Source organism: Pseudomonas tumuqii (assembly GCF_013184545.1).
GTDB classification, from domain to species: Bacteria; Pseudomonadota; Gammaproteobacteria; order Pseudomonadales; family Pseudomonadaceae; genus Aquipseudomonas; species Aquipseudomonas tumuqii.
In genome coordinates this window covers 282,127-339,797 of record NZ_JAAOJA010000005.1, presented here as the reverse complement: position 1 = coordinate 339,797, position 57,671 = coordinate 282,127, and the positions used below count along the sequence as shown (strand labels likewise).

The 57,671-nt window shown below is 67.3% G+C and carries 42 protein-coding genes and 1 pseudogene (1 of these 43 running past the window's edge); 24 read left to right on the top strand and 19 right to left on the bottom strand.

The genetic code is table 11. The annotated features are described in order from the left end of the window. Positions 1–18 precede the first annotated feature (18 nt). The 3 genes from betI (at position 19) to betA (ending at position 4,314) form a co-directional block, all read left to right on the top strand. A complete protein-coding gene (betI, locus tag G9C89_RS12425) occupies positions 19–609 on the top strand; it encodes a transcriptional regulator BetI (protein ID WP_172148317.1) in 591 nt (196 codons plus the stop codon). A gap of 387 nt (positions 610–996) precedes the next feature. Continuing rightward, positions 997–2,469, top strand: a complete 1,473-nt coding sequence (gene betB, locus G9C89_RS12420; RefSeq protein WP_172148315.1) for a betaine-aldehyde dehydrogenase — start codon at positions 997–999, stop codon at positions 2,467–2,469. Positions 2,470–2,628: 159 nt separating this feature from the next. Then, positions 2,629–4,314: a choline dehydrogenase gene (betA, locus tag G9C89_RS12415; protein WP_172148313.1), complete on the top strand. Its 1,686-nt coding sequence runs from the start codon at positions 2,629–2,631 to the stop codon at positions 4,312–4,314. A gap of 12 nt (positions 4,315–4,326) precedes the next feature. On the opposite strand, the gene G9C89_RS12410 is transcribed toward betA, so the two are convergent. The 5 genes from G9C89_RS12410 to norR form a co-directional block, all read right to left on the bottom strand. Beyond that, the gene (locus G9C89_RS12410) at positions 4,327–5,418 is read right to left on the bottom strand and encodes a lipocalin-like domain-containing protein (protein ID WP_172148303.1); all 1,092 of its coding nucleotides are present in this window, start codon (positions 5,416–5,418) and stop codon (positions 4,327–4,329) included. Positions 5,419–5,563: 145 nt separating this feature from the next. Then, a complete protein-coding gene (locus G9C89_RS12405; protein ID WP_172148301.1) occupies positions 5,564–8,041 on the bottom strand; it encodes an FtsX-like permease family protein in 2,478 nt (825 codons plus the stop codon). 1 nt (position 8,042) lies between these two features. Further along, complete coding sequence (locus G9C89_RS12400; RefSeq protein ID WP_172148299.1) at positions 8,043–8,705, bottom strand: ABC transporter ATP-binding protein; 663 nt, start codon at positions 8,703–8,705, stop codon at positions 8,043–8,045. A 95-nt stretch (positions 8,706–8,800) separates the two neighbouring features. Further along, positions 8,801–9,079: a hypothetical protein gene (locus G9C89_RS12395; protein WP_172148297.1), complete on the bottom strand. Its 279-nt coding sequence runs from the start codon at positions 9,077–9,079 to the stop codon at positions 8,801–8,803. A gap of 270 nt (positions 9,080–9,349) precedes the next feature. Then, a complete protein-coding gene (gene norR, locus G9C89_RS12390) occupies positions 9,350–10,900 on the bottom strand; it encodes a nitric oxide reductase transcriptional regulator NorR (RefSeq protein WP_172148295.1) in 1,551 nt (516 codons plus the stop codon). 213 nt (positions 10,901–11,113) lie between these two features. Between norR and hmpA the strand changes: the two genes are divergently transcribed. Continuing rightward, positions 11,114–12,295, top strand: a complete 1,182-nt coding sequence (gene hmpA / locus G9C89_RS12385; protein ID WP_172148293.1) for an NO-inducible flavohemoprotein — start codon at positions 11,114–11,116, stop codon at positions 12,293–12,295. Positions 12,296–12,385: 90 nt separating this feature from the next. Here hmpA and G9C89_RS12380 read toward each other — a convergent pair whose 3' ends face one another. Then, a complete protein-coding gene (locus tag G9C89_RS12380; protein WP_172148291.1) occupies positions 12,386–13,609 on the bottom strand; it encodes a CaiB/BaiF CoA transferase family protein in 1,224 nt (407 codons plus the stop codon). Between the two features lie 108 nt (positions 13,610–13,717). Beyond that, positions 13,718–14,896 carry an acyl-CoA dehydrogenase gene (locus G9C89_RS12375; RefSeq protein ID WP_172148289.1) on the bottom strand — a complete coding sequence of 393 codons (1,179 nt, stop codon included), beginning with the start codon at positions 14,894–14,896 and terminating at the stop codon, positions 13,718–13,720. A 193-nt stretch (positions 14,897–15,089) separates the two neighbouring features. On the opposite strand from G9C89_RS12375, the gene G9C89_RS12370 reads away from it, so the two are divergent. From G9C89_RS12370 to G9C89_RS12330, 9 genes are all read left to right on the top strand, one after another. Continuing rightward, complete coding sequence (locus G9C89_RS12370; protein ID WP_172148287.1) at positions 15,090–15,998, top strand: LysR family transcriptional regulator; 909 nt, start codon at positions 15,090–15,092, stop codon at positions 15,996–15,998. A 545-nt stretch (positions 15,999–16,543) separates the two neighbouring features. Further along, a complete protein-coding gene (locus G9C89_RS12365; RefSeq protein WP_172148285.1) occupies positions 16,544–17,665 on the top strand; it encodes a Re/Si-specific NAD(P)(+) transhydrogenase subunit alpha in 1,122 nt (373 codons plus the stop codon). Positions 17,666–17,677: 12 nt separating this feature from the next. Beyond that, on the top strand, positions 17,678–18,007 hold the full coding sequence (locus G9C89_RS12360; RefSeq protein ID WP_172148275.1) for an NAD(P) transhydrogenase subunit alpha: 330 nt from the start codon (positions 17,678–17,680) through the stop codon (positions 18,005–18,007). A gap of 2 nt (positions 18,008–18,009) precedes the next feature. Further along, the gene (locus G9C89_RS12355; protein WP_172148273.1) at positions 18,010–19,461 is read left to right on the top strand and encodes an NAD(P)(+) transhydrogenase (Re/Si-specific) subunit beta; all 1,452 of its coding nucleotides are present in this window, start codon (positions 18,010–18,012) and stop codon (positions 19,459–19,461) included. Between the two features lie 436 nt (positions 19,462–19,897). After that, positions 19,898–20,113 (top strand): DUF1127 domain-containing protein, encoded by a 216-nt coding sequence (locus tag G9C89_RS12350; RefSeq protein ID WP_172148271.1) that lies wholly within the window; start codon positions 19,898–19,900, stop codon positions 20,111–20,113. Positions 20,114–20,357: 244 nt separating this feature from the next. Beyond that, entirely contained in the window at positions 20,358–20,564 is a 207-nt protein-coding gene (locus G9C89_RS12345) for a DUF1127 domain-containing protein (RefSeq protein WP_172148269.1), read from the top strand. A 96-nt stretch (positions 20,565–20,660) separates the two neighbouring features. Further along, a complete protein-coding gene (locus G9C89_RS12340; RefSeq protein ID WP_172148267.1) occupies positions 20,661–20,978 on the top strand; it encodes a DUF2388 domain-containing protein in 318 nt (105 codons plus the stop codon). Between the two features lie 142 nt (positions 20,979–21,120). After that, positions 21,121–21,441, top strand: a complete 321-nt coding sequence (locus G9C89_RS12335) for a DUF2388 domain-containing protein (RefSeq protein WP_172148265.1) — start codon at positions 21,121–21,123, stop codon at positions 21,439–21,441. Further along, complete coding sequence (locus G9C89_RS12330; protein WP_172148263.1) at positions 21,438–23,390, top strand: DUF7844 domain-containing protein; 1,953 nt, start codon at positions 21,438–21,440, stop codon at positions 23,388–23,390. Before G9C89_RS12335 ends, G9C89_RS12330 begins: the two co-directional genes overlap by 4 nt. A gap of 42 nt (positions 23,391–23,432) precedes the next feature. On the opposite strand, the gene G9C89_RS12325 is transcribed toward G9C89_RS12330, so the two are convergent. Beyond that, entirely contained in the window at positions 23,433–23,837 is a 405-nt protein-coding gene (locus G9C89_RS12325) for a GFA family protein (RefSeq protein WP_172148261.1), read from the bottom strand. Positions 23,838–23,969: 132 nt separating this feature from the next. Here G9C89_RS12325 and G9C89_RS12320 point away from each other — a divergent pair, with 132 nt between their 5' ends. From G9C89_RS12320 to G9C89_RS12305, 4 genes are all read left to right on the top strand, one after another. After that, positions 23,970–24,908 carry an AEC family transporter gene (locus tag G9C89_RS12320; RefSeq protein ID WP_172148355.1) on the top strand — a complete coding sequence of 313 codons (939 nt, stop codon included), beginning with the start codon at positions 23,970–23,972 and terminating at the stop codon, positions 24,906–24,908. A 300-nt stretch (positions 24,909–25,208) separates the two neighbouring features. Next, complete coding sequence (locus G9C89_RS12315; protein ID WP_172148259.1) at positions 25,209–26,516, top strand: CitMHS family transporter; 1,308 nt, start codon at positions 25,209–25,211, stop codon at positions 26,514–26,516. Positions 26,517–26,593: 77 nt separating this feature from the next. Beyond that, positions 26,594–27,355: a TerC family protein gene (locus G9C89_RS12310; RefSeq protein ID WP_172148257.1), complete on the top strand. Its 762-nt coding sequence runs from the start codon at positions 26,594–26,596 to the stop codon at positions 27,353–27,355. Positions 27,356–27,970: 615 nt separating this feature from the next. Continuing rightward, on the top strand, positions 27,971–28,771 hold the full coding sequence (locus G9C89_RS12305; protein ID WP_172148255.1) for a gamma-glutamyl-gamma-aminobutyrate hydrolase family protein: 801 nt from the start codon (positions 27,971–27,973) through the stop codon (positions 28,769–28,771). Between the two features lie 85 nt (positions 28,772–28,856). Here G9C89_RS12305 and G9C89_RS12300 read toward each other — a convergent pair whose 3' ends face one another. The 7 genes from G9C89_RS12300 to recC all read right to left on the bottom strand — a co-directional run bounded on the left by G9C89_RS12300 (position 28,857) and on the right by recC (position 43,221). Beyond that, positions 28,857–30,539 (bottom strand): phosphate ABC transporter substrate-binding/OmpA family protein, encoded by a 1,683-nt coding sequence (locus G9C89_RS12300; protein WP_172148253.1) that lies wholly within the window; start codon positions 30,537–30,539, stop codon positions 28,857–28,859. 225 nt (positions 30,540–30,764) lie between these two features. Continuing rightward, a complete protein-coding gene (locus tag G9C89_RS12295) occupies positions 30,765–31,622 on the bottom strand; it encodes a hypothetical protein (protein WP_172148251.1) in 858 nt (285 codons plus the stop codon). Beyond that, positions 31,619–33,268 carry an AAA family ATPase gene (locus tag G9C89_RS12290; RefSeq protein ID WP_172148250.1) on the bottom strand — a complete coding sequence of 550 codons (1,650 nt, stop codon included), beginning with the start codon at positions 33,266–33,268 and terminating at the stop codon, positions 31,619–31,621. The genes G9C89_RS12295 and G9C89_RS12290 overlap by 4 nt, the downstream gene beginning before the upstream one ends. Before the next feature lie 9 nt (positions 33,269–33,277). Then, positions 33,278–34,033: a PspA/IM30 family protein gene (locus tag G9C89_RS12285; RefSeq protein ID WP_172148249.1), complete on the bottom strand. Its 756-nt coding sequence runs from the start codon at positions 34,031–34,033 to the stop codon at positions 33,278–33,280. Between the two features lie 281 nt (positions 34,034–34,314). Further along, positions 34,315–36,159, bottom strand: coding sequence for an exodeoxyribonuclease V subunit alpha (gene recD / locus G9C89_RS12280; RefSeq protein WP_172148248.1), 1,845 nt, complete (start codon positions 36,157–36,159; stop codon positions 34,315–34,317). Positions 36,160–36,337: 178 nt separating this feature from the next. Next, positions 36,338–39,883 (bottom strand): exodeoxyribonuclease V subunit beta, encoded by a 3,546-nt coding sequence (recB, locus tag G9C89_RS12275; RefSeq protein WP_172148247.1) that lies wholly within the window; start codon positions 39,881–39,883, stop codon positions 36,338–36,340. Continuing rightward, the gene (gene recC / locus G9C89_RS12270; protein ID WP_172148246.1) at positions 39,880–43,221 is read right to left on the bottom strand and encodes an exodeoxyribonuclease V subunit gamma; all 3,342 of its coding nucleotides are present in this window, start codon (positions 43,219–43,221) and stop codon (positions 39,880–39,882) included. The genes recB and recC overlap by 4 nt, the downstream gene beginning before the upstream one ends. Positions 43,222–43,529: 308 nt before the next feature. Between recC and G9C89_RS12265 the strand changes: the two genes are divergently transcribed. Then, positions 43,530–44,657: a PilT/PilU family type 4a pilus ATPase gene (locus tag G9C89_RS12265; protein ID WP_172148245.1), complete on the top strand. Its 1,128-nt coding sequence runs from the start codon at positions 43,530–43,532 to the stop codon at positions 44,655–44,657. 276 nt (positions 44,658–44,933) lie between these two features. Further along, positions 44,934–46,580 carry a Na/Pi cotransporter family protein gene (locus G9C89_RS12260; protein ID WP_172148353.1) on the top strand — a complete coding sequence of 549 codons (1,647 nt, stop codon included), beginning with the start codon at positions 44,934–44,936 and terminating at the stop codon, positions 46,578–46,580. Positions 46,581–46,631: 51 nt separating this feature from the next. Here G9C89_RS12260 and G9C89_RS12255 read toward each other — a convergent pair whose 3' ends face one another. Continuing rightward, positions 46,632–49,217 carry a TRAP transporter permease gene (locus G9C89_RS12255; RefSeq protein WP_172148244.1) on the bottom strand — a complete coding sequence of 862 codons (2,586 nt, stop codon included), beginning with the start codon at positions 49,215–49,217 and terminating at the stop codon, positions 46,632–46,634. A 163-nt stretch (positions 49,218–49,380) separates the two neighbouring features. Continuing rightward, positions 49,381–50,352, bottom strand: coding sequence for a TAXI family TRAP transporter solute-binding subunit (locus G9C89_RS12250; protein ID WP_172148243.1), 972 nt, complete (start codon positions 50,350–50,352; stop codon positions 49,381–49,383). 221 nt (positions 50,353–50,573) lie between these two features. On the opposite strand from G9C89_RS12250, the gene G9C89_RS12245 reads away from it, so the two are divergent. The 5 genes and pseudogenes from G9C89_RS12245 to G9C89_RS12230 all read left to right on the top strand — a co-directional run bounded on the left by G9C89_RS12245 (position 50,574) and on the right by G9C89_RS12230 (position 56,015). Next, the gene (locus G9C89_RS12245; RefSeq protein ID WP_172148241.1) at positions 50,574–50,897 is read left to right on the top strand and encodes a hypothetical protein; all 324 of its coding nucleotides are present in this window, start codon (positions 50,574–50,576) and stop codon (positions 50,895–50,897) included. Between the two features lie 141 nt (positions 50,898–51,038). After that, entirely contained in the window at positions 51,039–53,285 is a 2,247-nt protein-coding gene (locus G9C89_RS12240; RefSeq protein WP_172148239.1) for an EAL domain-containing protein, read from the top strand. A gap of 28 nt (positions 53,286–53,313) precedes the next feature. Next, positions 53,314–54,021, top strand: a pseudogene (locus G9C89_RS25525) (PAS domain-containing protein); the annotation flags it as partial. A 162-nt stretch (positions 54,022–54,183) separates the two neighbouring features. After that, entirely contained in the window at positions 54,184–54,903 is a 720-nt protein-coding gene (locus G9C89_RS25520; RefSeq protein WP_390623799.1) for a methyl-accepting chemotaxis protein, read from the top strand. 77 nt (positions 54,904–54,980) lie between these two features. After that, positions 54,981–56,015, top strand: coding sequence for a DUF5924 family protein (locus tag G9C89_RS12230; RefSeq protein ID WP_172148235.1), 1,035 nt, complete (start codon positions 54,981–54,983; stop codon positions 56,013–56,015). 209 nt (positions 56,016–56,224) lie between these two features. Here G9C89_RS12230 and G9C89_RS12225 read toward each other — a convergent pair whose 3' ends face one another. Both G9C89_RS12225 and G9C89_RS12220 read right to left on the bottom strand, forming a co-directional pair. Next, complete coding sequence (locus G9C89_RS12225; protein WP_172148233.1) at positions 56,225–57,454, bottom strand: nucleoside recognition domain-containing protein; 1,230 nt, start codon at positions 57,452–57,454, stop codon at positions 56,225–56,227. Positions 57,455–57,633: 179 nt separating this feature from the next. Then, a protein-coding gene (locus tag G9C89_RS12220; protein ID WP_013789335.1) for a DUF1328 domain-containing protein crosses the window boundary here: on the bottom strand, positions 57,634–57,671 show its 3' portion. Its footprint extends 127 nt past the window's final position; 38 of the gene's 165 nt are visible here — the last part of the coding sequence; its start codon lies off the right edge, out of view; its stop codon occupies positions 57,634–57,636.

Below are 57,671 nucleotides of genomic sequence, written 5' to 3'. Positions count from 1 at the left end.
CGAACCACGGAGATACCGATGCCCAAGGTCGGAATGCAACCGATCCGCCGCTCGCAACTGATTGCGGCGACCCTCGAAGCCGTCGATCAGGTCGGCATGGGCGATGCCAGCATTGCCTATATTGCCCGGCTGGCGGGGGTCTCCAATGGCATCATCAGCCACTATTTCAAGGACAAGAACGGCCTGCTCGACGCCACCATGCGTCACCTGATGCTGGCCCTGAGCACTGCGGTGCGCGCCCGCCGGGCTGCGCTCAAGGACGACAGCCCGCGCGCGCACCTGCGGGCGATGATCGACGGCAACTTCGACGACAGCCAGGTCAACGGGCCGGCGATCAAGACCTGGCTGGCGTTCTGGGCCAGCAGCATGCACCAGCCCTCCTTGCGCCGCTTGCAGCGGGTCAACGACCACCGCCTGGATTCCAACCTGTGCTGCCAGTTCCGCCGCGTCCTCCCCGTGCAGCAGGCCCGCACCGCCTCGCGCGGCCTGGCCGCCCTGATCGACGGGCTGTGGCTGCGCGGGGCGCTGTCCGGCGGCAGCTTCGACACCCAGCAGGCCATCCAGATCGCCTACGACTATCTCGACCAGCAGCTGGGCAAGGCTGGCTGAACGCAACGCTGTCCACACGGACGATGCTGATCGCCGTGTAGGGTGCGCCGTGCGCACCATAGACAACCCGCTCCATGGCCTCGGGCGCTGGTGCGCACGGCGCACCCTACGGACTGTTGGACGGTCCGGCAATCCGGCTAACCCCCCGCAATCCCCTTCCAACCCTGCCCTCGGCACGCTGTCTGTCGCATCCAGACCAGCCTGAGTCGCTCTCGGTTATTTTTGTTGATTGATCGTTCAATAAAAATAACGTAGGCTGATTTTCACTCTTTCCGGCCTGGACATTGTCGCTGTGCGCGACACCTGGACCTGCCCACCCATCTGGTCAAGGCGCACCGAAGCCGCCAGCCAGCCTTGCGAAGACAACAGACAAGAGAGGACTCCCCCATGGCCCGATTCGACGAACAGAAGCTCTACATCGGCGGCCGCTATGTCGATTCGACCAGCGGCGTCACCTTCGAAACCATCAACCCGGCCAACGGGGAAGTGCTGGCCAACGTGCAGCGCGCCAGCCAGGCCGACGTCGACCGCGCGGTGGCCAGCGCGACCGCCGGGCAGAAGGTCTGGGCGGCGATGACCGCCATGCAGCGCTCGCGCATCCTGCGCAAGGCGGTGGACATCCTGCGGGAACGTAACGACGAGCTGGCCGAACTGGAAACCCTCGACACCGGCAAGCCGCTGTCGGAAACCCGCTTCGTCGACATCGTCACCGGCGCCGACGTGCTCGAGTATTACGCCGGCCTGGTGCCCGCCATCGAAGGCCAGCAGATCCCCCTGCGCGAAAGCTCGTTCGTCTACACCCGCCGCGAGCCGCTGGGCGTGGTCGCCGGCATCGGCGCGTGGAACTACCCGATCCAGATCGCCCTGTGGAAGTCCGCCCCGGCCCTGGCCGCCGGCAACGCGATGATCTTCAAGCCCAGCGAAGTCACCCCGCTCAGCGTGCTCAAGCTGGCCGAGATCTACAGCGAAGCCGGCCTGCCGGACGGCGTGTTCAACGTGCTCACCGGCAGTGGCCGCGAGGTCGGCCAGTGGCTGACCGAACACCCGGGTATCGAGAAAATTTCCTTCACCGGCGGCACCAGCACCGGCAAGAAGGTCATGGCCAGCGCCTCCAGTTCCTCGCTCAAGGAAGTGACCATGGAGCTGGGCGGCAAGTCGCCGCTGATCGTCTTCGAGGACGCCGACCTCGACCGCGCCGCCGACATCGCGGTGATGGCCAACTTCTACAGCTCCGGCCAGGTCTGCACCAACGGCACCCGCGTGTTCATCCCGCGCATGCTGCAGGCGCGCTTCGAGAGCAAGGTACTGGAACGGGTCAAGCGTATCCGCCTGGGCAACCCGCAGGACGACAACACCAACTTCGGCCCGCTGGTCAGCTTCGCCCATCTGGAAAGCGTGCTCGGCTACATCGACAAGGGCCGCAGCGAAGGCGCGCGCCTGCTGATTGGCGGCGAGCGGGTGACCGACGGTGAATTCGCCAATGGCGCCTACGTGGCGCCGACCGTGTTCACCGATTGCAGCGACGCCATGACCATCGTCCGCGAAGAAATCTTCGGCCCGGTGATGAGCATCCTAGTCTACGACAGCGAAGAGGAAGTGATCCGCCGGGCCAACGCCACCGACTACGGCCTCGCCGCTGGCGTGGTGACCCGCGACCTGGCGCGCGCGCACCGGGTGATCCACCAGCTGGAAGCCGGCATCTGCTGGATCAACACCTGGGGCGAGTCGCCGGCGGAAATGCCGGTGGGCGGCTACAAGCAGTCCGGCGTCGGCCGCGAGAACGGCCTGAGCACCCTGGAGCATTACACCCGGATCAAGTCGGTGCAGGTCGAACTCGGCGGCTACGCCTCGGTGTTTTGAGCACTCCGCGCACCCGTGGGAGGGGCTTTAGCCGCGACGCTTTTCGCGGCTAAAGCCCCTCCCACGGGATGACTGCCACACAGCCCAGTAGCCCGGATGCAATCCGGGAACCGTCAGACCGTTTCACCCGAATTACATCCGGGTTACAAGGTGACGCCCATGTCCCAAGAATTCGACTACATCATCATCGGCGCCGGCTCGGCCGGTAACGTGCTGGCCACCCGCCTGAGCGAGGATGCCGAGGTCAGCGTGCTGCTGCTGGAAGCCGGCGGCCCGGACTACCGCCTGGATTTCCGCACCCAGATGCCCGCCGCGCTGGCCTTCCCGCTGCAGGGCCGACGCTACAACTGGGCCTACGAGACCGAGCCGGAACCCTACATGAACAACCGACGCATGGAGTGCGGACGCGGCAAGGGCCTCGGCGGCTCGTCCCTGATCAACGGCATGTGCTACATCCGCGGCAACGCCCTCGACTACGACGGCTGGGCCAAGGAGAAGGGCCTGGAAGACTGGACCTACCTCGACTGCCTGCCGTATTTCAGGAAAGCAGAAAGCCGCGACAGCGGTGCCAACGCCTACCACGGCGGCGACGGCCCGGTCAGCGTGACCACGCCTAAGGCCGGCAACAATCCGCTGTTCCACGCCATGATCGAAGCCGGTGTGCAGGCCGGTTACCCGCGCACCGATGACCTCAACGGCTACCAGCAGGAAGGCTTCGGCCCGATGGATCGCACCGTGACCCCGCAGGGCCGGCGCTCCAGCACCGCGCGCGGCTATCTGGACCAGGCCAAGGGGCGGCCGAACCTGACCATCGTCACCCACGCCCTGACCGAGCGCATCCTGTTCAGCGGCAAGCGCGCCATCGGCGTCGATTACCTGCACGGCGACAGCAACACCCCGACCACCGTCAATGCGCGCCGCGAAGTACTGCTGTGCAGCGGCGCCATCGCCTCGCCGCAGATCCTCCAGCGCTCCGGGGTCGGCCCGGCCGCCCTGCTGCGCGACCTCGACATCCCGTTGGTGCACGACCTGCCCGGGGTCGGCGAGAACCTCCAGGACCACCTGGAGATGTACCTGCAATATGCCTGCAAGGAGCCGGTGTCGCTGTACCCGGCGCTGCAATGGTGGAACCAGCCGCCGATCGGCGCCAAATGGCTGTTCCTCGGCAAGGGCACCGGCGCCAGCAACCAGTTCGAGGCCGGTGGCTTCATCCGCACCAGCGCCGAGTTCGAGTGGCCGAACATCCAGTACCATTTCCTCCCGGTGGCGATCAATTACAACGGCAGCAATGCGGTCAGGGAACACGGTTTCCAGGCCCACGTCGGCTCCATGCGCTCGCCCAGTCGCGGCCGCGTCCAGGCCAGGTCGAAGGACCCGCGCCAGCACCCGAGCATCCTGTTCAACTACATGAGCAGCCCGCAGGACTGGCAGGAGTTCCGCGACGGCATCCGCATCACCCGCGAGATCATGAGCCAGTCGGCGCTCGATCCGTTCCGCGGCCGCGAACTCAGCCCCGGCGCCGAGGTGCAGAGCGACGCCGAACTGGACGCCTTCGTCCGCGAACATGCGGAAACCGCCTTCCACCCGTCCTGCTCGTGCAAGATGGGCTTCGATGAGATGGCGGTGGTCGACGGCCAGGGCCGGGTGCACGGCATCGAAGGGCTGCGAGTGGTCGACGCCTCGATCATGCCGCTGATCACCACCGGCAACCTCAACGCGCCGACCATCATGATGGCCGAGAAGATCGCCGACAAAATCCGCGGACGCACCCCGCTGCCGCGCAGCACCGCGCCCTACTACGTGGCGGGCGGCGCGCCGGTGCGCCACACCCCGCAGCGCCGCTGAGCGCTGCGCGGTTCAATAGCCGGTCATTTCCAGGTAGCCCACGCCCGGGTGGCTGCCGCTGAAACGGATCGGCCCTTCCCAGTAGGGAAAGCGGGTGGCCATCCAGGCCTGCTCCTGCAACGGCGTGGTGTCGATGGCGAAATCCTTGGCGGCGATGCGCAGGGTCCAGGCGGTCGGCAGGCGCCGGCCGGCGACCCGGCTGAAACGCACCGGCTGCATCTGGATGTCCGCCTGGCTCAGCGGCTCGGCCCGGCCGTCCGCATGGATCCAGGTACCGGCGCGGTAATGCGCGCCGTCGGCCTGACGCACCTGGAACAGCATCAGTTTCTCGCCGCTCTGCAGGTGCAGGGAGAACCAGTCCCAGCCCTGCTGATCGGGCGCCAGCGGCTGGCTGCTCCATTCGCGGTCGAGCCAGGCCTGCCCCTTGACCGCATGGCGCTTGCCGTCCACCAGCAGGCTACCCTCGGCCTGGAAGAACGGCTGGCTGTAGTAATAGGAAGCCTGGCCCTGGCCGGACTTCTGGCTGAAACCCTGGGCGCCCTGCAGCACCGGCGGTCGTTCGCTGGTCAGGCGCAGGCGATAGCTGAAGCCCTCGCCGCGGGCCTGCAGCTCCAGCTCGCCCAGGCCGCCATTGGCCGGGCTGCGGCTGCGCAGCTGCCAGTCGTCGATCCAGGCCTGCAAGGGTTCGGCCACCACCCCGGCCTGGCCGATGCCGCCGCGGGCGAAGGTCTCGGCGTGGCGATGGCCGTCCGGTCCGGTCAGCGCGGCATGGCCCATCCACAGGTTCTGGTTGCGCCAGTCCGCCTCGCGCGAGCCGGGCTGCAGGGCGTTGCGAAACAGCGTCCATTGCACGCCCCAGGGACGGCCCTGGGCGTCCTGCAGATTGGCGGTGAGGTACCACCACTCGATGCGGTAGTCCGGGTGCGCGCCGTGGTCGGCCGGGAACCCCAGCAGCCGCCCCGGCTCGACCCGGGCGAAGCCCTGCGCCGCTCCGCCCAGCCCGGCGAAGCCGGCGGCCGGCGCCGGCGTTTCGGCGTCGCAGGCGGCGAGCAGCAGCAGGCCGGCGAGCAGCGCCAGGCTAATGCGAGCGTGCTGTCCGCGCATGATCTTTTCCTCGAGCGAGCCCCATCTGCAGGAGCCAGCTTGCTGTGGTCCGGCATTCCGACAAGCCGTCAACAAACGCCAATGATCGCCGGAGTGCCGGACCACAGCAAACTGGCTCCTACCTCTCCCGCGCTTCCACGCGGCGCTAACGTTCATCGGCGAAGCTGCGCAACAGCGCCGCCGGGGTGCTGCGGCCGAGTTGCCAGAGCGGCCAGGCGGCGGCCAGCAGGGTGGCCAGCAGCGCCAGGCCGAACAGCTGCAGGAGCTGGCCAGGAAACACCTGCAGCGGCAGGCGCCAGCCGAAGGCCTGCACGTTGATCACCGCAACCAGGCACCAGGCCAGCAACAGGCCCAGCGGCAGCGCCAGGAGCAGGGTAAGCACGGCCAGCAGCAGGGTCTGGCCGAGGCTGAGCCAGGCCAGTCGTGTGCGCCCGACGCCCAGCGCCCAGAGCGGCGCCAGCTGGCTGAGGCGGGTCTGGCCGAGGGTCAGCAAACTGATCAGCAGCGCCAGCGCGGCCACGCCCAGGGTCAGGCTGTTGAGCGCGGCGGTGGCGGCGAAGGTGCGCTCGAATACCCGGCCCGACCAGGCCTTGAGCGCGGCCTGGTCGATCACCCGGCTGTCGTCCAGGGCGAATTCTTCCTGCAGCGCCTGGATCAGTGCCGGCACCTCTGCGGCCGGCAGGCGCAGGCTGAAACTGCGCGGCGCCAGCCCCGGCCAGTGGCGCTGCAGGCCCGCCGCCTCGACCAGCAGGTGCCCCCTGGGATTGCCGTAGTCGGCATAGATGCCGAGCACCTCCAGCTCCCAGGCACCGCTCGGCGTCGGCAGGCGCAGGCGTTCGCCCAGCTGCAGGTCGAGGCGCCGCGCCAGTTGTTCGCTGAGCATCAGGCCCTGCTGCCGCTGCAGGCGCTGCCAGGCCTGGGCACTGGCGCTCAGCAGCGGCCAGTGCTCGCGGTAATGCGCCTGCGCGCGGATGCCGGTCAACTGTGCCGGCCAGCCCTGCAGTTGCAGCTCGACCCGCCAGCTCGGCAGCAGCGCGCGCACCTGCGGCTGCCCGGCCAGCCAGGCCTCGATGGCCGCGGCCTGGCTGGCGTCGACGGGCATCAGGTAGAGCTCGGCGGCCAGGCGCTGGTCGAGCCAGCCACTGAAGGTCTGGCGAAAGCCCGCGGTCATGCTACCGACGCCGATATTCGCCGCCAGCGCCAGCAACAGGGCCATCAAGGCCAGCGCCAGGCCCGGCAGTTGCTGGCGGCTGTCGGCGACGAACCACTGCGCCAGCGGCGTGCGGCAGTGCGGCAGCCACGCCTCGAGTAGCAGGTTGAGGCCCACCGGCAAGGCCAGGGCCGCGCCCAGCAGCAGGGCGGCGAGCAGGACGAAGCCGAGCGCCAGGCTGTCACCGAACAGCAGCGCGAACAGCGCCACACCGCCGAGCAGCGCCGCCAGCCAGCCCTGACGGCGCAGCCAGCGCGCCTGGGCCTGTTGCCAGGCCTCGGGCTGAGCCAGGGCCAGCAGCGGCAGGCGCGCGGCGCGCAGCAGACTGCCGGCGCCGGCCAGCAGCGCACCGAGCAGGCAGACCAGCAGGCCGCCCAGCCACCAGTGCGGCGCCAGGCTGAGGCGTCCGGCCACCTCGGCGCCATACAGGCTGCGCAGGCTGGCGGCGACATCCGGCAGCAGCCAGGCCGCCACGGCATAGCCGCTGAGCAACCCGGCGACGCCAGCAAGCAGCGCCAGCGCGCCGAGTTCCATGACCAGGGCGACCAGCAGGCCGCGCAGGCTCACCCCGCAAGTGCGCAGGTTGCGCAGCAGCACCCGGCGCTGCTCCAGGGCCAGACCGATGGCGGCATGGACGATGAACAGGCCGACGACGAAGGCCAGCAGGCCGAGGGCGCTGAGGTTGAGGTGGAAGCTGTCGGTGAGCTGGGCCAGATCGGCCCCCTCATCGCCGCGCTGCAACACCAGCTGCGCGGCCAGCGCCGCTGGCAGCGGTGGTGCGGCGCGGGCGAATGCGGCTGGCAGCAGCAACCGCGAGACCTGGCCGGGGGCGTCGAGCAGACGCTGGGCCACGCCAATGTCCACCAGCAGCACGCCGGGCGCCAACTGCGGCCACACCGTCAGCGGCGGCAGGCGCTGGCCGGAGGCGCTGAGCGGCTGCGCGCCGGCTTGCAGGCCAAGTTCGGCCAGGGTCTCGGCGGCGATCCAGCTGCGCCCGGGGCGCCCGAGAAACGCCGTCAGCTCCAGGCGTTCGAAGGGTTGCCCGGCCAGCGCGCCGCCGGCCGGCAGGGTCAATGGCTCGATGCCGATCAGTTGCAGGCGCTGTTCACCCTGCCCGTGCAGGCGCAGGCGCCCTTGCAGCAGTGGCGAGACCGGCCAGCCGGCGCGACGCAGTTCGATGAAGTGCTGCTGGGCAAACCAGCCGCCATCGCGGGCGACCAGGCTGTAGCGCTCGGCGCCGCCGAGCAGCTGACTGGCACGGGCATAGCTGTCGCGGGCCTGGCTGTTCAGCGCCTGCACCCCGGCCCACAGGCTGGTGGCCAGCCACAGGCCGGCCAGTACGCTGAACAACTGCAGCGGATGGCGCCGCCAGTGGCTGAGCAGGGCAGCCAGGGTCCAGTACAGGCGGCGCATCTCAGGCCGTCTCCAGCAGACGCCCGCCCTGCAGGCACAGGCAACGTTGCAGGCGGGCCGCCAGACTGGCGCTGTGGGTGACCATCAGCAAGCTGGTGCTGCTGCCGGCGAGCAACTCCAGCAGCAGCGTCAGCACCTCGGCGGCGCTGCGTTCATCCAGGCTGCCGGTGGGCTCGTCGGCCAGCAGCAGCGGCGGTCTCACCGCCAGCGCCCGGCCCAGCGCGACCCGCTGCTGCTGGCCGACCGAGAGCTGTTCGGGGTAGCGCCCAAGCAGGGCCGCCAGACCGAGGCGCTCGACCAGTTCGGCCTGCCAGTGCGGGTCATGCCGGCCGGCCAGGCGCGCCTGCAAGGCCAGGTTGTCGGCGACGCGCAGGCTGGCGATCAGGTTGAATTGCTGGAACACCAGGCCGATGCCGCCACGCCGCCACGCCGCCAGTTGCCCCTCATGCAGGTCGCCCAGCACGCGGCCGTCGACCTCGATACGCCCGGCGTCGGCCCGATCCAGCCCGGCCACCAGGTGCAGCAGGGTGCTCTTGCCGCTGCCGGACTCGCCCATCAGGGCCAGGCTCTGCCCCGTCGCCAGTTCCAGGTCGATGCCGCGCAACACCGGCAGCGCTCCCTGTGGCGTCGCATAGCTCTTGCACAGGCCCTGGACTTTCAGCATCGGTCTGCCACCTGAACGCGGGGGATGGTACCGCCAGGAAGCCCCAGGAACCCGGCCGGACCAGGGCGACTCGCCTCAGTAAAGCAAAGCAACCGTCACCTGCAGCAGTCGGCGTCGCCTTTCGGCACTGGCGCCGGTACCGGCTGCCGGCCGGGATCCTCGGTGCGCTCAGAGGGCGAGGCTTCGAGCGGCCGGGTACCGGCGTTCGGCTCGCTCAACGTCAGCAGGCGCTCGAACTCCTCCCGGCGGCCCTGCAGATGGCTGCGCGGCGCGTCGAGTCGGCCGCAGGCAGCCAGCGCACTGGCCGCACGCAGGTAAGCATTCAGGCGCCTGGCCAGATCGATTGGCAGGCGCTGGCTCTGCTTGCTGCTCATGCTGTCCCTCTCGCTATGCGGACGGATTGACCAGACGGCCCATACCAGGCCATGCAGCGAACCTGCCCGCCGCATGGGGCAAATCCACACTTCCCGCCTGCGCACCGGCCGTCGCGGCCTGCGCCACTGTTGCGCACACGGATTGCGAGCGCAGCTGAGCGCATTCGCCATGCCGTGGCTGCATCAGGCGCCCTCGGCTTGCTGGATCTTGTTCCAAGCTAGAGGTCCCGCAGCCAAACGGCATTGATTTACATCAAGGCATGCCGCGGATTACTTCAAGCCCAGGCGCCGAGCCAGACGTACCAGGTTGGCGCGATCCACCCCCAGCTCGCGGGCGGTGTCGGCCCATTTGTGCTGGTGACGCTGCAAGGCCGCGTCGATCAGCTGCTTCTGGTAGGCATCCAGGGCCTCGCGCAGCGGCACACCGCCGGCGGCTTCGGGCAGCGCCAGCGGCGGCGATTCGACAGCGCTGGCGCGCTGGGGCAGGTCCAATGCCTGAGTGTCGATGCTGAGGATGCGCGGCCGCTCGGCGCAGGCCGACAAGGCCTTGAGCGCGGCACGGCCGATCAGGTGCTCGAGTTCGCGCACGTTGCCCGGCCAATCGTGGGCCAGCAGGGCCTTCTGTGCATCGCCGGTCAGGCGCAGGCTGCGCAGCCCCAGGCGCGAGCGATTCTCCTCGAGGAAGTAGCCGGCCAGCAGCAGGACGTCGCGGCCGCGCTCGCGCAGCGCCGGGACTTTCAGCGGGTACACGCTCAGGCGGTGGTAGAGGTCGGCGCGAAAGCGCCCGGCGCGCACCTCCTCGGCGAGGTCGCGGTTGCTCGCCGCGAGCACCCGCACATTGACCCGGTGCTCGCGGTCCGAGCCGACCCGCTGCAACTGCCCGCTCTGCAGCACCCGCAGCAGCTTGGCCTGCACCACCACCGGCAGTTCGCCGACCTCGTCGAGAAACAGGGTGCCGCCGTCGGCCAGCTCGAACTTGCCGCTGCGCTCGTTGATCGCACCGGAGAAGGCGCCCCGCACGTGACCGAACAACTCGCTCTCGACCAGGGTCTCGGGCAACGCCGCGCAGTTGAGGCTGATCAGCGGTTGCATGGCCCGCGCCGACGCGGCATGGATGGCCTCGGCCACCAGTTCCTTGCCGACCCCGGTTTCGCCGCTGATCAACACCGTCAGCTCGCTGTCGCCGACCAGCGCGATTTCCTCCTGCAGGCGTTTGTGCAGCGGGCTCTGGCCGATCAGCTCGCGCGGCCGATGCTGGTCGGCAGCCTGCTTGTAGACCTCGGCCAGCCGATGCTCGTCCTCGACCCGGCGCAGCAACTGGGCGATGCGCTCATTGGCCATCACGGTGGCGGCGGCCAGGCTGGCGAACGCGGCCAGGGTGTCGAGGTCGACGCGACCGAAGCGCGCCGGGTCCAGCGAGTCGAGGGTCAGCAGGCCCCACACCTGGTCCTGCAGGTACAGCGGACAGCCCATGCAGTCATGCACCTCGAGGTGGCCGCGATGGCCTTCGACCAGGCCGTCATAGGGATCCGGCAGGCCGCAGTCCATGGCGAAGCGGGTCGGCCCGCGCTGGGCCAGCAACGCCTGCAGGCGCGGATGCTCGCCGACTTTGAAGCGCCGGCCGAGGGTGTCGGCGCTCAGGCCGTCGACCGCCAGGGGCACCAGCACCTCGCCCTCGAGCCTGAGCAAGGCCACCGCATCGCACGGCAACAGCTCGCGCAGGGCCAGCAACAGGCGGCGATAACGCTCGACTTCAGGCAGTTCGCGGGACAGATCGGCGACCAGCGGGATCAAGGCCGTCAGCAACGGATTTGCTGTCATAAAGACTACTCGAGGTCATTAGGACTCGGCTCTGCTTGCAGTCATAAAGACAGCAATGCATGCAAGTCATTGAAATTATTGGACTATAAAACTGGCACGAGTTGTGTAACAACCTAGGCACCATGAACTTAGCATGCCTGAGCGCGGCGGCCGAATGCTTCCCGATAATTGCCCGGCACGCCTCAGGCTGCACAGCCACCCAGGAACCACTCAATGCTCACTGCCCAACAACGCACCCTGATCAAGGCCACAGTGCCGCTACTGGAAACCGGCGGCGAAGCCCTGACCCGACATTTCTACCAACTGATGCTCGGCGAATACCCGCAGGTACGCCCGCTGTTCAACCAGGCGCATCAGGCCAGCGGCGACCAGCAACGCGCACTGGCCAACGGCGTGCTGATGTACACGCGCAATATCGACCGCCTGGAAGCGCTCGGCCCGCTGGTCGGGCAGATCGTCAGCAAGCATGTGTCGTTGCAGATCCTGCCCGAACATTACCCGATCGTCGGCAGCTGCCTGTTGCGGGCGATCCGCGAGGTGCTCGGCGCAGAGATCGCCACCGACGCGGTGATCGACGCCTGGGGCGCCGCCTATGGCCAACTGGCGCAGATCCTGATCGACGCCGAAGAGAGCACCTATGCCGCCAATGCCGAAGCCAGCGGCGGCTGGCGCGGCGCCCGCGACTTCCGGGTGGCACAAAAGATCGTCGAAAGCGAGGAGATCGTCTCCCTGCACCTGGTGCCGGCAGACGGCGGCGCGCTGCTCGACTTCCAGCCGGGCCAGTACATCGGCCTGCGCCTGCAACTGGATGGCGAGGAAGTGCGGCGCAACTACTCGCTGTCGGCCTGCGGCAATGGCCGCGAATACCGCATCAGCGTCAAGCGCGAGCCCGGCGGCAAGGCGTCCAACCACCTGCACGACCGGGTGCAGGTCGGCGACCGCCTGGAACTGTTCCCGCCGGCCGGCGATTTCGTCCTGCGCGAGTCGAGCAAGCCGCTGGTGCTGATCAGCGCCGGCGTCGGCATCACCCCGGCGCTGAGCATGCTCGAGGCCGCGCGCGATCACGGCCGGCCGATCCACTTCATCCACTGCGCCCGGCATGCCGGCGTGCACGCCTTCCGCGACTGGGTCGAGGCGCAGAGCGCGGCCCACCCGCAGGTGCAGCATTTCGTCTGCTACAGCGAACCGCGCAGCCAGGACCAGGCGCATGCCGAGGGTTTCCTGACCCGCGCGCAGCTGGCCGAGTGGCTGCCGGCCGAACGCGACCTGGACGCCTACTTCCTCGGCCCCAAGCCATTCATGGCCCAGGTGAAGAAGCACCTGCGCGAACTCGGCGTGCCGGAGCAGCAGAGCCACTACGAGTTCTTCGGCCCGGCCAGCTCGCTGGAGGCCTGAACAGCACTACCGATTCGCTGTCACCGGCCTGGGTGCGCCACATGTGTTTCGCCGGGGGACATGGGTAACGCCTGGTGCGCACAGCGCACCCTACAGCACCCCGGCCCGCCGCAGCTCGGCTATCTGCTCCAGACTCAAACCCAGCCATTGCTGCAACACCTGCTCGGTGTGTTCGCCGAGCAGCGGCGGGGCGTTGCGGTATTGCACCGGGGTCGCCGACAGGCGTATCGGGCTGGCCACCTGCGGCACGCTGCCGGCCAGCGGGTGCGGCAGCTCGACGCGCAGGCCGCGGGCCTGGACCTGCGGGTCGGCGAACACCTGCTGCAGGTCGTTGATCGGGCCGCAGGGCACACCGGCCTGTTCCAGGGCCGCCAGCCACTCGGCAGTGGTCTTGAACACGGTGGCCTGGCGGATCAGCGGGATCAGCTCGGTGCGATGGGCGACGCGCGCCTGATTGGTGGAAAAACGCGGGTCGGCGGCCAAAGCCGGAAGGCCGGCGACCTCGCAAAACTTGCGGAACTGCCCGTCGTTGCCGACCGTGAGGATGATGTCGCCGTCGGCGGTGGGAAAGTCCTGGTAGGGCACGATATTCGGGTGGGCATTGCCCAGCCGGCGCGGCGCCACGCCGGTGGTCAGGTAGTTCATCGCCTGGTTGGCCAGGCAGGCGACCTGCACGTCGAGCAGGGCCATGTCGATGTGCTGGCCTTGGCCGGTCTGATCGCGGCTGGCCAGGGCGGCCAGAATCGCCGCGCTCGAGTACAGGCCGGTGAGGATGTCGGTCAGGGCCACGCCGACCTTGACCGGCCCGGCGCCCGCCTCGTCGTCGGCGCGCCCGGTCAGGCTCATCAAGCCGCCCAGGCCCTGGATCATGAAGTCGTAACCGGCACGCTTGGCGTAGGGGCCGTCCTGGCCGAAGCCGGTGATCGAGCAGTAGATCAGTTTCGGGTTGAGCTCCTTCAGCGCGGCGTAATCGAGGCCGTAGGCGGCGAGGCCGCCAACCTTGAAGTTCTCGATCAGGATGTCGGCCTTGGCCACCATCTCGCGCACCAGGCGCTGGCCCTCGGCCTGGGTGAAATCCACGGTGAGCGATTGCTTGTTGCGATTGGCCGACAGGTAATAGGCGGCCTCGCTGGTGTTCTCGCCCTGGGCATCCTTGAGGAACGGCGGGCCCCAGTGACGGGTGTCATCGCCGACCCCGGGGCGCTCGATCTTGATCACCTCGGCGCCGAGGTCGGCGAGAATCTGCCCGGCCCAGGGCCCGGCGAGGACGCGGGAGAGGTCGAGTACACGGATATGCGACAGGGCACCGGACATGGATGCAGTTCCTTGAGTAGGGTGGATCGGGGCGCGTAGCTGACGCTTCACCCATCCACCATGGCAATGTCAGGTCGGTGGATGAAAAGAGCGTCATCCACCCTACGATCAGAAGAAAGCCTGGATCCCGGTCTGCGCGCGGCCGAGGATCAACGCATGGACGTCGTGGGTGCCTTCGTAGGTATTCACCACTTCCAGGTTGACCAGGTGGCGGGCCACGCCAAATTCGTCGCTGATGCCGTTGCCGCCGAGCATGTCGCGGGCCAGGCGGGCGATGTCCAGGGACTTGCCGCAGCTGTTGCGCTTCATGATCGAGGTGATTTCCACCGCGGCGGTGCCCTCGTCCTTCATCCGGCCGAGGCGCAGGCAGCCTTGCAGGGCCAGGGTGATCTCGGTCTGCATATCGGCCAGCTTCTTCTGGATCAGCTGGTTGGCGGCCAGCGGACGGCCGAACTGCTTGCGATCCAGGCAGTACTGACGCGCGGTGTGCCAGCAGTCTTCGGCGGCGCCCAGGGCGCCCCAGCTGATGCCGTAACGGGCGGAGTTGAGGCAGGTGAACGGCCCCTTCAGGCCACGCACATCGGGGAAGGAGTTCTCTTCCGGGCAGAACACGTTGTCCATGACGATTTCGCCGGTGATCGAGGCGCGCAGGCCGACCTTGCCGTGAATCGCCGGGGCGCTCAGGCCCTGCCAGCCCTTCTCCAGGACGAAGCCGCGAATCTCGCCGGCATCGTCCTTGGCCCAGACCACAAAGACATCGGCGATCGGGCTGTTGGTGATCCACATCTTGGCGCCGCTCAGGCGGTAGCCACCGTCGACCTTCTTCGCCCGGGTGATCATCGAGCCCGGATCGGAGCCATGGTCCGGTTCGGTCAGGCCGAAGCAGCCGATGTATTCGCCGCTGGCCAGCTTGGGCAGGTACTTCTGCTTAGTCGCCTCGTTGCCGAATTCGAAGATCGGCACCATCACCAGGGACGACTGCACGCTCATCATCGAGCGGTAGCCGGAATCGACGCGCTCCACTTCGCGGGCGATCAGGCCGTAGCACACGTAGTTCAGGCCGCTGCCGCCGTAGGCTTCGGGGATGGTCGCGCCGAGCAGGCCGGTGTCGCCCATCTCGCGGAAGATCGCCGGGTCGGTCTGCTCGTGGCGGAAGGCTTCCAGCACCCGCGGGGCCAGTTTGTCGGCGGCGAACTGCTGGGCGCTGTCGCGCACCATGCGCTCTTCTTCGGTCAGTTGCTGATCGAGCAGCAGTGGGTCGATCCAGTTGAAGCTTGCCTTGGCCATCGTGAAAACCTCGAGATAGGACGGGGGATAATCATCGCGGCCAGTGGCCGCGCCCACGGGGTGCATGGGATTGATCCTAGGCCGCATCGGCTCGCGGGGCAAACGAGGATTTCGCATGCTGTTGTGCTTTTTACGCACTCCGAGATAGCCTTGAGCGGCATTTAATCCAGAACAGAGTGAGAGTGCCGCACAGATGCGCCGCAAAATCCCCAGCACCACGGCCCTGATCGCCTTCGAGTCGGCGGCCCGCCACCAGAGCTTCACCCGAGCGGCCGAGGAGCTGGCCCTGACCCAGAGCGCCATCTGCCGGCAGATCGCCGGGCTGGAGGAGTTTCTCAATATCGAACTGTTTCGCCGCTCGCGGCGCGGGGTCCAGCTGACCGAGGCCGGCCTGTCCTACGCGCGCCGGGTCGCCGCGCAACTCGACGCGGTGGAACGCGACACCCTGGCGGTGATGGGCCAGCAAGGTGCCATGAGCATCGAGCTGGCGGTGGTGCCGACCTTCGGCACCCAGTGGCTGCTGCCACGGCTGAAGGATTTCCAGCGCCTGTACCCGCAGGTCACGGTCAACCTGACCAACCGCACCCGGCCGTTCCTGTTCGCCGATACCCAGTTCGATGCCGCGGTGTACTTCGGCGACGCCGACTGGTCAGGCACAGTCTCGCACCTGCTGATGCGCGAAAATCCGATGCCGGTGTGCAGCCCGGCGCTGCTCGCCGGGCAAAGCGGCCTGAGCGCCGAGCGGATCGCCGGCCTGCCGCTGCTGCAGCAAACCACCCGGCCCTACGCCTGGCGCCAGTGGTTCGCCTCGCTGGGGCTGAATGTGCCCCGGGACATGAGCGGGCCACGCTACGAACTGTTCTCCATGCTCGCCCAGGCCGCCATGCACGAGATGGGCGTGGCCTTGATTCCGCCCTTCCTGATTCAACGGGAGCTGGCCGAGGGCCGTCTGGTGCTGGCGCTGGACCATGCCTACAGCAGCGACAAGGCCTATTACCTGATGATTCCCGAACGCAAGGTGGAATCGGCGGCGCTGCAAAGCTTCCGCGACTGGCTGGTTCGGCAAGCGCGGGACTATGCCCGGGACAGTGGCCTGGAATAAACGACAGTAAGCGAAGCAACTGCCCGGGCGGCAACCCGCCAGACGCCGCGCCCGGTATTCCTGCCAGCGCTGGCAGACCCTTTCAGCCTGAGCAATTCAGGTCAAGCTGACTCCGTAGTCAGCAATGTCGACAACTACACTCTGCCGTCCGGCGTGGAACGCAGGCGTCCAATTTATTGCACAGAAAAGCCTGCATCACGCCCGGAATAGCAGGGCTGCACGCCCCGCCTGCCTGCGCAACCGCCATTTGATGGGCGACCATTCATGGCACCCATGCCGACGGGGCTGAAAATATCCGTCAGTGACCCTGGCGGCCAGGCCCGGCAAGCCTTTGCCGAAAATAATGGCTGACGAGTCGCTGAGTGACTTGTAGTTGTCGCAAGGTTTTACTCCCTAACGCCTTGAACGACTTATGCTGCGCCTGCAAAATGCCGCCCCGCCCGCAACATAGCTTCTGCTAGGGTGATTTGTGCTGATCCTCCCTTCGCCGGCGCGCCATCCGCAGTGCGCCGGTTCATTAAAAAAGATCACGCAGGAGATTTGACGTGCACATCGGTGTTCCTCTCGAAACCCATGCCGGCGAAACGCGGGTAGCCGCCACGCCAGAAACCATCAAGAAACTGGTCGGCCAAGGCCACCAGGTCACGGTGCAGAGCGGAGCCGGCGTCAGCGCCAGCATTCCCGACAGTGCCTTCGCCGCCGTCGGCGCGACCATCGGCAGCGCTGCCGCCGCCTTCGGCGCCGATCTGGTGCTGAAAGTGCTGGCCCCGACTGATGCCGAACTGGCCCACATGCAGACCGGCGCGGTGCTGGTCGGCATGCTCAACCCGTTCAGCAACGAGACCATCGTGCGGATGAATGCCCGCGGCATCACCGCCTTCGCCCTCGAAGCCGCACCGCGCACCTCGCGCGCGCAGAGCCTCGACGTGCTCTCGTCGCAGGCCAACATCGCCGGCTACAAGGCCGTGCTGCTGGCCGCCCACCACTACCCGCGCTTCATGCCGATGCTGATGACCGCCGCCGGCACGGTGAAGGCCGCCCGCGTGCTGATCCTCGGCGCCGGTGTCGCCGGCCTGCAGGCCATCGCCACGGCCAGGCGCCTGGGTGCGGTGATCGAGGCCTCGGACGTGCGTCCGGCGGTCAAGGAGCAGATCGAATCGCTCGGCGCCAAGTTCGTCGACGTGCCCTGCGAGACCGACGAGGAGCGCGAATGCGCCGAGGGCGTCGGCGGCTACGCGCGGCCGATGCCGGCGTCGTGGATGGCGCGCCAGGCCAAGGCGGTGCACGAGCGCGCCAAGCAGGCCGATATCGTCATCACCACCGCACTGATTCCGGGGCGCAAGGCGCCGACCCTGCTGCATGAGAGCACGGTGGCCGAGATGAAGCCGGGCTCGGTGGTCATCGACCTGGCGGCGGCGCAAGGCGGCAACTGCCCGCTGACCGTGGCCGAACAGGTGGTCGTCAGCAACGGCGTGACCATCGTCGGCTACAGCAACCTGGCGGCCATGGTGCCGGCCGATGCTTCGGCGCTGTACGCCCGCAACCTGCTGGATTTCCTCAAGCTGGTCATCGACAAGGATGGCCAGTTCCACCTCAACCTCGAAGACGACATCGTCAGCGCGTGCCTGATGTGCCGCGATGGCCAAGTCGTCCGTAACAACGGTTAATGGAGTAGGAACATGGATCTGATTTCCGATGGCATCTACAACCTGATCATCTTCGTGCTGGCCATCTACATCGGCTACCACGTGGTGTGGAACGTCACCCCAGCCCTGCACACCCCGCTGATGTCGGTGACCAACGCGATCTCCGCGATCGTCATCGTCGGCGCCATGCTCGCCGCCGCCCTGACCGTGACCCCGCTGGGCAAGACCATGGGCACCCTGGCCGTGGCCCTGGCCGCGGTCAACGTGTTCGGCGGCTTCCTGGTAACCCGGCGCATGCTGGAAATGTTCAAGAAGAAAGCGCCCAAGACGGTAGCCACCGGCGCGCTGGCGGAGAAGCACTGACCATGAGCATGAATCTGATCACCGTTCTCTACCTGTTCGCCTCGGTCTGCTTCATCCAGGCGCTCAAGGGCCTGTCGCACCCGACCAGCTCGCGCCGCGGCAACCTGTTCGGCATGCTCGGCATGGGCCTGGCCATCGTCACCACGGTCGGCCTGGTGTACAAGCTCGGCGCGCAAGTCAGTACAGAGGGCGGCGCCACCCAGGGCCTCGGCTTCGTCATCGTCGGCCTGCTGGCCGGCGGCTCGGTCGGCACCCTGATGGCCAAGCGCGTGGAAATGACCAAGATGCCCGAACTGGTCGCCTTCATGCACAGCATGATCGGCCTGGCCGCGGTATTCATCGCCATCGCCGCGGTGGTCGAGCCGCAGTCGCTGGGCATCGTTGCCGCCCTGGGCGATGCGATCCCGGCCGGTAATCGTCTGGAGCTGTTCCTCGGCGCGGCCATCGGTGCCATCACCTTCTCCGGTTCGGTGATCGCCTTCGGCAAGCTGTCGGGCAAGTACCAGTTCCGCCTGTTCAAGAGCACTCCGGTACAGTTCAAGGGCCAGCACAAGGTCAACCTGGCGGTCGGCCTGGCGATTCTCGGCCTCGGCCTGGTCTTCACCTTCACCGGCAACCTCGGCGCCTTCGCCCTGCTGCTGGCCCTGGCCTTCGTCATCGGCGTGCTGATCATCATCCCCATCGGCGGCGCCGACATGCCGGTGGTGGTGTCGATGCTCAACAGCTACTCGGGCTGGGCGGCCGCCGGGATCGGCTTCTCGCTGAACAACTCGATGCTGATCATCGCCGGTTCCCTGGTCGGCTCCAGCGGCGCGATCCTCTCCTACATCATGTGCAAGGCGATGAACCGCTCGTTCTTCAACGTCATCCTCGGCGGCTTCGGCGGCGCCACGGATGCCGGCCCGGCAGCCGGCAGCCAGGAGGCGCGCCCGGTGAAATCCGGCTCGGCCGACGACGCCGCCTTCCTCCTGAGCAACGCCGACACCGTGATCATCGTGCCCGGCTACGGCCTGGCGGTGGCCCGCGCCCAGCACGCGCTGATGGAGCTGACCGAGAAGCTGACCCACCGCGGAGTCACCGTGAAATTCGGCATCCACCCGGTGGCCGGACGCATGCCCGGACACATGAACGTGCTGCTGGCCGAGGCCGAGGTGCCCTACGACATGGTGTTCGAGATGGAGGACATCAACTCCGAGTTCGGCCAGGCCGACGTGGTGCTGGTGCTCGGCGCCAACGACGTGGTCAACCCGGCGGCGAAGAACGATCCGAAGTCGCCGATCGCCGGCATGCCGATCCTCGAGGCCTACAAGGCCAAGACCGTGATCGTCAACAAGCGCTCGATGGCCAGCGGCTACGCCGGCCTGGACAACGAACTGTTCTACCTGGACAAGACCATGATGGTCTTCGGCGATGCCAAGAAGGTCATCGAGGACATGGTCAAGGCCGTCGACTGACCGCTGCAGCGCATGACCAAACCCGGCCACAGCGTGCCGGGTTTTTTTCTGCGCGTAGCAACCCCGCCTTCTCGCCTTGCGACTGCTCTGCAGGGCCGCGTCACCGATACAGATCGCCGCCGCCCCACAACAGAATTGGATAAAAAGCTGAACCACAGATCAGCGATAACGGCCAATCAATTTGCAACTGTACCTATAGATAACCACTGCCTTTCTATTCAGTAGCAAGATAAAAAACTGTCTTGCGCGCTAAAGCGCGGCAATTCACTTATCACCGGTACAGCTAGCACAGAAAACAGCAAAACAGTTACTAAGCACACTATCTAATAGCTCAACAATTTAATCCAGCTGTGACTATTGCACCGGTTGCAAGAGGCGGAACATGGGCACCAAGCAAAACACTCTCTAGACCCGCCACAAGCGGAAGGATGACACCATGGGACGTACACTCAGTTCCGACCTGCTTTTCCAAACCAACTCCGCCAATGCCACCAGCGGTCTGCCGCTGCGCATGGTTGCCGCCCTGCTCACCTGGCAGCGCCGCATCGTCAGCCGCCGCCAACTGGCGCGCCTGGATGCCCGCCTGCTGGCCGATGCCGGCATCAGCGAGGCCCAGCGCCACGCCGAGTTGAGCAAGCCGTTCTGGCGTTAAGGCTGGCGGCGCAAGCCGCTGCACTCGCTCTGACAAACCCGTCCACGCCCAGCGTTGGCGGGTTTTGTCGTTATGTGCCGGCGCGAACAGCACAGCTTGTCGGGCAAGCCAGCAGAACAGTTTTATAAAAACAGCAACTGACCCAGTACACTTTTGCCTGGCTGTGACTGCCAGGCTAGCCAGTGGCGCGCGACCATGGATACCCATACCGCCACGCCCGCCCTGTACGGGAAGGATCATTGCCATGGAGCGCATTCTCAGCGACATTCCCGCAACGCTCGAGCAGTCAGCCAGCGGCCCGCTCGCCCGCCTGCGCGGCACCCTCAAGCGCTGGCAGCTGAATGTCCGCACCCGTCGCCAACTGGCCAGGCTGGATCCACACCTGCTGGCCGACGCCGGCATCAGCCCCGGCGAACGCCTGGCAGAACTGGAAAAACCGTTCTGGCGTTAAGCCAGCATGGTGTATCGACTGCCCCCTGAGCTAGGCTTGTCACAATGTGGTGTGGCCGATGGCCACGCCTTTGAAAGATGGCTCAGGAGTTTCAGGATGATCGCCTTGCGTGCACTTGGTTTTTCCGCTTTGTTGCTGCTGGCCACCGGCGCCACGGCTTCCAGTTTCGTCGCCACCACCGATACCCTGGGCGGCGCACTGATGGGCACATCGGACGCCACTTCCGATGCCAGCTCTTCGCTGCGTGACGACAAGCTCGTGTTGGCCGCCCGTAGCGACGCCGCCAGTTTCATCGCCAGCCAGGGCGCCATCCGCGGCGTGCAACTGGAAGCGGCGCTGCAGCACATCCGCCAGCAAGCCCCCGATCTGGCTGCCGACGATGAGCAACTGGCGCAGGCGATTCTAAGCCGCTGAAACACCGGCAGGCGGGCATGCAGCACGGCTTCAGGGCCGATGCAGCAGGCGTGCCTTGCCCTGCGTGGTTAGCCAGCCGTGCGCAGGAACTGTCCGCGCGGATAGTCTTCTAATCTTCATCATCTGCTTCCCGGAGATTGCCATGCATCGTTCCTTGCTCGTCGCCGTCGCCCTGCTTGCCTTGTCCGTCGGCAGTGCCCAGGGGCAAACCCTGGTCGCCACCAGCAATATCATCGTGCGTGCGTTGGATCGCACGTTCGACTTCACCTCGGATACCACGACCTCGGTGCGTGACTCGAAAATCGTCCTCGCCGCCCGTGACGATGCGGCCAGTTTCGTCGCCAGCCGGGGCGCGATCCGGGGCGCGCAGCTGGAAGCCGCACTCGGCACCATTCGCAGCCGCGTACCGGAAGCGCAGCAGGCCTCCGATCAGGTACTGGCCGAAGCCATTCTCGCCAGGTGAACCTGACCCGCGCCTGGCTGCTGGTACTTGTCCTGCTGACCAGCACCGGCGGCCATGCCGGATTACGCCTGGTGCTCGACAGCGATGCGCTCAGCCACAGCGAACGGCAGGCCAGCCGGCTGCTGCTGGATGAGGCGCTGGCGGCCCTGCCCGCGCTCTTCAAGCAACGCCTGGACCGGCGCGTCAAGGTGCGCTGGCGGCCCATGCCGGCCGAGGTCTATGGCCGCGCCGGCCGCTTCAGCGGTATCGAACTGAACAGCCAGCTGCTGCCTTCACTCAGCGCTGGCAGCGCCGCTACGCCGACCCAGCGCCCGCACGGCAACGTGCGCCGCGAGCTGCTGGCCACCCTGCTGCACGAGTTGACCCACCTCTACGATCGCGCGCAGCTCTGGCCAAAGGACGAGCAGCGCCTGTTGCAACGGTGCCGACTGCGCCTGGCCAGCCTCGGCCCGGTCGGCTTGCCCGATGCCTGCCGCGGCCAGACGGCGCGCCGTTTCACCCTCAGCGACAATCCGCGCCTGCTCGACCTGGCCGGCTGGCCGCAACAGGTCGGCCGGCGCGGCGCGCGCGAGTCGGCCAACGGCCAGGTGGCGCGCAGCCCGGATGTCTACGAGCTGAGCAACCCGCGCGAGTTCGTCGCGGTGAACATGGAGTACTTCCTCCTCGACCCCAGCTACGCCTGTCGCCGGCCCTCGCTGGCACGCCACTTGAGCGCGCATTTCGGCGGCTGGACAGCGGCCCGCCAGCAGCCCTGCGCCGACGCTTACCCCTACCTCAACGCCGGCCGCGATTTCGCCCGCCAGCCGCTGGGCACGCTCGACCCCGCCCGGGTCTACCAGATCGACTACCTGCTCGCCGAGGCCAACCAGGAATGGGCCAGCCGCTGGGGCCACAGCATGCTGCGCCTGGTGATCTGCGCCCCCGGCCGGCCGCGCGGGCCGGATTGTCGGCTGGATCTGGACGAGCACCTGGTGCTGTCCTACCGGGCCTTCGTCGGCGATCTGCAACTGTCCAGCTGGGACGGCCTGACCGGCGCCTACCCGTCGCGGCTGTTCGTCCTGCCGCTGGCCCAGGTGATCGAGGAATATACCAAGGTCGAACTGCGCAGCCTGGCCTCGGTGCCGCTGCAGCTCGAGCGCGCGCAACTGGAGCGACTGGTCACCCGTGCCGCCGAACAGCACTGGAGCTACGACGGCGACTACTACTTCATCTCCAACAACTGCGCGGTGGAAACCCTCAAGCTGCTCCGTAGCGGCAGCCAGAACCCGCGCCTGCAGGCGCTCGACAGCATCCTGCCCAACGGCCTGCTCGAGACCCTGGTGGCGCGCGACCTGGCCGATCGCAGCGTGCTCGACGACCCGCGCGAGGCCCTGCGCCTGGGCTATCGCTTCGACTCCTTCCGCGACCGTTACCAGGCCATGTTCAGGGTGCTGCAGCAGCGCCTGCCGATCGAACAGCACAGCGTCGAGGACTGGCTGGAACAGAGCGCCGAGGCCCGCCGCCCCTGGTTCGCCAAGGCCGACCTGCGCGCCAGTGCCGCGCTGCTGCTGCTCGAACAAGCGGCGCTACGCCGGCAACTGCTGCTGGCCCAGGACGAACTCAAGCGCCGCTACCTCAGCGGTCGCGCGGCCAAGGATCCGAGCCTGGACAAGGCCGGCGGTGCGCTGGAGCAGATTCTTGCCAACAGTGGTTTTCTCAGCCGCCCGGCAGAGCTGCTCGAGGGCGGCTACGGCCTGCCGCAGCGAGCCGAATGGCAGCGCCTGGAAGCCGAGAGCCGCAACCGCCAGCAGCAGCTGCGCCAGCTCAGCGACGACCTCGACCAGGAAGTGCGCAACCTGCTGGAGCCGACGCGCCTGGCCGAACTGGAGGCCAGCGAAGCCAACCTGGTGCAGCTTGGCGAACACCTGCGCGCGCTGCACAAGGCCAGCGGCGGCTTGATGCTGCCGTAGGGCATGCAGGACAACGGCGGTCAAGGCTTCGCCATGTCCGCCCTAGGGGATATGTTCCTGCTGCTCTTCGGGCAACTGCTCGTCCAGATGCAGCCAGGGCAAACGGCTCTGCACCCAGATATGCCGGTCCGCCGGTGCCAGCTCCGGCTGATCCAGGGTGGCGACGGTGATGTCCAGGGTCTGCGGACTGAGCGTGGTGAACAACGTCAGCTGCGCGCCGCAAGTCGGGCAGAAACTGCGCGTGCAACTGGCCGAGGAGGCGTACTGACCGGGGGTTCCGGCCAGCCAGCGGAAACTCGCCAGCGGCACGGTGAGCCAGGTGGTGACGATGCCGCCGCTGCTGCGTCGGCACACCGTGCAATGGCAGTGGGCGATATCGTTCAGGGGGGCAGCGAATTGATAGCGCATGGCGCCGCACTGGCAGCCGCCGCTGTGGATCTCGGTCATAAGCGCTCCTGGTGCAAGACAATAGGCAGGCCGGGACCAGTAAACAGGAGCGGCCCCGGCCAAGGCAATCGCCCGGCGACCGGCGCAAGCCAGCGGATATCGCCCTTGCGTCGCCGCGGCGCGCTGACCAAGATAGGCGCCTGCCACGCGCCTGGGGTTTTCGTGATCGATTTGTTGCTGGCCTTGTGGCCATTGTTCGCCTTGATCGTCGCCGGTTTTTATCTGCGCCGCTGGGACTTCCCCAACGAAGCCTTCTGGCCCGGCGCCGAGCGGCTGAATTACTTCATCCTGTTTCCCGCCCTGCTGCTCAGCAGCCTGGCCAGCGCGCCGCTGGACAACCCGGCGCTGCCACGCCTGGCCCTGGCGGTGCTGCTCGGCCTGGGTATCGCCTGGCTGGCGCTGCTCCTGCTGCGGCGCCTGCGCGGCTGGCCGGCCGGGCGCTTCGGTGCCTTCAGCCAGGGCGCGCTGCGTTTCAATACCTACCTGGGCCTGGCCGCAGTGGGCAGCCTGTACGGTCAGGCGGGCCTGACCCTGGCCGCCTTGATGCTGGCCCTGATGGTGCCGACGGTCAACGTGCTCTCGGTCTGGTCGCTGACTGCCGAGCGCGGCGTCAGCGCGCGCAGCCTGCTCCTGCCGATTCTGAAGAACCCGCTGATCCTCGCCTGCCTCGGCGGCGCCCTGATCAACCTCAGCGGACTCGGCCTGCCCGGCGGCAGCGAACGCCTGCTCGGCCTGCTCGCCGCCGCCAGCCTGCCGCTCGGCCTGCTCTGCGTCGGCGCCGCACTCAAGCCCGAGCAACTCGGCGGCGAGATTCCCGCCCTGGTCTGGAACAGCGGCCTGCGCCTGCTGGCCATGCCCCTGCTGGCCTGGGCCGTGGCCTTCGGCCTGCAATTGCCGGCGATGGAAAGCAGCGTGCTGGTGCTGTTCTTCGCCCTGCCGACGGCGCCGACCGCCTACGTACTGACCCGCCAACTGGGCGGCGACAGCCACCTGATGGCCGGCATCATCACCCTGCAGACGCTGCTCGCCGCGGCCAGCCTGCCACTGGTGTTGCAGCTGCTCGCGCCCTGAGCGGCGGCAGGACAGGCCGGCCAAGGCGAGTCGCCCGTCGTTCATCGCCAGCAGACGTCGGCTGCCGCCGACGAAAGCTTGCTGAAAGCTTCAGCGCATAGCATCCGTCCCACTGCCGGCACCAGACCGGCCTGCTCGGGCGCTGCACGTCGCCCGGCCAATCCCGACAACAACAAAATGGTGATTGCCATGCTTTTTCCCCACTGCCCGACTGGCCGCCCCGCGCCTGCTCTCCGCCCGCTGAACGTCCTGCGCTGACTCAACGTCCGCGCCGCGCCCACTCATACCGGAGATACCGCTATGCTGACCTTCCTTGGTTTCGCCATGGTCATGACCTTCATGTACCTGATCATGAGCAAACGCCTGTCTGCCCTGATCGCCCTGATCATCGTGCCCATCGCCTTCGCCCTGCTCGGTGGCTTCGCCGCCGGCATCGGCCCGATGATGCTGGACGGCATCGGCAAACTCGCCCCGACCGGGGTGATGCTGATGTTTGCCATCCTCTATTTCGCCCTGATGATCGACTCCGGCCTGTTCGACCCAGCCGTGCGCAAGATCCTCCAGCTGGTCAAAGGCGACCCGCTGAAAGTGTCGATGGGTACCGCCGCGCTGGCGCTGATCGTCTCCCTCGACGGCGACGGCGCCACCACCTACATGATCTGCGTGGCCGCCATGCTGCCGCTGTACAGCCGCCTGGGCATGAGCCCGCTGATCATGGCGGGGTTGATCATCCTTGCCGGCGGCATCATGAACATGACCCCCTGGGGCGGTCCCACCGCGCGTGCCGCCAGCGCCCTGCAGGTCGATCCGTCGGCCATCTTCGTGCCGATGATCCCGGCGATGATCGCCGGCGCGCTCGCCCTGTTCGGCCTCGCCTATGCCTATGGCAAGCGCGAGCGCGCACGGCTCGGCGTGCTGCACCTGCCGGACGACCAGGCCAACCATGCCCAAATCAGCGTGTCGCAATTCCCCGAAGCGCGGCGGCCCAAGTTGCTGTGGGTCAACGGCGCGTTGACCGCCGTGCTGATGGCCGCGCTGGTGGCCGGCCTGCTGCCGCTGCAGGTGCTGTTCATGATCGCCTTCAGCATCGCCATGGTTGTCAACTACCCCTGCCTGCAGCAGCAGAAGGAACGGCTCGCGGCGCATTCCGGTAATGTCCTGGCTGTGGTCGGGCTGATCTTCGCCGCCGGCATCTTCACCGGCATCCTGTCGGGTACCGGGATGGTCGAAGCCATGTCGAAGAGCTTGCTGGACGTCATCCCGCCGTCGATGGGTCCGTACATGGCGGTGATCACCGCCCTGGTGAGCATGCCCTTCACCTTCTTCATGTCCAACGATGCTTTTTATTACGGCGTGTTACCGGTTTTGGCCGAAGCCGCCCAGCATTACGGCATCAGTCCGGTGGAGATGGCACGCGCCTCCATTGTCGGCCAGCCGGTGCACCTGCTGAGCCCGCTGGTACCCTCAACCTACCTGCTGGTCGGCCTGGCCAAGGTCGAGTTCGGCGATCATCAGCGGTTCACGTTGAAGTGGGCAGTATTGATCTGCCTGTGTATCCTGCTCGCGGCATTGCTGCTTGGCGTGTTCCCGTTATTCGGCACGCCGTGAACCCCTACCACTGAAGTCGGCATTGTCCGACTTCGGCACGTTACAAGCCCAATGACTGCACGCAAGGAAACCGCAACATGGAGTGGCTCACCAGCCCGGAAATCTGGGTCGCCTTCTTGACCCTGACCGCCCTGGAAATCGTCCTCGGCATCGACAACATCATCATGATCGCCATCCTGGTCGGGCGCATGCCGCCACACATGCAGGCACGCACCCGCCTGTTCGGCCTGGCCCTGGCGATGGTCACGCGCATCATGCTACTGCTGTCGATCGCCTGGATCATGCGCCTGACCACCGACCTGTTCGAGCTATTCGGTCAGGGCATCTCCGGCCGCGACCTGATCCTGTTCTTCGGTGGCCTGTTCCTTCTGTGGAAGAGCAGCAGCGAGATCTACCACGGCCTGGAAGGCGAAGACGAGTCCCAGCAGACGCCCAACGGCGCGGCGCGCAACTTCATCGGCACCATCATCCAGATTGCCATCATCGACATCGTCTTCTCGCTGGACTCGGTGATCACCGCCGTCGGCATGGTCGACCACGTTCCGGTCATGATCGCCGCGATCATCGTCGCTGTACTGGTGATGATGCTTGCCGCCGGCACCATCAGTGCCTTCATCGACAAGCACCCATCGCTGAAGATGCTGGCGCTGTCGTTCCTTACCGTGGTCGGTACCGTGCTGATTGCCGAAGCCTTTGAAGTGCATGTGCCAAAGGGCTACGTCTACTTCGCCATGGCATTCTCCCTGGGCGTGGAAGCGATCAATATCCGCATGCGCACTGCGCGCGGCCGCAAGGCCGTGGAGCCGGTCAAGCTGCGCATGGATATTCCGGGCGAGTAAAGCGAGCCGGAAGAACGGAAACGGGGCCGCAAGGCCCCGTTTTGCTTTCCGGCTGGATGCTATGCCGGGGTGAACTGCTGCACCTCGCCCGGCGGTTCTGCTCGAGTGCTGACTGAGCGGCTCTTTCCGGGTGCGCTGGCGCACCAGCGCCAGGGCTTTCAACAGCATGCTGCGCAGCAGCGCCGGGCCGCCCAGCCGACGCACCGCCCCGCATCATCACCCTGCAGGCGCTGTTGGCGGCCGCTAGCCGGCGTTTGCTGCTGGTAGGCTGAAGGCCTGACCCACAAGGCGTTAAAAATATTGGACTACCCGGCAGGCTAAAAACAAAATAAATTTGTTTAAAAACAGCTGTATAGACCAATTTATCGCAACACCTAGCAGATCGCCCGGTCGGTTTTTCCCACAAATAACGCGCTATTCGTTTGACATATTTTACGGCTTTGGCAGACTGAGCCGGTGTTTCGACTGCCAGAGAGCGCCGAGAACAGGTTCAACCGCCTCCCTCCCGGCAAGCCTCTGCCGCCTGGTCGACACCGGCAACAAACAGGAAGCAGCGCCGCCGCGACGGCCCTTCCTGCACAGCAACGGCAGGCTCTCCCTGCCCCAAGGTGATCTATGTCCAACAACAGCGGCACTCTCTCCAACGCCAAACGCAAGCCCGTGGTCCTCATGTCCATGGGCGCTCAGGAACGCAAAGGGCATGCCTATCAGGTGATGACCCACAAATACATTGTCCCCCTCGTCGAGCTCTCCGGCTGCGTGCCGCTGCTGGCACCGACCTGCTGCGGCAACGACGACCTCGAGCAATACCTCGACATGGTCGACGGCGTGTACCTCACCGGCGCCGGCAGCAACATCGACCCGGCACTGTACAACCAGGAAAACCTCACCCCGGACAAGGCCCAGGACCGCGATCGCGACCTGTTCGACCTGCCGTTGATCCGCGCCGCCATCGCGCGCGGCCTGCCGATCTTCGGCATCTGCCGCGGCATGCAGGAAATCAACGTGGCCCTGGGTGGTGACATCCACCAGAAACTCTATGCCGTCGGCGACTTCGACGACCACCGCGAGGATTCCGACGACCCGGTGGATGTGCAGTACGGCGAAAGCCACAGCGTGCGTCTGGTACCCGGCAGCTGGCTGGCCGAATTGCTGGGCAAGGATGAGATCAGCATCAATTCGCTGCACGGCCAGGGCATCGCCAGCCTGGGCGAGGGCCTTGAAGCCCTGGCCTACGCCGAAGACGGCCTGATCGAAGCCATCCATGCCCCCGGCCTGGCGCAGTTCACCCTGGCGGTGCAGTGGCACCCGGAATGGCAGGCCAGCGCAAACCCCGACTCGGTGAAGATCTTCCAGGCCTTCGGCGCGGCCTGCCGCCAGCGCGTGGCGCAGGTTGTGGCGGCTAACCACCGCTAGCCGCCTGCTGAACAGTGTGTTGCGGTTCGATGCCTGTGGTGCGCACGGCCTAGGCGGCCCCGCGCACCCTACCGCGGCACCTGGGCTATTCGAGGGTGAACCACTGCACCTCGACCCGGCGGTTCTGCTCGCTGTCCTGACTCATTGGCTCTTCCCAGCCACGGCCGACCAGTTCGATGCGCTCCTCGGCGATCCCCGGATGGCGCGCCAGCAGCGCTTCCTTGACCGCCTGGGTGCGCTGGCGCGACAGCTCCATGGCCTTCAGCGCCATCTTGCGCAGCAGCGCCGGGCCGCCCTGGCGCTCGAACTCGCCGACCATGGCGTTATCCACATGGCCGCGCAGCAGCACGATGGAGCCGGGGCTGACCTGGAGGAACTGCTTGATAGTGTCCAGGTAGTCCTGGTTGTCTTTGGCCTGCTTATCCAGCTCCGCCGAATTCGGCTCGAAGAAGAAGCGGATGTCCTTGCTCAGCAGCGCGTCGCCTTCCAGGGCGACCTTGCCGCTGGTGCGGATCGGTGCGATGGCGATGCTCTGGTCCTTGAACTGGCCGCTCTCGGCCAGCGCCTTGAGGTGCTGCAGATCGGCGAAGCGCGCCGGGTCGGCCGGGTTGCGGATCAGTGCGCCATAGGCCAGCACCGAAGACTGGAAGATGCCCTGGAAGGAACCGGCCGAATCGATGCTGCCATCGAAGAACGCCAGGTTCTCCGGCAGGTTGCTCAGGTGCACCTTGCTCAGCTCGTCGAGGGTTTCCTCCGGCGTCCAGCCGAACACCTGGGCGACTACGCCGGCATGGGTCCTGGGATCGTCGCGTAGCAGGCGGTTGCCTTCCAGCAGGCCATGCACCAGGCCTTTGACGATCTCAGGGTGAGCGCTGGCGAAGCCCTTGTTGACCACCAGGATGTCCGCCACCACCAGCAGGTTGCGGTTGGATACCAGCATCTTCGCCGCACCGGCGGACTGTTCGACCACCTCGTCGGTGCGCGGCGACCAGCCGACGCAGCCGTTCAGGCGCTGCTTGCCGGTCAGTTCGGCGGCGTAGGCATCGCAGGCGATAAAGGCATCCTCGTAGAACACCAGGCCCAGCTCGTTCGGCCCCGGCCGGGCGTCCAGGTCGCGCAGCACCTTGACCGGCACACCGGCTTCGGAGGCCAGGTAGCGAATAAAGAACTCGCTCTCGTTGAACTGGGTGGCGCCGAGCACCTTGCCTTTGAGCTGGTTGACGCTGGCGATGGCGCTGTCCACCACCACCTGGTCGGCGCCGCGGGAGAAGGCGATCTGCGCCGGCACCGTGACCTCGAACTGCCTGCCGAGCACCGCCAGCACATCGGCAGTGGTCGCCACCGCGGCCATCTGACCGTTGTTCAGCGCCGACCATTCCTCGCTCTCGCCCTTGTTCAGGCGCAGCTGGAAACCGTACTGCTTGGCGAAGAACGACTCGGGGTTGGGCGCCAGCCCGCCGTTGGCGACGATCAGGCCGCCATAACCGGCATACTCGCTGATGTCGACGTCGATGATGTTGTTCTTCATCTCGTAGGGCGCCGCCGATTGCAGGGTCGGCGTGCCGCTGACCGGCTCGACCGGTTCGGGCCCAGCTGCCACTCCGAGACTGGCGGGCAGGCCGCCGAGCACGCTGTCGCCACCGTCCTTGAGCATGTCCTTGCCGACCAGCCAGGCGCCCAGGCCGAGCAGGCCGAGCACCAGCAATATGGTCAGCAGCTTGCCAGCGGCACTGCCCTGTTGGCGCTGCCTGGTTGCGGATGAATACATGACGCCTCTCCCTGTCGGATGCGAGCCAGCGGCCCGCCAATCAAAAGTGTTTACCGCCCGAACCGCTCCGCGGATTTCATCCGGGCTACGGGCTACGGGCTACGGTCTGCGACAGCGTAGGGTGGATGACGACTTTTTCATCCACCATCGTCGATGGTGGATGGGTGAAGCGTCATCCACCCTACCCGGTTCCATGACCCGAATAAGCCTGGGTGCAGCAGCCCATCAATGTCGAAGCGACTGGCCTTTCGCCGGTTTTCCGCCTGGGTCCTGCAGCACGTAGCGCGGCAGGGCCTGGTGTTCGTTGAGTTCGAGCACGCCGAGCAGGTCGCGCTGGCTGTTCAGCCAGCGGCTGGCCTCGTTGAACGAGGAGGTCAGGGCGTTCAGCGCCATGCCGATCTGCTCCTCGTCGGTGGCCAGCAGGGTCTGTTCGCGGATCAGGGCGATCTGCTGTTCGATACGCTGCAGCTCGGCATCGACATGCTCCTTGCGCCGCAGGCCTTCGACATGGGCCGCCTGGCGCGCGTCTATCACCTGCTTCTGCTGTTCCAGGCTGCGGCGCAACTCGTCGTTAAGCTCGGTGCTGGCGAGGCGCGCATCGATCTGCGCTTCCTGCTGCTGCAGTTCGGCGCTCTCGCGGGTGGCGGTGTCGGCCACCACGCTCAGCGCCTGGCCGGCCACCAGCAGACGCAGGTTGAGCCACACCAGTTGCTCCAGGCTGTCGGCGTGCGAGGCCATCAAGGGCGAGCGCGCCAGCAGCTGCAGCACCTCGCGGGCACGCGCCTCGACCAGCTGCTGACGCTGGCGCTGCGCCGCATCGAGGAGTGCCAGGCTGGCCTCGTAACGTTGCCCGGCAGGATCGGTCGGCTGCACTTGCCGGGCATCCACGGTGCGGCGAAAACGCGCGCTGCGCGCCAGCAGCATCAGATAACCCAGCTCCAGGCCTGCGCCGAGCAGCCAGAAGCCGGGGCTGACAAAGGCGCCGAGCAAGGCGAACGCGGCCAGACCGAACCAGTTCGGCGCCAGCGGCATGCCCAGCGGGCGGGCATTGAAGGCCGCCCAGAGATAGCGTCCGCCACTCATGGGCTGAGGTTCTCCTGAGCGAGGTGGCGCAAGGATTCGGGAACGAAGGCCATATCCGTGGCTTCGCGGATGGCGATGCTCATCTGCAGGCGCAGCACCTGCTCGGCCACCGGCGGCTGATAACCCTGCAGGCAATGCTCGAGCGCCGCCAGGGGCTGCATCTGCGCGGTGCGCACCTGGCGGTAGACCTTCACCGCCAGCGCCTCGGCGGCGCCGGGGGTGAGCAGCAGCGGCAGCGGCAGTTTCACCAGGGCTTTGATTTCCAGCTTGAGCTCGAAGCGCCCCAGCAGGGCCCTGAGCAGGGCGGCGCTTTCCTCGACCGTGGTGGTCGGCAGCAGCGGGATCTTCACGTCGACCCGACCCGGACGCTTGAGGTCGACCTCGATCAGGTCGGGACGCGAGGAGGCGAGTATCCAGATCACCTTGCCGCGGTTGTCGGCGTCGCCCATCTCCTGGGCGATCATCGAATAGAGGCGGCCGGACAGGCCGCTGTCGCCACTGCCGCCGTCGCGCTTGCCGAGGGTCTGGTCGGCTTCGTCGATGAATACGATGCAGCGGCCCAGGCCGCGGATCAGGCGGAAGATCTTCTCCAGATTGCCCTCGCTGGAACCGACCCAGCGGTCGCGGAAGTTCTTCAGCTTGACCACCGGCACCCCGGCCTCGCCGGCCAGGCACTCGACCAGGTAGGTCTTGCCGGTGCCCACCGGACCGCAAAAGATATAGCCCTTGGGCAGCGCGCGCAGGTCGGCGGCCTGCCACAGCGCCATGTCCTGGCGCAGCCAGATTTTCAGCGCGTCCTGGGCGTGGTAGTCGTCCAGGGTACGTTTCGACTCGATGAATTCCACCAGGCCGGCGCTGTCGCTTTCCACCAGCTCCTTCTTGGCTTCGACCCAGTCCTGGGCGCCGAGCACCTTGCCCTGGTGGGCGCGGCGTTTGACCAGGCTGGTCAGGGCACTGAGGCTGACCCCGGCGAGGGCCTGCACCGTGCCGTTGTCTTCGCTGGCGAAGGCGGCAGGATGATCCAGGCGCAGCTGCGCCAGGCACTGGCCGAGGCTGTCGGCATCCGGCAGCGGTACCTGTACCCGGTCGATGCGTGGGTTGTTGGCCACCAGCGGGTGCAGGTCATTGAGGTTGTCGGCGAGCAGCAGGCTGGCGAAGGCCATGTCGCTGAACGGCGGCTCGGCGGCCCAGTCGCGCACCAGGCTGGCCAGGCTGGCGCTGGCGAAATCGCCCTGGCGGCTGGCCGGCAGGACCAGCTCGGCGCCGCGCAGAATCACCGCCACATGCTCGTTGTCGCCACGACCCAGCGCCTGCAGGTTGGCGCGGTAGCGCAGGTAGCGGCTGATCAGCTCGATCGCCGCGCGCGGCTCATGGGGCCAGGGCCTGACCTGCTCCGCCGCCGGCCACTGGGCGAAACGCTCGCCGCCACGCAGCAGGCTCAGGCCATTGCCCGGATCGTAGAGGAACACCAGGTCGAAGGTGCCGAGCAGCCTGGCCTCGAGGTAGCGGGTCAGGCTGACCAGGCGGCCGTCCAGGGGGAAGCGATCGGCGACGTTGCCATAGAGCACGAACTGGCCATGGGCGCCGCTCTCGTAGGCCAGGCGCAGTTCATCGAGCCAGGCGGGTGCTTTGCCTTCACTGCTCATGGGCGCGCCTTACTGGTTTTCGGATTGCGGAGCGCTGCCGCCCATACTGCGATTGGCCGGCGCCTCAGGGGTGGCTTCCTGGCCCGGCAGGCTGATGCCTTCCTTGGCGGCGAAATCGGCCAGGGCCTGGTCGGCCAGGGCGTCCATCTCGGCTTCCTTGAGGTTCACTTCGCTCATGTCCATCGAGTCGCGGGCCATGCGCGCACGGCCGGCGGCCTTGGTGCGTTCTTCCTCGACCATCTCGTGCAGGCGGTTGAGGGTGTCGCCGGAGCCGCCGATGGTGCTGACCATGCCGGCGGCCATCTCGTTCATCTCGGCCATCGCGGTCTTCATGCGCATATCGTTGATCGCGCCCTTGAGCGCCTCGATCTTGCTGCGCGCGGCATTCACCGCCACCTCGCGGGCCTTGGTCAGGTTCTGGTAGGTCTCCTCGGCCTGGGCCAGCTGGCGGCGATTCTCTTCCAGCTCGCGGCCGAGGTTCTGCAGGCGCAGGGCGTTCTGCGCAGCGGCCGACTTGTTGCCGGCACGCAGGTGCGCGGTGGTGCGCGCATGCAGCTCACGCTCCTCGGCTTCCTGCTTGCGCACCTGGCTCATCAGCCGCTCGGCCAGGCCGGCATGGGCAGCCAGGCCCTGGTTGAAGTTGGCGATCTGCTTGCGCAGATTCTCCTGCTCCAGCTCCAGCAGGGCCTCCGGGTTCTGCCGCTCCAGGTCCTTGATGAACAGGGAGAGGATGCCTTTGAAGATATTGCTCAGACGGGTAAGCATGGTGTCTCCTTGCGCTAAGCGGACAATCCATCGGTGACCGGCGCCGCCGGTCAGGCTTGGCGCATTCTTGGCGAGCGCGTCGATTGTTGCAACCTTCTCGGCAATTGGCCGGATTCGGGCCACGACTGCCGGCGATGGGCACCGGGTAGGATGGCGTTGAGCGCAGCGATACCCATGCTGGGGTTTGATGGGTATCGCTGCGCTCAAGCCTACGCGGCCCGCCACATCCTACAAAAGCCATTCACCACTGCCGCGCGCAATGATCTTGGCTAGAGCAGCGGCTAGAACAGCGGCAGTTGAGCGTGACCGGCGCCGCTCGCGGGTGGCGCTGCGGATCTTGACTGCGTGACCGGGTCGACAGCCAGACGCTCGGCCAACCCCGCCGCCCGCTCGGCGCGGGTGGCCACGGCTTCGCCCAGGCGCGTCGGCAGGCCCCAGATTTCCACTTTGTGCCTGGCCCGGGTGATGCCGGTGTAGCACAGGCTGCGGCTCAGCAGCGGGCTGGGTTGTTCGGGCAAGACCAGCAGCACCTCGCTGAATTCCGAGCCCTGGCTCTTGTGCACGGTCATGGCGAAGGCGCTGTCGTGGCTGGGCAGCCGCGCCGGGGCGAAGGGGCGGTAGCCGTCTTCGGCCTCGAAGAACACCCGCAGGCCGAACTCGCTGTCCAGGCAGATGCCGATATCGCCGTTGAACAGGCCGAGGGCGTAGTCGTTCTGCCGCACCATGATCGGTCGACCGACATACCAGCGTTCGCGGCTGGCGACCTGGCCGCGCCTTTTCACCCGCGCCTCCAGCGCTTCGTTGATCCCGGCCACGCCCCAGGCGCCTTCGCGCTGGGCGCAGAGGGCGCGGAAGTCGTTGAAGGCGGCAAAGGCCGCGTGCGGATCGGCGCTTTTCGCCGCGGAGAGAAAGGGCGCATAACCGCAATCCAGGCGTTCGAGCAGATCGGCGGGGGTCGGCTGGGCGTTCCAGGCCAGGTCGCTGCGCTGTTCTTTCAGCAGGTTCAGGGTGCCGCTGACGTCGCCGCCGTTGATTCGCCGGGCCAGCTCGCCGATGCCGCTGTCGCCGGCGAAACGGTGGCTGTGGCTCAGCAACACCACGGCATCGCCCAGGCGTGAACCCGGTTGTGCGACCGGCACCTGCTGGCCGGTGATGCGCTGCAGGTCGGCGGCGGCCCGGGCGTCGAAGCCGCGGCCTTCGCAGAGTTCGGCGAAGACCGCACCGGCTTCCACCGCGCAGAGCTGGTCCTTGTCGCCGAGCAGGATCAGCCGCGCGTTGGCCGGCAGGGCGTCGACCAGTTTGGCCATCAGCGCCAGATCGACCATCGAGGCTTCGTCGACCACCAGCACGTCCAGCGCCAGCGGGTTGGCCGCGTTATGCCGCACCTGCGGGCTGTCGCCACGGCTGCCGAGCAGGCGATGCAGGGTGCGCGCCTGTTCCGGCAGGGCGGCCTTGATCGCCGCGCTGACCGGCAGGCTGGCCTTGGCATTGCGGATCGCCTCGGCCATGCGCGCCGCCGCCTTGCCGGTGGGTGCGGCCAGGCCGATGGCCAACTGAGCGCCGCCGGGCTGCTCGAGTAGCGCCGCGAGCAGGCGTACCACGGTGGTGGTCTTGCCGGTGCCGGGGCCACCGGAAATCACCGCCAGCCTGCGCCGCACCGCTTGCGCCGCGGCCAGGCGCTGCCAGTCGGGTTGCTGGGCGTTGAAGGCGAACAGGCGGGTCAGGCTTTCGCTCAGTTGCGCCTCATCGACGCTCGGCAGATCGGCGGCGCGGCTGAGCAGTTGTTCAGCCAAGTTGCGTTCGTAGGCCTGGTAGCGCGCCAGATAGAGGCGCTCGCCGACCAGAATTAACGGGGTGAAGTCGCCGTCGCCGTCGCCGCCGACCAGGGACGAGGCGGCAAGCCGCGCCTGCCACTCGGCCAGGAGCGGCAGGCAGAAGCCGTGCTCCGGCCAGGGCCGCTGTCCGGCACGCCGCGCCAGTGGCAGACAGACATCGCCGTTATCCAGCGCCGCACAGAGCAGCGCCGCCGAGGCCAGCACCAGCGGTTCGGCGGCCGGGTCGAGCCGGCGCAGGCTGTCGACCAGGGCGCGCTCCAGCGGGCCGAGGGGCAGGTCGGCAAGGTTCATCGACCACCCCCGTAGGGTGTCACGGGGCCGCCTAGGCTGTGCGCACCATCAACCGACGGGGTGGTGCGCACGGCGCATCCTACGGACCGCGAGCCCGTAGCCCGGATGCAATCCGGCGAATTCGTCAGGCGCCGCGAAGGTCGTTCCCGGATTGCATCCGGGCTACAAAAAACGCGCATCACTCGTTTCCCTCGAACAGGTTATCCAGGGCATCCAGCAGCCGATCATTGGGCCGCGAGAAATACACCCCGGCCGTTGGCATGCCGCGCAGGAACAGGTAGTAGGCGCCGCCCAACTGATTGTTGTCGAAATCGGCCAGGCGCTGACGCAGGAAGCGCCGCAGCGCCACCAGGTAGATCAGATATTGCAGGTAGTAGTGCTCGCCGGCCAGGGCCTGGAGCAGGCGTTCACCGCCGTAGTAGCTGGCGTCCGGGCCGAGCCAGTTGGACTTGTAGTCGGCGATATACCAGCGCCCGTCATGCTCGAAGGTCAGGTCGATAAAGCCCTTGAGGAAACCCTTCAGGTTGTCGAACTCCAGACGTGCGGCGGCTTCGCGCATCGGCGCGGCCAGGCCATGGGCCGGGTCGCTGAGGATGGCGCGCAGGCGCTGCAGGTCGAGATTGGCCACCGGGAAGGTGAAGCCGAGTTCCGGCAGGCGCCGCGCCGCCTGCAGGCTGGCCAGGGTCAGGCCATTGCCGTCGAGGTCGCTGTCGAGCACCTGCTGCAACTGGCTCAGCGCCACCTCGCGCCAGTCGCTGTCGATGCCATGGCCGTGCAGGGCCGGTTCGACCAGCTCGGCCAACGGCGCCTTGCCGCGCGCCCAGTCCTCCAGGATCGCGTGCAGACAGGTACCGGCGCGGGCGCCGCGGGGGAAGGCGAAGAAGCCGCTGCCCGGTTCGCTGGCAGCGGGCAGCACCAGGCCGTCGCGATCCGGCGCTTCCATGTGCAGGCCGGAGGCCAGCCCTGAGAAGCTACCGATGCGCCAGGCGCTGTGCAGGCTGCGGTTCATCTGCTGCAGCTGCCGGGGCGGCGGCGCGCGGCGTTCACCGGCGGCGCTGGCTTCGCTTTCGCGCAGCGCCTGCACGGCCATATGGCCGTGGCTTGCGCCCACCAGCTGCTCGATCTCGCCGCGCAGGCCGGCAGGGCTGAGGGTCTGCAGATGGCCGGCGAGTTCGCCCAGGGCATCCGCGCCGGGCAGCTGGCGACCGTGCAGCAGCCAGGCCAGGGCGCTGCTGTGCAGGCCGGCCTCGCTGAGGCTGCCGTCCTTTTTCGGTTTGCAGTCCACCGGCCCCCAGTGCAGCCAGAGGCGGTCGCGGGCCCGGGTCAGGGCCACGTAGGTCAGGCGCAGGCGCTCGGCGAAGCGCTCGTGGCGGGCGCGCTCACGGTGTGTATCGAACTGCTCGCCACCCAGGTCGAGCAGCGGCGTGCCATCGTCGGCGTGGCAGCTGATGTCTTCGCTCTGGCGCAGCAGCGCGCCGTCCCACAGGTAGGGGCAGAACACCAGCGGGTATTCCAGGCCCTTGGCGGTGTGGATGGTGACGATCTGCACCCGCTCGGCATCGCTTTCCAGGCGCAGCAGGGCTTCTTCGCCGTGGGCCTCGGCGCTGCGCTGGGCGTTGAACCAGCTCAGCAGTTGTTCCAGCCCGGGGCGTTGCAGGCTCTCGCTCTGCAGCAGTTCGGCCAGGTGCAGCAGGTTGGTCAGGCGGCGTTCGCCATCGACCAGGGCGAGCAGACGTGGCGCCACCTGCTGCTCGTCCAGCCAGGCGCGAAAGGCGCGCATAAAGCCCTGTTGCTGCCAGAGCTGATGGTAGCGCTCGGCGGCTTCGCGCTCGGCATCCCAGGCCTGGGCATCGTCCTGGCAGGCGGCCAGATCGGCGGCGCTGCGCCCGAGCAAGCGGCTGGCCAGGGCATAGCGCAGTGCGCCTTCGCGGCCCGGTTCGGCATAGGCGGCCAGCACCGCGGCCAGCTCGCCGGCCTCTTCGCTGTGCCAGACGTTTTCCTTGCCGCGGCGCACGCTGGGCACGCCGCGCGCCGCCAGCTCGGCGGCGACTTCCCCGGCCTGGCGATGGCTGGCGACCAGGACGGCGATATCGCCGCCCTTCAGCGCCGTGCGCTCGCCTTGCGCCTCGAAATAGGCCTCGCCACGGCCGCTCGCCGTCAGCAGCGCGGCGATGCGCCGGGCCGTGTCGCGGGCCACCAGGGCGCCGGCCTCGCCTTTACCGAGGTAATCGTCGGCCAGCCAGACCAGCGCCACAGGTGCGTCCTGTTCGGCATCGACAACCGGCAGCACCAGCTGCGCCCGCGCACGCTGGCTGGCACCGACCTGCGGATAGGTCAGGCCCTTTTCGGCGAAGGGCATGGGCCGGTCGAACAACAGGTTGAGCGCGGCGATCAGCTCAGGGGTGGAACGGTGGTTGGTGGCCAGGCTGTACTGCCGCGCGGCTTCGTCGCGGGCCTGGAGGTAGGTGGCCAGGTCGGCACCGCGAAACGCGTAGATGGCCTGTTTGGGGTCACCAACGAAACACAGGTCGCCCTGGTTTTCGTAGATGCGCCGAAACACCTGGTACTGCACCGGGTCGGTGTCCTGGAATTCGTCGATCAGCGCCACCGGATACTGCTCGCGCAGGGTGCCGGCCAGGTGGTCGCCGCCCTCGCCATAGAGCGCCTGTTGCAGCTTGTTGAGCAAGTCGTCGAAAGCCAGCAGACGCTGGGCGGCCTTGCGCTGCGGCAGCTGCTCATTGAGCTGACCGATCAGGCGTACCTGCAGGTCGATCAAGCGCTGCTCGGCCTCGGGTTGCGCGGCCTGCAGGGCCTCGCACAGGCCTTGCAGGGCATCGGCCAGCGGGCTATCCGGCACGCTCTCGCCTTTCTTGCTGGCCTTGGCCAGGCCTTCGCGCGACAGCCGCTGGTGCGCCTCGGTCTTGCTGAACAGCGCGGCGGCGTCGCTGAAGTAGCCGTCCAGCTCGGCCTGCCAGGCGCCGAGCTTGGCCGGGTTGCACATATTGCTCTTGAAGCCGGCGAAGGCCTTGAGCTGGTCCAGCCAGCCGGCACTGTCGCGTTGCCAGGCATCCCGCGCCTGTTGCCAGGCGTTGCGCAGGGCGCTCATCTCGCTGCTGGCCCCGGGCTGCGGCTCGATGCGCAGGTAGGGTTTGCCCAGGTGATTGCGCAGACGCTGGCGCAGGCTCTGCGGGGTAATTTTTTGCTGCACCAGAAAGGCCGCCCACTCCGGCTCGGCGGCGGCCAGCTCATGGCGCCAGAGGTCGGCGAGCAGGGCGTCGAGGATTTCGCGGTCATCAAAGGTCAGCTCGTTGTCGAAGTCGCCGCCGGCCTCGAAGGCCGCATCCTGCAGCGCGCGCTGGCAGAAGCCGTGGATGGTGAAGATCGCCGCCTCGTCGAAGCCATGCACTGCCAGCAGCAGACGCCGATGACTGGCGGCATCCGGGTACTGCGCGTGCAGGCGATTGAGCAGCTCGTCCGCGCCTGGGCCGTTATCGTAGACCGCCAGCAACTCGGCCAGACGCAGCCGAATGCGCTCGCGCAATTCGGCGGTGGCCGCGGTGGTAAAGGTCACCACCAGAATCTGGCTGACGTTGAGCCGCTGCTCCAGCAACAGCCGGGCGTACAGGGCGGTAAGGGTCCAGGTCTTGCCGGTGCCGGCGCTGGCTTCGATCAGCGAGCGGCCGGCGAAGCTGTCCTGCAGCAGGTCCAAAGGTGCGCTGGTCATGCCTCGTCCTCGTCGCTGCCGTGCAGAGCATCCAGCGCCGGGCCATAGAGTTGCTCGGCGAGGGCTTCGAAGCGCTCGTCCAGCGGGTCGCGGTCGCGGAAGGCCAGGGCGTTCCAGGGGTCCTGGCCTTCGCCGCTCATATAGTCGTTGCCCTGCCACATCACCCGCGCTTCGCTGCGCGCGGCGTCAATTGGCTCCTTTTTACCGGGCTTGCGCCATTTTCTGGCGAAACCATAACTGCACTTGGCCAGGACCGGCAGCGGTTCGCACAGGGCGCTCTTGTAGGCCGCGAGCCAGGGTTCGAGCAGTTGCAGCGGGTTGGCCAAGGGCCCCAGGCGCCATTCGCTTTTCGGCGACAGCAGGCGGCTGTCGCGGGCGATGCCCGGGGTGGCGGCGCAGTTGAGCAGCAGGTGGCGCAGCCAGAACGGCGCCAGTTCCCAGGCGCCGAGGTCGCGCAGGCGATAGTCGAACAGGCCGCTGGCGCTGACCCCATCGAGCCAGCCGTGGATGCGCACGCCGGCCAGCTGGATATCCACCAGCAGCGGTTGCGCCGCATCCTCCGGGCGTTCGTCGAACAGGGTCGGGGCGAAGGCGCGGATCGGTCCGCGAATCTGCCCCCAGTGCGCCTGGCCCAACTCGCCCACCGGCAACCAGCCGGAGGCGGCGGCCACGCTGCGTTCCTCGCGCTCGCTCCAGCCCTGTTCGATGGCCTGCAGCGCCAGCTGACGCAGGCCGTGCTGGCTGGTCCACTCGACGCTGAAGGGTTCGTCGCCGGCCAGGGCCTCTTCGCTTTGCGCCAGGCGTAGGCCGAGACGCTGCTCCAGCAGGTAGCGCGCCGGGTGTTTGAAGCAGTGGATCAGCTGGCTGGGTTCCAGGCACAGCGGATCGCCGCCCGGCCCGTCTGCATCCGGCGCGGCCAGGGTGCTGGCGAACGGCTGCGGTGCTTCGACCGCCTCGCTCAGGCGCTGGGCGGCGCGGAACCAGGGCGCGGCGAAACCGGCCTGCGCGCCGTCGGCGAAATTGCCGGCGGCGAAGGGTTGCAGCGGGTGCTGGTGGGTGATGTGGGCGCTGGCTTTGGGAGGCAATGACGGATCGGCGGCGTCTGTTTCGCGGCTAAAGCCCCTCCCACAGATAGCGGTCAGATCGATGACATCCAGCAGTTCGCTGACCAGCACCGAGGGCGGCAGTTCGGCGTTGCTGCGCGGGTCGCGGCCGACGTAGCTGAGGTACAGGCCGCCACGCGCCGAGAGGAGGATTTCCAGCAGCAGGTAACGGTCGTCGAGGCGCCGGGCACGGTCGCCACGCCGGGGTTTCTGGCCGATCAGGTCGAAGCCGGCGGCCGGGGTGCACCTTGGCAGGGCGCCGTCATCCAGGCCGAGCAGGCAGACCAGGCGGAACGGCAGGCTGCGCATCGGCACCATGGTGCAGAAGGTCACCGCGCCGGTGAGAAAGCCCGAGGCGCCGCCGCCCTGCTCCAGGGCAGAAGTCAGGTGCTGGCGGACAAGCGCCAACTCCAGCGGCCGCTCGATGCCGGCAGCCGTGGCCTGATCCTGCAGCGCCGCGCAGGCACGGGAGAGCAACAACAGGGTGTCGCCGGCCTCGCGCTCGTCGAACAGGTTGTCGATCAGCGCCAGCAGGGTCTCACTCCATTCGCCCAGGCTGCGCGGGCGCTGCAGGCTCTGCGCCAGGGCGGCGAGACGCTCGACGAAGGCGGCCAGGCACCCGAGCAACTGGGCGCGGCCACCTTCCAGGGCATCCAATGGCCAGCTGTCGCCGAGCAAGGGCGCGTGCGAGCCGGCCAGTTGCGGTGGCGCGGCGAAGCCCAGGAGCAGGCGATCCAGGCCCTGGCGCCAGGTAAAGGCGCTGTCCGCCGGCAGGCCCAGCTGCCGACGATGCTCGCCGTCGCGGCCCCAGCGCACGCCGGCCTCGCGCAACCAGTCGCGCAGCAGCGTCAGGTCCTCGGCTTCGATACCGGCGCGGCGGGCGATCGCCGGCTGCTCCAGCCAGGCGAGGATTTCCTCGGCGGCGAAGCGGCTGTCGGGCAGGGCGAGCAGGTTGAGGAAGGCCTCGATCAGGGGGATTTCCGCGCGCAGGCTGCGGTCGGCCAGGCTGAAGGGAATGCGCGGGGCGGCCATCCGTGGGGCGGCCGTCCGGCTAGCGCCGCTCTTGGCGGCGAAGATCGCCTCGATATAGGGTGCGTAGCGCTCGATATCCGGGGTCAGCACCACCACCTGATCCGGGGTCAACTCGGGATCGGCGGCAAAGCGGGCGAGCAACTGGTCATGCAGGATTTCCACTTCGCGCAGCGGCGAGTGGGCGATATGCAGCTCCAGCGAGCGATCGTCCTCGCGCAAGACCAGGCGCTCATCGGCCTGGCGGGTGCGCAGGCGCAGGATGTCGTTCTGCAGCGCCTGCAGCAGGCTGCTGTCGTGCAGATCGGCGTCTTCGGAATACAGGCCGGTTTCCTGGCTGCCTTCGCTCGAGGCCAGTGAGAACAGGCTGTCGAAGAAATCGCGGCCCTGCTTGCCCAGGCTCGCCAATAACGGGTGGCCCACATCCAGATACCAGTCATCCGGGCTCAACTCTGGCTGCCGCGCCAGCTCGCGGATATCGCGAATCTCGCCCCAGGCCTCGCGGCAGGGGTTGAGGGCGAAGATCACCACCTCGGTGTGCCGCGCCAGGCCTTCGAGTACGCGCAGGTGGTGGGTCGGCAGGCTGCTGATGCCGAACACCAGCAGGCGCTCGGGCAGCTCGGCGATGGGCGACGCGTCGTACAGGCGGCGCAGCAGGTCTTCGAGCAGGCGCGCGCGGTGCGGGTGGCCGTCGCGGGTCAGCTCGCGCCAGAGCAGCGCCTGCCAGGCTTCGTCAGGGCCGAGGCCCTGCAGCTCGTTGCGCTCCCAGGCGGCCAGCCAGTCGTCGCGATACAGCAGGTATTGGTCGAATACGTCGGCGATCTTGCTGGCCAGCGACAGGCGACGGCGCTCGTCGCCGCCCTCCAGGTAATGCGCCAGGCGCGGCGCTTCGGCCAGGTTGGCCGGCTCGCACAGCCAGTCGTACAGGCGCCAGGCCAGGGTGGTCGGCGCGAACGCCGATTGCTCCGGCAACTGGCCCAGCACCAGGCGCGACAGGTCCCAGACGAACTTGGCCGGCAACTGCACCTCGAGCTGCATGGCGATGCCCTGCTTGCGCGCCAGTTCCAGGGTCAGCCAACGGCCCATGCCCTGGCTCGGCACCACCACCAAGGCGGGGGCGAAGGGCTCGCGCAGGGGCTGGGCGAGCAGGGTGGTGGCCAGTTCGCCGAGGGTTTCCAAGTCGGGAGCGTGATAAAGGTTGAGCATGGTGGGCACTGCATCCGTGGCGAAGCGCTAGGTTAACCAGTCTGGCGGCGTGGGGCGACCGCCAGTGTCGCCTGGGCTGTTGTGAAAAAACTCTCGCCTACTGCGACTGCTGCAAATTCGTAGGGCAGCTCGGGCGGCGTTCCGTTCGGAGCGTAGCGACACCCCGCCCGCTTTATGCCGCGCCGCTAAACCAGGCTGCACTGCCTGCGGCGAGCCTACGGATCGCTAAAAACGCCCGGTGCGGCGTTGCGCTCGAAATTTGCACGACCGCCAGTGCTAGGATGGGGCGCACAAGGCCAGGAGGCGCGATGAACGACACGACCGACGACGCGGTGGATGTATTCCCCTATCTGCAACTGCTCTACGAGCGCGGCGGCTCGGACCTGTTCTTCAGTGTCGGCGCGCCGCCGCACATGAAGCTCGAGGGCCACAGCCAGGCGGTCGGCGAACGCGTGCTGCAGGCCGGCGAGGTGCAGCGGCAAGCCTACCAGTTGATGACGCAGAAACAGATCATGGAGTTCGAGCGCGATCTGGAGATGAACCTGGCGGTCAGCGTGCAGAGCGCCGGGCGCTTCCGGGTCAACGTCTACTACCAGCGCGGCGAAGTGAGCATGGTGGTGCGCCTGATCAAGAGCCAGATTCCCAACTTCGATGAGCTCGGCCTGCCCAGGCTGCTGGAGAAACTGAGCCTGCAGGACCGTGGCCTGATCCTCATGGTCGGTGCGGCCGGCTCCGGCAAGTCGACCACCCTGGCGGCCATGCTGGACTTCCGCAACCGCCACAAGAGCGGGCATATCGTCTGCATCGAAGACCCCATCGAGTTCCTCCACAAGCACCAGAAGTCGATCATCGACCAGCGTGAGGTCGGCCTGGACACCCACAGCTTTGCCGATGCCCTGCGCAACGTGCTGCGCGAGGCGCCGGACGTGATCATGCTCGGCGAGATCCGCGATGCCGCGACCATGCAGCACGCCCTGCACTATGCGGAAACCGGTCACCTGTGCCTGGCCACCCTGCACGCCACCAGCAGCAGCCACGCGATCGAGCGGATCGTGCGCTTCTTTCCGGACGAGGCGCGCAAGCAGGTACTGGCCGACCTGGCGCAGAATCTGCTGGCGGTGATCGGCCAGCGCCTGATCCCCGGCGTGGCGCAGAAACGCGTGGCGGCGGTGGAGTTGATGCTGGCCACCCCCTATATCCGCGACCTGATCCAGCGCGACCAGCTGGACGATCTTCGCGAAGCCACGGCACGCGCGCTGGAACAGGGCCTGCAGACCTTCGACCAGCACCTCTACCAGCTGCTCGAAGCCGGCCGGATCACCCTGGGCGAAGCGCTCAAGTTCGCCGATTCGCGCACCGACCTGAGCCTCAAGGTCAAGCTGCAACGCGGCTTCGGCGCCGAGGATGGCGAGCTCAAGGTGCTGCGCGACAATTGACGGCAGTCCTCGATCCCTGGGGGATCGACGCGGATCTGCAGGTAAGCGATCTGCGCCAGTTGGCCGAGCAGTGGCCCGGATAAGCCGGGTGACCCGCTCGAACAGGCTGGCGTCGCAGCCATTCGCCGACTAAAGCTAACTACAGGCCTGACCACTGATGATTGTGCTTCACCCATTCACCAAGCAACGACATCGGCCGGCGCATGAGCACCGCGCCCTGAGCGTCGCCACCCTTGGCCGCCCCGTCTGGTGCGGCCGCTGTCAGGGAGATGCATGATGCTGACCCTGCTCAATCTGCTGTCTGCCGTCGCCCTGCTGATCTGGGGCACCCATATCGTCCGCACCGGCATCCTGCGGGTGTACGGCTCGCATCTGCGCCAGGTGCTCAGCCACAACGTCAGCAAGCGGCCCATGGCCTTCGCCGCCGGGATCGGCGTCACCGCCCTGGTGCAGAGCAGCAATGCCACCGCGCTGCTGGTCACCTCCTTCGTCGGCCAGGGCCTGATGGCGCTGGCACCGGCGCTGGCGATCATGCTCGGCGCCGACGTCGGCACGGCCCTGATGGCGCGGGTGCTGACCTTCGACCTGAGCTGGCTGTCGCCGCTGCTGATTTTCCTCGGGGTGATCTTCTTCCTCTCCCGCCGGCAAACCCGCGCCGGCCAGCTTGGCCGCGTGGGCATCGGCCTGGGCCTGATGCTCCTGGCGCTGGAGTTGATCGTCGCCGCCGCCACGCCGATCACCCAGGCAACCGGGATCAAGGTGCTGTTCGCCTCGCTGACCGGCGACCTGCTGCTGGATGCCCTGATCGGCGCCTTGTTCGCCCTGATTTCCTACTCCAGCCTGGCGGCGGTGCTGCTCACCGCGACCCTGGCCGGCGCCGGCCTGATCAGCCTGCCGGTGGCCATCGGCCTGGTGATAGGTGCGAACATCGGCAGCGGCCTGCTGGCCTTCCTCACCGCCAGCCTGCAAACCCCGGCGGGCCGCCGGGTAGCCCTGGGCAGCCTGTTGTACAAGCTGCTCGGCCTGATCGTGGTGATCCCCCTGCTCAACCCGCTGGTGAGCTGGCTGGACAGCCTCAACTGGCGGCCGGCGGAACTGGTGATCGGCTTTCACCTGCTCTACAACAGCCTGCGCTGCGTGCTGATGCTGCCGAGCGTGGGGTTGATGGCGCGCTTCTGCAACTGGCTGCTGCCGGATCGCCCCGACACCGACGGCGTCGCCCGCCCGCGCCACCTCGACACTACGGCCCTGGCCACACCCAGCCTGGCGCTGGCCAATGCGGTGCGCGAGACCCTGCGCATCGGCGACCTGATCGAGACCATGCTCAACCACCTGCTGGAAGTCCTGCGCAGCAACCAGCCGGCGCTGAGCAAGGAGTTGCGCCGCCTGGACGACGACGTCGATGCCCTCTACAGCGCGGTCAAACTCTACCTGGCCCAGGTGCCGCGCGAGGCGCTCAGCGAACAGGACAGCCGGCGCTGGGCGGAGATCATCGAACTGGCGGTCAACCTGGAGCGCGCCGGCGACATCATCGAACGCATGCTCGGCAAGGTGCAGGACCAGAAGACCGCGCAACGCCATTCGTTCTCCGAAAGCGGCCTGGAGGAGCTGGCTGACCTGCACGGGCGCCTGCTGGTCAACCTGCGCCTGGGGCTGTCGGTGTTCCTCTCCGGCGATCCCGAGAGCGCTCGCCAGCTGCTGCGCGAGAAGCGCCGCTTCCGCGCCCAGGAACGCCGCCTGGCCCACGCCCACGTCGGTCGCCTGCATCGCCAGGTGGTGCAAAGCATCGAGACCAGCTCGCTGCACCTGGAACTGATCGGCGACATGAAACGCCTCAACTCGCTGTTCTGCAGCAGTGCCTATGCGGTGCTGGAATCCAGGGAAACCGGCGCGCTGCAGGCGGAGGAAGCGGGCGGCGAGTAGCCCATAGGCACAAGGCAGCCGCAGCTGCCTTGTGCCGTGGAGAAGCGCCAGTCAGCCGCTTACGGCAACGGCCGCAGGCTCGCGGCGGCGACGCTGCAGCCAGACCACCAGGGCGAACAGCAGGAAGCCCGGAAGCCACATCAGCTCCTTGGCCCAGCGTTCGGTCGGGGCGCGCACGACGAGGATCTGCTGGTCGAACTCGAGCCCGGCGTCGGCCGCCGGGCTGCCGAAGGTGACGCTGTCGATCAGCAGCTTGCCGTCTTCTTCATAGGTCAGCAGGCCGAGCTTCTCCAGGCGTTGCTCGCCCGTCTCGCCAGCCGGCACCGGCAGCAGCAGGACGAACTCGCGGGAATCGCCCACCGCGTCCTCGCCTCTGATGCGCAGACGCAACTGGCTGCCTTCCTCGACTTCGCCCAGCGCCTGCACCAGCTGCGACGGGGCGATATCGCGGTAGGGGTCGTGGACCATGTCCATCCAGAAGCCCGGGCGGAACAGGGTGAAGGCCACCAGCAACAGCAGCAGCCCTTCGTACCAGCGGCTCCGGACCAGGAAGTAGCCCTGGGTGCCGGCGGCGAAGATCAGCATGGCGATGGTGGCGACGATGAAGATCAGCACGCCGTGCCAGAAGTCCACGTCGATCAGCAGCAGGTCGGTGTTGAAGATGAACAGGAACGGCAGCGCGGCGGTGCGCAGGCTGTAGTAGAAGGCGGTGATCCCGGTCCTGATCGGGTCGCCCTTGGACACCGCGGCGGCGGCGAACGAGGCCAGGCCCACCGGCGGGGTGACGTCGGCCATGATGCCGAAGTAGAAGACGAACAGGTGCACCGCGATCAGCGGCACGATCAGGCCATTCTGCTGGCCGAGGGTGACCACCACCGGCGCCAGCAGACTGGACACCACGATGTAGTTGGCGGTGGTAGGCAGGCCCATGCCCAGCACCAGGCTGAACACCGCGGTGAGCATCAGCATCAGCAACAGGTTGCCCATCGACAGCAGCTCGACCAGGTCGGCCAATACCAGGCCGACTCCGGTTTGCGACACCGCGCCGACGATGATCCCCGCCGCCGCGGTGGCGATACCGATGCCGATCATGTTGCGCGCGCCGGCCAGCAGGCCTTCGCGCAGGTCGACCAGGCCGTCGATGAAATTGCCGTGCTCATGCAGGCCATCGGTGCGCAACCAGCTCAGCAGCGGGCGCTGGGTGAGCAGGATGATCACCAGCATCACGCTGCCCCAGAACGCCGAGAGCCCGGGCGACAGGCGTTCGATCATCAGGCACCAGACCAGCACCACCACCGGCAGCAGGAAGTGCAGGCCACTGAGCAGCACCGCGCGGGTCTCGGGCAGCGACTCCAGCGGTGCGTCCGGGTCTTCCGGCGCCAGCGGCGCAACGCTGGCGGCGATCTTCAGCAGGCCCAGGTAGACCAGCGCCAGCAACGCGCCGATGCCGTGCAGGGCGTAGTCGCCGAGCGCCGGCTTGAGCCAGCCGAGGCCATAGTAGACGGCCAGGGACAGCCCGCTGATCAGCGCCGCACCGAAGGCAAAGCCGGTCAGGCGGCGCAGCCAGGGCTTGGGCCGATGGCCGCCGATCGGCTGCAGGCCGAGCTTGAGCGCCTCCAAATGGACGATATAGAGCAGGGCAATGTAGGAGATCGCCGCAGGCAAGAAGGCGTGCTTGATGATCTCGACATAGGGCATGCCGATGTACTCGACCATCAGGAAGGCCGCGGCGCCCATCACCGGCGGCATGATCTGGCCGTTGACCGAGGAGGCCACTTCCACCGCACCGGCCTTCTCCGCGGAGAAGCCGGTGCGCTTCATCATCGGGATGGTGAAGGTGCCGGTGGTCACCACGTTGGCGATCGATGAGCCGGAGATCATCCCGGTCAGCCCGGAGGCGACCACCGCCGCCTTGGCCGGACCGCCCCGCAGGTGCCCGAGCAGGCTGAACGCCAGCTGGATGAAGTAGTGGCCGGCGCCAGCGCGCTCGAGCAGCGCGCCGAACAGCACGAAGAGAAACACGAAGCTGGTGGACACGCCGAGGGCGATGCCGAACACCCCTTCGGTGGTGATCCACTGGTGGTTGGCCAGGGCGGTGAAACTCACCCCGCGGTGCGCCAGCAGGCCCGGCATATAGGGCCCGGCCAGGCTGTAGACGAGAAACAGCAGGGCGATGATCGCCAGCGGCGGGCCGAGCGCGCGGCGAGTGGCCTCGAGCAGCAGCGGGATGCCGATGCAGGCGGTGACCAGGTCGGCCGTGGTCAGGCTGCCGGGGCGCTGCGCCAGTTCCTGGTAGAAGATGAACAGGTAGGCGGCACTGGCCGCGGCCACCAGGCCGAGGGCGAGATCCAGCAGCGGCACGCGGTCGCGCGGCGAGCGCTTGAACGCCGGAAAGGCGAGAAACGCCAGGAGCAGGGCGAAGGCCAGGTGGATGGCGCGGGTCTCGGTGTCGTTGAGCACGGCGAAACCGAAGATGAATGGCAGCGGCGAGGCGATCCACAGCTGGAACAGCGACCAGAGCAGCGCCAGGCCGGCGATCACCTGGGCCATGGCGCCGGCGGGGATACGCGCGCCGACGTCCAGGGCAATCAGTTCTTCGGTGGACAGTTCGTCGGTTGAAAGTCGCTTGTCATGCATGGGGCGAAACCTGCATTCGAGAAATCGGAAAACGGCAAAGCCCGCAGCCTTGCGACCCGCGGGCTTGTTTCAAGCTTAGGCTGTAGCCCGGATAAGCCCAGGCGCAATCGGGGGAGTGCTGCTGCCGATTGCGCTGGCGCTTAGCCGGGCTACGGACGGGGGCTTACATCCAGCCACGTTCCTTGTAATAACGTACGGCGCCGTCATGCAGCGGCGCGGTCAGGCCGACCTTGATCATGTCGGTTTCCTTGAGATCGGCAAACGCCGGGTGCAGACGCTTGAAGCGCTCGAGGTTGTCGAATACCGACTTGACCAGTTGGTAGACCACTTCCGGGTCGGCCTGGGCTGTGGTAGAGAGCACCGCCTTGCCGCCAATCGAGGGGGTAGGCGCATCGTTGCCCTTGTACACGCCACCCGGGATTTCGGCCTTGGTGTAGTAGCTCTTCTCGGCCAGCAGCTTGTCGATCTCGGCGCCGGTCACCGGCACCAGCACGGCGTCGGTGGTGGTGGTGGCTTCCTGGATCGCGCCATTGGGGTGGCCGACGAAGTAGGTCATGGCGTCGATGTTGTTGTCGCCCAGGGCGCTGGCCTGTTCGGCCGGCTTGAGCTCGGCGGACAGGGCGAACACCGACTTGTCCCAGCCCTTGACCCGCATGATTTCATCGAGGGTGTCGCGCTGCCCGGAGCCCGGGTTGCCGACGTTGACGCGCTTGCCCTTGAGGTCGTCGAGGCTGGCGATCTTGGCGTCGCGGCGGGCGAGCAGGGTGAAGACTTCGCTCTGCAGGGAGAACAATGCACGGATATCGTCCATCGCGCCTTCGGCCTCGAACGGCGCCAGGCCATTGAGCGCCTTGAACTGGTGGTCCGACTGCATGATGCCGAAGTTGAACTCGCCGCTGCGCAGACCGTTGACGTTGGCCACGCCGCCGCCACTGGCCGGGGCGTTGCACTTGATCCCGTGCTCGCTGGCGCCACGGTTGACGAAGCGGCAGATCGACTGCCCGGCCACGTAGTAAACCCCGGTCTGACCGCCGGTGCCGATGGTGACGAATTTTTCTTCGGCCTGTGCTGCGCCACTCAGGGTGATACCCGCGAGTGCCGCCGACAGGACCCATGCCAGGGATTTGCCTTTCATGGGGGAGCTCCTTTTCTGCCTGTGGTTAAGCCGCACTGACTTCGTGGGTTGCGGCCGGAAGCGAGAAAGTCTAACCGTTCAGACAGAATTTGCACGGTGCAATGCGCTTTTGCCAGGTAATCGGCTGGCCACGTGCAAGCCCACGCGACACTGACCCCAGTCAATAGCCGCGGCGGCCAGGCGCGCTAGCCTTAGTGGCAATTCGCCATCGAGTTGTCACCATGAACCAGACCAGCCTGCTCGTGATCCTGCCCAAAGCGCAATGCGTCAGCCGGGTGCGGCAATTGCTGCAGGCCCAGGCGCCGGGCTGCGAAGTACTCGGCCAGCCGAGCGACTGCAGTCAGGCCGCACGCTGTCGCTGGCTGCAGGCGCTGCCGCCACCCCAGGCCGGTGCCGTACAGGCCCTGCTCAGCGATGCCATCGAGGTGCTGGAGCAGACCCGGCATGCCTTCAAGTCGGCGCAACTGGCGCAGCTGCGTAAACGCCTGAGCCGCATGCTGGAGGACTTGTCGGACAATCCCGAATCGGGTAAAACCACACTTTAGTAGTGGTTTTCGCTCCGGCGCAAACCAGCTTTGCCGGGCAGGGCATATGGACCTGCAAGACAGAGCGCCGAGGCGAGTCATTTGCTGCAGATGACTCGCCTCGGCGCTTTTTTTTGCGCCGCGAAATGAAAAGGACTCGCCATGGGCAACGAACAAGAATTCCAGGACCTGCTCCAGCGCGTCGGCCTCGACCGCGAAGAAATCAGCCAGCGCCTGCGCTTTCTCGACTGGAGCGCCGCCGATGTCGAGCAGCTCGGGCGCCACAGCGCAGGGCTACAGCCGGCCCACGCCGGCTTCCTCGAGCAGCTCTACCAGCGCCTCGGCGAGTTTCCGGCGACCGCCGCCATCGTCAACGACCCGGCCACCATCAGCCGCCTCAAGCACAGCCAGGGCGACTACTACCAGCGCCTGTGGAATGGCCCTTACGACCGCGACTACGTGCTCGATCGCCTGCGTATCGGCTGGATCCACCAGAAGATCGGCGTCGACCTCAAGTGGTACCTGGGCGCCTACCGCCTCTACCTGCATGAGATGCTCGACGGCCTGCTCGGCGCGCACCCGGCCAGCACCGCTTTCGCCAGCCTGCTGAAGGCGGTGTTCTTCGACATCGGCCTAGCCCTGGACACCTACAGCGCCGCGCAACGCAAGGCCCTGGAAGACAGCGAGGCGCGCTTCGCCCGCGCCCTGCGCGGCGCCAACGACGGACTCTGGGACTGGCACGTCGACCACGACCAGCTGTACCTCTCCGAGCGCTGGGCGAGCATGCTCGAGCTGCACCGCGACCAGCTCGGCAGCGGCAGCGCCGGCTGGTTCGCCCGCGTCCACCCGGATGACCTCGGCGGCCTGCGCCGGGCCATCGACGCCCACCTGCAAGGCAGCACCCCTTCGCTGCACCACGAGTACCGCATCCGCAGACACAACGGCAGTTACCTGTGGGTGCTGGTGCGTGGCGTGGCCGAGCGGATCGGCCAGGACCAGCGGCGCATGGCCGGCTCGCAGACCGACATCAGCCAGCACCGCGCCGCCCAGGAACAACTGCAGCATGCCGCCCGCCACGACCCGCTCACCGGCCTGGCCAACCGCGACCGCCTGGCCGAGCTGCTGGCCCAGGCCCTGCAGCGCCAGGGCCGGGCGGGCGCGCGCGAGGCGGCCCTGCTGTTCATCGACCTGGACCGTTTCAAGCTGATCAACGACAGCCTCGGCCACCACATCGGTGACCACGTGCTGGTCGAAGTGGCGCGGCGCCTCGGCCAATGCCTGCGCCCCGGCGATCACCTGATCCGCTTCGGCGGCGACGAGTTCGTGGTCCTGCTCGACGATCTCGCCTGCATCGCCGACGCCGAGCGGGTGGCCCAGCGCATGCTCGACAGCCTGCAGCCGCCGCTGCAGGTGCAGGAGCACCAGCTGGTGGTCAGCATCAGCATCGGCATCGCCGCACTCAGCGAGGAAAACGCCGGCCTCGATTCGCTGCAAGCCGCCGACCTCGCCCTGTACCGCGCCAAGGCCGCCGGCAAGGCGCAGTTCGCCCGCTACAGCACCGAAATGCAGGCCCAGGCCCAGCATCAACTGGAACTGCAGAGCGCGCTGAGTCGGGCCCTGGCCAGGGACGAATTCAGCCTGGTCTATCAACCCATCTGCCAGCTGGATCAGGCCCAGCCCTACCTGGTGGCCGTGGAAGCGCTGTTGCGCTGGCAGCACAAGGGGCAGGCGGTTTCGCCGCTGGAGTTCATTCCCTGCCTGGAAGAGTCCGGGGCAATCCTGGCGGTCGGCGACTGGGTGCTGCGCCAGGCCTGCGCCCAGGTGCGCCACTGGCAACTGGCCGGGCAGACGGCGCTGCGCTGCTCGGTCAACCTGTCGAGCCGGCAACTGCAACAGGCCGACTTCGCCGCGCGGGTCGCCGATATCCTGCGCGAGAGCGGCCTGCCGCCCGCCAGCCTGGTGCTGGAGATCACCGAAAGCCAGCTGATGGAAGACAGCGCGCAGACCCTGGCCTGCCTGCGCGAACTGGCCAGCCTGGGTATCCAGCTGGCGCTGGACGATTTCGGCACCGGCTACTCCTCACTCGGCTACCTCAAACGCTTCCCGCTGCACATCCTCAAGGTCGACAAGAGCTTTATCAGCGGTACGCCCGAGGATGGCGACTCGCGGCTGATCAGCCGCGCCATCATCGGCCTGGGCCTGAGCCTTGGCCTGGAGGTGGTGGCCGAGGGCGTGGAGCGCAGCGAACACCTCGACTTCCTGCGCAGCGAAGGCTGCCGCCTGGCCCAGGGCTACTGGTTCAGCCGGCCGCGACCACCGGTCGAGCTGGAACGCCTGTTCAGCGGCGAGGACTGCTTCGAGGGCCTCTACTGCCTGTTGCAAGCGCAACCCGCGCTTTCACTCCCATAACGAGAAAACGCGAGAGAACCGTCCCCCCATGAAACTCAACCTGCCCATCAGCGGCCGTGCCAGCGCAGTCGCCGCCCACGCCAATATCCTCTCCACCACCGACCTCAAGGGCGTGCTGAGCTACGTCAACCCGGACTTCGTCGCCCTCAGTGGCTTCACCGAAGCCGAGCTGCTCGGCCACAACCACAACATCGTGCGCCACCCGGACATGCCGGCGCAGGCCTTCGCCGACCTCTGGCGCACGCTCAAGGCCGGTCGTTCGTGGATGGGCCTGGTGAAGAATCGCTGCAAGAACGGCGACCATTACTGGGTCAGCGCCTATGCCACCCCGGTGCTGCGCCATGGCCAGGTGGTGGAATACCAATCGGTGCGCACCCTGGCGCCGCCGTCGGGGGTCGCGCGCGCCGAGCAGCTGTATGGCGAGCTGCGCGCCGGGCGCAATCCGGCGCGGCTGCGGGCGCCGCGGCTGAGCCTGGCGCAGCGCCTCAGCCTGCTCGGCGCAGCGCCCGGCCTGCTCGGCGCGACGCTGCTCGGGGTCAGCGGCACACTGCCGCTGCTGCCCGCCCTCGGCGCTGCCGCACTGCTCGGCGGGCTGCTGGCCGGCGTGCTGCACCTTGGCCTGCGCCCGCTGGCGGACCTGACCCGCCAGGCCCGGGCGATTGCCGCCAACCCGCTGAGCCAACTGGTGTATACCGGGCGCAACGACTGCTTCGGCCAGATCGCCTTCGCCCTGCACAGCCTGCAGGCCGAAACCGGCGCCGTGGTCGGGCGGATTGCCGACTCGGCGCGGCAGTTGAGCGACCAGGCCGGACAGCTGGTCGCGGCGGTCGACAGCAGCAGCCAGGCGACCCTGCGGCAACAGGGCGAAACCGCTCAGGTCGCCAGCGCCATCGGCCAGATGGCCAGCAGCGTGCAGGAGGTGGCGCGGCATGCCCAGCTCAGCGCCAGCGCGGCCGGCGCCGCCGATCTGGAAACCGGCAGCGGCCTGCAGCTGGTCGAACAGACCCGCCAGTCGATCGCCGCCCTGGCCAGCGAAGTGCAGCAGAGCAGTCAGGTGATTCACCAGCTGGAGCTGCACAGCCAGGAGATCAATCGCGCCCTGGAAGTGATCCAGAGCATTGCCGAACAGACCAACCTGCTCGCCCTCAACGCCGCGATCGAAGCGGCGCGGGCCGGCGAGGCCGGGCGTGGTTTCGCCGTGGTCGCCGACGAAGTGCGCGGCCTGGCCTCGCGCACCCAGCAGTCCACCGCGGAAATCCACGCCATCATCAGCAACCTGCAGCAGGGCACCGGCAACGCCGTGGCCGCCATGAGCCGTAGCCAGCAGCAGGCCGCCGCCAGCGTTGCCCATGCGCTGCAGGCCGCCCAGGCGCTCGATGGCATCAACCAGCGGGTCAGCCAGATCAGCGACATGAACCTGCAGATCGCCGCCGCCGTCGAGCAGCAGAGCGCCGTCGGCGACGACATCCAGCGCAACCTCAGCGGCATCCGCCTGGCCAGCGAGAGCAACGTGCTGGCCGGCAGCCAGAGCCGCAGCAGCGCCAGCCAGGTCGCCGCCCTGGCCGACCGCCTGCAGGCCCTGGTCGAACATTTCTGGGGGCAGAAGCGCAATCACTGAAGCGCGGCAGACGGCGCTGGACACAGGCGTCGGGCACAAGGAGTATTCTCGGCTACTCGCCGACTTCGACCACTGCCATGAGCCTGCCCTTGCCCCTACTCGCGCGCGGAAAAATCCAGCTGCTTCGTCTGTTCGCCCTGATCCAGCGCAATCCGGGGCTGGTGGCGATCTTCGGTTTTGCCTCGGGGCTGGCGAGTTTTCTGCTGGTCGAGCGTCAGGCCGAACTGGCCCAGGTGCTGGCCACGGTGATGCTGGTCAGCTGGCTGTGGCTGATCCTGGAAAACATCCTGCGCGAGCAGATCGCCCGCTGGTTCGGCTTCGAGCTGCCGCCGCCGCTGCTGCGCTACGCGACCCAGATGATCCACCAGGAAAGCCTGTTCTTCGTCCTGCCGTTCTTCTTCATCACCACCACCTGGAACAGCGGCCAGGCGCTGTTCAGCGCCGTGCTGGCGCTGGCCGCGCTGGTCTCGATCATCGACCCGCTGTACTACAAGTGGCTGGCGCCGCGGCGCTGGCTGTTCCTCGCCTATCACACCCTGGCGCTGTTCGCGGTCATGCTCACCGCCCTGCCGATCATCTTCAAGCTGACCACCCCGCAGAGTTACCAGTTGGCCCTGGCCACTGCGGTGATCCTGTCGTTTCCCAGCCTGATCGGGATCATCACCGTGCAGCGCTGGTGGCGCGGCGTGCTGCTGGTCGGTTTGACCCTGGCGCTGGGCGCGACCGGCTGGCTGGTACGCTTCTGGGTGCCGCCGGCGACGCTGTGGCTGACCGAGGTCGCAGTGACCACTGAGTTCGATGACCGCAACCGCGCGCCGGGCACCAGGCTGAAGCAGCTCAGTGCCGCGCAATTGCGCAACCAGGGCCTGTTCGCCTACACAGCGATCAACGCGCCGCGCGGCTTGAACGAACGCATCTACCACGTCTGGCGCCACAACGGCCGGGCCGGCGAGCATATCGCCCTGGACATCCACGGTGGCCGCGAGAAAGGCTACCGCGCCTGGACCCACAAGCAGAACTTCCCCGCCGACCCGCTCGGCAACTGGCAGGTGCAGGTCATGACCGAGGCCGGGCAGATGATCGGCGTGCTGCGCTTCAAGGTAGTGGAATAGCCGGCAAACTGGACCACTACAAATTGACCATGGGAGGCGCTTTAGCGGCGCTGGCGCGCAGCGCCCTTGATCGCGACTTTCGCGGCTACGACTGCAGGGATGCAGGAGGTAGAGCGAAGCAGGATGCCCGAACCGAAAGCCCCTCCCACCAGTGTCTCGCCAGCATCGCAGTGCTCCCCTGAGCGGTCGACGCCTGGCGGCGGCGCCGGTCAGCCAAAGAACCAGTAACACACCGCAATCGCCGCCAGCACCCCGGCCAGTTCGGCCAGCAGGGCGCAGCCGACGGCGTGGCGCACGCGCTGGATGCCGACCGCACCGAAGTACACGGCGAGCACGTAGAAGGTGGTCTCGGTGCTGCCCTGCACGGTCGCCGCGACCAGCGCCGGGAAGCTATCGACGCCCTGGCTCTGCATGGTTTCGATCAGCATGGCGCGCGCCGCGCTGCCGGAGAACGGCTTGACCAGGGCAGTGGGCAGCGCCTCGACGAAGCGCGTATCCCAGCCGAACCACTCGACCAGCCAGCGGATGCCGTCGAGGCCGAACTCCAGGGCGCCAGAGGCACGCAACACACCAATCGCGCAGAGCATCGCCACCAGGTAGGGCAGCAGGCTCTTGGCCACGTCGAAGCCTTCGCGCGCGCCTTCGATGAACTGCTCGTAAACCGCCACCTTCTTCAGCGCGCCGATCACCACGAAGCTCAGGACCACGCCGAACAGGGTCAGGTTGCCGAGCAGCGACGACAGCGCTGCCAGCGCCGTGGCCGACATGCCGGCAAGCAGCGCCATGAAGCTGCCGAGCAGCAGCGCACCGGGGATCAGGTAAGCCAGCACCACCGGATCCCACAGGCGCAGGCGCTGCATCAGCGCTACCGAGAGCAGGCCGACCAGGGTCGAGGCGCTGGTGGCCAGCAGGATCGGCAGGAACACCAGGGTCGGGTCGGGCGCGCCCTGCTGTACCCGGTACATGAAGATCGACACAGGCAATAGGGTCAGCGACGAGGCGTTGAGCACCAGGAAGAGGATCTGCGCGTTGCTCGCCGTGGTGCTGCTGGGGTTGAGTTCCTGCAGCGCACGCATGGCTTTCAGGCCGATCGGGGTGGCGGCGTTGTCCAGGCCCAGGCCGTTGGCGGCGAAGTTCATGGTGATCAGGCCGAGCGCCGGATGGCCGCGCGGCACCTCCGGCATCAGCCGGGCGAATAGCGGGCCGAGCAGGCGCGCCAAGGCGTCCACCAGGCCGGCCTTCTCGGCGATGCGCAGCAGGCCGAGCCACAGGGTCAAGGTGCCGAACAGCAACACCATGACCTCGACCGACAGCTTGGCCATGGCGAACAGGCTCTCGACCATGGCGGCGAACACCGCCGGCTCGTCCCCCAGCAACCAGCGCGACAGCCCTGCCAGCGCTGCCACCACGAAAAATCCCAGCCACAAGCCGTTCAGCATCATCCACCCCCGATCAATGCGCGGATGATAGCGCGGCTCAAGGGGGTCGCGGCCAGGTTGTGCGGCCGCAGCAAGGCAATGCCCTAAATTAACCGGGCGCCGCCCTGCTCGTAGGCGTCAGCAGGCCCGCACCGCCCAACAGCAGCCAGGCGGCGACGAGCTGGCGCCATGGGTGATTGTTAGCCCCGCGGGCGGCGGCCCATGATGAATGACACGA

Bases quoted from the DNA above. Each gene is read 5' to 3' on its own strand.
- G9C89_RS12355 (WP_172148273.1), top strand. From the start codon at position 18,010: ATGAGCATGAATCTGATCACCGTTCTCTACCTGTTCGCCTCGGTCTGC.
- G9C89_RS12370 (WP_172148287.1), top strand. From the start codon at position 15,090: ATGCGCCGCAAAATCCCCAGCACCACGGCCCTGATCGCCTTCGAGTCG.
- G9C89_RS25520 (WP_390623799.1), top strand. From the start codon at position 54,184: ATGGCCAGCAGCGTGCAGGAGGTGGCGCGGCATGCCCAGCTCAGCGCC.
- G9C89_RS12380 (WP_172148291.1), bottom strand. From the start codon at position 13,609: ATGTCCGGTGCCCTGTCGCATATCCGTGTACTCGACCTCTCCCGCGTC.
- recC (WP_172148246.1), bottom strand. From the start codon at position 43,221: ATGCTCAACCTTTATCACGCTCCCGACTTGGAAACCCTCGGCGAACTG.
- G9C89_RS12315 (WP_172148259.1), top strand. From the start codon at position 25,209: ATGCTGACCTTCCTTGGTTTCGCCATGGTCATGACCTTCATGTACCTG.
- betI (WP_172148317.1), top strand. From the start codon at position 19: ATGCCCAAGGTCGGAATGCAACCGATCCGCCGCTCGCAACTGATTGCG.
- betB (WP_172148315.1), top strand. From the start codon at position 997: ATGGCCCGATTCGACGAACAGAAGCTCTACATCGGCGGCCGCTATGTC.
- G9C89_RS12260 (WP_172148353.1), top strand. From the start codon at position 44,934: ATGCTGACCCTGCTCAATCTGCTGTCTGCCGTCGCCCTGCTGATCTGG.
- recB (WP_172148247.1), bottom strand. From the start codon at position 39,883: ATGACCAGCGCACCTTTGGACCTGCTGCAGGACAGCTTCGCCGGCCGC.
- G9C89_RS12290 (WP_172148250.1), bottom strand. From the start codon at position 33,268: ATGAGCAGTGAAGGCAAAGCACCCGCCTGGCTCGATGAACTGCGCCTG.
- G9C89_RS12340 (WP_172148267.1), top strand. From the start codon at position 20,661: ATGATCGCCTTGCGTGCACTTGGTTTTTCCGCTTTGTTGCTGCTGGCC.
- G9C89_RS12360 (WP_172148275.1), top strand. From the start codon at position 17,678: ATGGATCTGATTTCCGATGGCATCTACAACCTGATCATCTTCGTGCTG.
- betA (WP_172148313.1), top strand. From the start codon at position 2,629: ATGTCCCAAGAATTCGACTACATCATCATCGGCGCCGGCTCGGCCGGT.
- recD (WP_172148248.1), bottom strand. From the start codon at position 36,159: ATGAACCTTGCCGACCTGCCCCTCGGCCCGCTGGAGCGCGCCCTGGTC.
- G9C89_RS12375 (WP_172148289.1), bottom strand. From the start codon at position 14,896: ATGGCCAAGGCAAGCTTCAACTGGATCGACCCACTGCTGCTCGATCAG.
- G9C89_RS12325 (WP_172148261.1), bottom strand. From the start codon at position 23,837: ATGACCGAGATCCACAGCGGCGGCTGCCAGTGCGGCGCCATGCGCTAT.
- G9C89_RS12400 (WP_172148299.1), bottom strand. From the start codon at position 8,705: ATGCTGAAAGTCCAGGGCCTGTGCAAGAGCTATGCGACGCCACAGGGA.
- G9C89_RS12345 (WP_172148269.1), top strand. From the start codon at position 20,358: ATGGAGCGCATTCTCAGCGACATTCCCGCAACGCTCGAGCAGTCAGCC.
- hmpA (WP_172148293.1), top strand. From the start codon at position 11,114: ATGCTCACTGCCCAACAACGCACCCTGATCAAGGCCACAGTGCCGCTA.
- G9C89_RS12295 (WP_172148251.1), bottom strand. From the start codon at position 31,622: ATGAGTGGCGGACGCTATCTCTGGGCGGCCTTCAATGCCCGCCCGCTG.
- G9C89_RS12250 (WP_172148243.1), bottom strand. From the start codon at position 50,352: ATGAAAGGCAAATCCCTGGCATGGGTCCTGTCGGCGGCACTCGCGGGT.
- G9C89_RS12405 (WP_172148301.1), bottom strand. From the start codon at position 8,041: ATGCGCCGCCTGTACTGGACCCTGGCTGCCCTGCTCAGCCACTGGCGG.
- G9C89_RS12310 (WP_172148257.1), top strand. From the start codon at position 26,594: ATGGAGTGGCTCACCAGCCCGGAAATCTGGGTCGCCTTCTTGACCCTG.
- G9C89_RS12225 (WP_172148233.1), bottom strand. From the start codon at position 57,454: ATGCTGAACGGCTTGTGGCTGGGATTTTTCGTGGTGGCAGCGCTGGCA.
- G9C89_RS12335 (WP_172148265.1), top strand. From the start codon at position 21,121: ATGCATCGTTCCTTGCTCGTCGCCGTCGCCCTGCTTGCCTTGTCCGTC.
- G9C89_RS12240 (WP_172148239.1), top strand. From the start codon at position 51,039: ATGGGCAACGAACAAGAATTCCAGGACCTGCTCCAGCGCGTCGGCCTC.
- G9C89_RS12350 (WP_172148271.1), top strand. From the start codon at position 19,898: ATGGGACGTACACTCAGTTCCGACCTGCTTTTCCAAACCAACTCCGCC.
- G9C89_RS12265 (WP_172148245.1), top strand. From the start codon at position 43,530: ATGAACGACACGACCGACGACGCGGTGGATGTATTCCCCTATCTGCAA.
- G9C89_RS12305 (WP_172148255.1), top strand. From the start codon at position 27,971: ATGTCCAACAACAGCGGCACTCTCTCCAACGCCAAACGCAAGCCCGTG.
- G9C89_RS12410 (WP_172148303.1), bottom strand. From the start codon at position 5,418: ATGCGCGGACAGCACGCTCGCATTAGCCTGGCGCTGCTCGCCGGCCTG.
- G9C89_RS12395 (WP_172148297.1), bottom strand. From the start codon at position 9,079: ATGAGCAGCAAGCAGAGCCAGCGCCTGCCAATCGATCTGGCCAGGCGC.
- G9C89_RS12230 (WP_172148235.1), top strand. From the start codon at position 54,981: ATGAGCCTGCCCTTGCCCCTACTCGCGCGCGGAAAAATCCAGCTGCTT.
- G9C89_RS12285 (WP_172148249.1), bottom strand. From the start codon at position 34,033: ATGCTTACCCGTCTGAGCAATATCTTCAAAGGCATCCTCTCCCTGTTC.
- G9C89_RS12255 (WP_172148244.1), bottom strand. From the start codon at position 49,217: ATGCATGACAAGCGACTTTCAACCGACGAACTGTCCACCGAAGAACTG.
- G9C89_RS12245 (WP_172148241.1), top strand. From the start codon at position 50,574: ATGAACCAGACCAGCCTGCTCGTGATCCTGCCCAAAGCGCAATGCGTC.
- G9C89_RS12300 (WP_172148253.1), bottom strand. From the start codon at position 30,539: ATGTATTCATCCGCAACCAGGCAGCGCCAACAGGGCAGTGCCGCTGGC.
- norR (WP_172148295.1), bottom strand. From the start codon at position 10,900: ATGACAGCAAATCCGTTGCTGACGGCCTTGATCCCGCTGGTCGCCGAT.